Here is a 45,638-nt window from a genome sequence, read left to right as displayed (position 1 = left end):
CACCCTACGAGACTGTGAATCTTTTGTACCGCGTGTCGGGCGAATGTGATTCTCTAGGCAGACTGATCTGCTGGAGAGGATGATGGCTGACGAGGGACTTTTTGGCGAATTGCCGGATCAGTCGGCGCCACGAACCGAAGCGGTGCCGCGGGGTGCACCTCGGCTGCGCGAGCCCGTGCGCAATCAGGTCGAATTGCGGGCGGTCGATATCGACAGCCTGATCGGGCAGGATCATCTGGCCCGGGTGATCTGGGCTTATGTCGAGGGGCTCGACCTGAGCGAGCTGGAAGATCGGGTTAAGGCACGGGAAAACAGGCCGGGCCATCCGGCGCCATCACCCCGGCTGCTGCTGGCGCTTTGGCTGTACGCCACGAGCGATGGCGTTGGCAGCGCGCGGGCGTTGGATCGGCTCTGCGACAGTCACGACGTCTACCGCTGGCTCTGCGGCGGCGTGTCTTTGAACTATCACACACTGTCGGATTTCCGGGTCGGCTGCGCGGACCTGCTGGACCGTTTGCTGGTCGAACATCTGGTGGCTCTGAATGAGGCAGGGCTGATTGATCTGGAGAAGCTGACCCAGGACGGGGTGCGGATACGGGCGAATGCGGGGGCCGGCTCGTTCCGGCGGGAGGCAACGCTCGGCCGGCAGATGGCCCAAGCGAAGGCTGTGGTGGAAGAGCTCAAGCGCGAGGTCGATGCGGATCCGGAAGCCAGCAGCCGGCGTATCAGGGCGGCCAGAGAGCGCGCGGCACGCGAACGCAGTGAGCGGGTGCAGGCTGCGCAGAGGGCTTTGGACGAGATCAAGCGGAAGCGCAAGCAACTCGACGAAAAAGGCGGCAATGGCAAAAAGCCGAAGGAGCCCCGGGCCTCCACCACCGACCCGCAGGCAAGGGTGATGAAGATGGCAGATGCCGGCTTCCGCCCCGCCTACAATGTGCAGGTGGCCAGCGCGGCCGGCGAACTGATCGTGGTCACGGTCGACATCGACAACAACGGATCAGATCGCGGCTTGATGCGGCCGATGCTGGAGCGAACGCGCACTCGGCTGAAGCGCTTGCCGCGTCGCTACCTCGCCGATGGCGGGTTCTGCAGCGGCGAGGACATCGAATGGGCGCACGGTGAAGGCGTCGAGGTCTACTGTCCTCCGCCCAACTCCAGGAGCGGTGTCGATCCCTTTTTACCTCGGAGCAGCGACGGTCCTGGCGTCGCGGCCTGGCGGGCCCGCATGGCCAGCGAAGCCGGCAAGGCACAGTACAAAGCCCGCACGATCTGCGAATGCATCCATGCCCGGTGGCGGAACTGGGACCTCAGGCAATTGACCGTGCGCGGCATCGAGAAGGTCCGTGCCGTCGTGCTCTGGTACGCCCTCACCAACAACATCCTGCAAGGACACCAACTGGCAAAAGCATAGACAGCACAGCCATCCCCCGGCGGTTCGACATCGACGGCCCCCGACATCAGCGCGGGCGCTACCCACTCTTTAATATCGAATGCGGAAATGACTCACAGGCTCTTACGAGAGCTCGCAGTCCGGTACCTTCTGCGCGCCGGTCGAAATGTCGGTCAGCACCCGTTCATAGGGCAGCCCGCTCTCTTCCATCAGCCAGAGCGTCGAGAACGAACGCGAGCGGGGTGACCATAGAGCTTGATCATGGCGAGCTCCCTTTGCGCTCCCAACGATAGTATTTCATCACGAACCCGTTCGACGGTTCGACCTCTTCCTTCTCGAACACAAAGCCTTCGCGCTCATACCAGCGCCAGGCCTTCTCGTTCTCGCGAACGCAGCGCAGGTCAATCTCGTCGGGCATTTGCGTGCGCGTGAAGGCGAGCAGCTTCCGGCCGAGCGATTGACCCTGATAGGCGGGCCCGACGAACAGCATGTCGAGATAGTGCTTTGGCAGATGCAGCGCCAGCATCGCGGCGATGGTGCCCTGATCATCGGCGACGAACAGGCTCCAGCCGTCCTCGATCTCGCGCCGGACGCGGGCGCGCAGGTTCGCCAGCAGGAAATCGCTGGCTTGGGCGAGTCCGGTCGAGACCCAGCTCTCCATCCAGACGCGAGCGATTTCGTCATATTCGTCGACCCGGGCGGGGCGGATGATCAGATCGGGCATGACCAACTCAGGCCTTCTGCCCACGCATGGTCTGCCGCGCGCGCACCTTGCCGGCCGACAGACACACCACCTCGGAAATCTGCAGCAGCTGGCGCGCCAGCGGGCTGGTCTTGCGCCAGACCATGCCGATGGTGCGCGACGGCTCGGGGTCGCGGAAGCGCGACAGCGAGACGGACGCCGATCGCGTCTCCACCGACACCGCCATCTCCGGAATCAAGGTAACGCCGATGCCGGCGCTGACCATCTGCACCAGCGTCGACAGCGAATTCGCATCCAGCATCTCGCGCGGCGGCGCCGACTGCATGTTGCAGAACGACAGCGCCTGGTCGCGGAAACAATGGCCTTCCTCGAGCAGCAGCAGCCGCATCTCGCGCATCATCTCGCGCGACGGCACCGGGGTGCCCGCATCCGTGCCCGGCCGCACCAGCAGGAATTTCTCCTCGAACAGGGCGACCTCGGTGAGCGAGGGCTCGGAGACCGGCAGGGCGACGATCGCGGTGTCGAGCCGCCCTTCGACCAGCTCCTGGATCAGCCGCGGTGTCATCGTCTCGCGCACGCGGATATCGAGCTCCGGATGCATGCGCGTCAGATTCTTGGTGATCTTGGGCAAAAGATAGGGCGCGATCGTCGGGATCATGCCGATGCGCAGGCGCCCGGCAAAACGGTTCTGCGAGGCACGGGCGAAATCGCCGAGCTCATCGACCGAGCGCAGGATGTCGCGGACGCGCTGGGCGAGCTCCTCGCCGAACCGGGTCAGCGCAACCTGGCGCGCGCTGCGCTCCAGCAGCAGCCCGCCGAGCGCCTCCTCCAGCTCCTTGATCTGCATCGACAGGGCCGGCTGCGAGATGGAACAGGCTTCCGCGGCGCGGCCGAAATGACCATGGCGGGCGAGCGCGTCGAAATAGCGCAGCTGGCGCAGCGTCAGATTGATCATCAGAAAAACCTATCGCAGCGATCATTAAAGTCAACTTCCCCTGATCGAAGCCGACGCTTAGAGTGCTTCGACCTGGTCAATGGCGCAGTCGGACGCCACCAGAGGAGGTATTCATGGACGACACTTCGAAGTGCCCGTTTTCGGGCGGCAAACGCGTGCCAGCGAACCGCGACTGGTGGCCCACCAATCTCAGCATTGACATGCTGCACAGGAATTCCAGCCTGTCCGATCCGATGGGCGAGGCGTTCGACTATGCCAAGGAATTCAAGACGCTCGACCTGAATGCGGTCATCAAGGACCTGACCGCCCTGATGACGGATTCGCAGGAATGGTGGCCCGCCGATTTCGGCCACTATGGCGGCCTCATGATCCGCATGGCCTGGCACAGCGCCGGCACCTACCGCATCACCGACGGCCGCGGCGGCGCCGGTGCCGGTCAGCAGCGTTTTGCTCCGCTCAACTCCTGGCCTGACAACGCCAACCTCGACAAGGCGCGCCGGCTGCTCTGGCCGATCAAGCAGAAATACGGTCGCAAGATTTCCTGGGCCGATCTGATGGTGCTCGCCGGCAACGTCGCGCTGGAGTCGATGGGCTTCAAGACGTTCGGCTTCGCCGGTGGTCGCGCCGATGTCTGGGAGCCGGAAGAGCTCTATTGGGGTCCGGAAGGCACCTGGCTGGGCGATGAGCGCTACAGCGGCGAACGCCAGCTCGCCGAGCCGCTCGGCGCGGTGCAGATGGGCCTGATCTACGTCAATCCGGAAGGCCCGAACGGCAAGCCGGATCCGGTCGCCGCGGCCAAGGACATCCGCGAGACCTTCTTCCGCATGGCGATGAACGACGAAGAAACCGTTGCGCTGATCGCCGGCGGCCACACCTTCGGCAAGACCCATGGCGCCGGCGATCCGTCGCTGGTTGGTGCCGAGCCGGAAGCGGGCGCGCTGGAAGATCAGGGCCTTGGCTGGAAGAGCAAGCACGCCACGGGCCTCGCCGGTGATACCATCACCAGCGGCCTCGAAGTGACCTGGACCACGACGCCGACGAAGTGGAGCAACAACTTCTTCGAGAACCTGTTCAAGTACGAATGGGAGCTGACGAAGAGCCCGGGCGGTGCGAACCAGTGGACGGCCAAGGGTGCCGACGCCATCATTCCCGATCCTTTCGACAAGTCGAAGAAGCATCGCCCGACGATGCTGACGACCGATCTCTCGCTGCGCTTCGATCCGGCCTATGAGAAGATCTCGCGTCGCTTCCTGGAAAACCCCGATCAGTTCGCGGACGCGTTTGCCCGCGCCTGGTTCAAGCTGACCCATCGCGACATGGGTCCGATCCAGCGCTATCTCGGCCCGTTGGTGCCGAAGGAGACGCTGATCTGGCAGGATCCGATTCCGGCCGTGAATCACGAGCTGGTCTCTGATCAGGACATCGCCGCGCTGAAGGCCAAGATCCTGGCTTCGGGCCTCTCGGTGTCCGAGCTGGTCTCGACCGCCTGGGCATCGGCCTCGACGTTCCGCGGTTCGGACAAGCGCGGCGGCGCCAACGGTGCGCGCATCCGTCTTGCCCCGCAGAAGGACTGGGAGGTCAACCAGCCGGCCCAGCTCTCCAAGGTGCTCGGCAAGCTCGAAGCGATCCAGAAGGACTTCAACGCGTCCTCAGGCGCCAAGAAGGTCTCGCTCGCCGATCTCATCGTCCTCGGCGGCACCGCCGCGGTCGAGAAGGCGGCGAAGGATGCCGGCGTCGACGTCAAGGTTGGCTTCACGCCGGGTCGCATGGATGCTTCGCAAGAGCAGACCGACGCGGCCTCCTTCGCGCCGCTGGAGCCGCGGGCCGATGGCTTCCGCAACTATGTCGGCAAGAAGCATCAGTTCCTGCGGGAGGAAGAAGCGCTCGTCGATCGCGCGCAGCTTCTCAAGCTCACGGGGCCTGAGCTGACCGTGCTGGTCGGCGGCCTGCGCGTGCTCGGCGCCAACGCGAACGGGTCGAAGCACGGCGTCTTCACCGCCAAGGTGGGCACGCTGTCCAACGACTATTTCGTCAACCTGCTCGACATGAGCACGGCGTGGGCGCCGGTGGCCGACGGCTCCTATGAGGGCCGCGACCGCAAGACCAATGCGGTGAAGTGGACCGGCACGCGCGCCGATTTGATCTTCGGCTCGCACTCGCAGCTCCGCGCCTTCGCCGAAGTCTATGCGACCTCGGATTCGAAGGAGAAGTTCGTGGCCGACTTCGCCAAGGCCTGGACCAAGGTGATGAACCTCGACCGGTTCGACCTCGCGGCGTGAGTACTTCACCTCTCCCCGTTGGGGAGAGGTGAAGAACCAGGCGGATAGATCCGAGCATCAACAAAAAGGGCGGCCTTGCGGCCGCCCTTCGTGTTTCTGACGTGGCTTGAGCGATTACTCGCCGGCTGCTTCGCGCGGAGCCTTCTCGCCCTCGCCGCCCTTGTCCTTGCCTTCGAGGTCTTCGCCGGTGGTCTGGTCGACCACCTTCATCGACAGGCGGGTCTTGCCGCGATCGTCGAAGCCGAGCAGCTTGACCTTGACCTTGTCGCCTTCCTTGACGACGTCGGAGGTCTTCTGCACGCGGTTGGCGGCGAGCTGGCTGATGTGAACGAGGCCGTCCTTCGAACCGAAGAAGTTCACGAAGGCGCCGAACTCCATCACCTTGACGACGGTGCCGTCATAGATCTGGCCGACTTCCGGATCGGACGCGATCGACTTGATCCACTTGATCGCGGCCTTCATCGCCTCGCCGTCGCTGGATGCGACCTTCACGGTGCCGTCGTCCTCGATGTTGACCTTGGCGCCGGTCTTCTCGACGATCTCGCGGATCACCTTGCCGCCGGTGCCGATCACTTCGCGGATCTTGTCGGTGGCGATCTTGAAGGTCTCGATGCGCGGCGCGTATTCGCCGAGTTCGGCGCGGGCGTTGGTGAGCGCCTTCGCCATCTCGCCGAGGATGTGGATACGACCTTCCTTGGCCTGGCCGAGAGCGACCTTCATGATCTCCTCGGTGATGCCCTCGATCTTGATGTCCATCTGGAGCGAGGTGATGCCGGCTTCGGTACCGGCGACCTTGAAGTCCATGTCGCCGAGATGGTCTTCGTCGCCGAGGATGTCGGAGAGAACCGCGAAGCGCTTGTCTTCGAGGATCAGGCCCATCGCGATGCCCGCGGTCGGCCGCTTCAACGGCACGCCGGCGTCCATCAGCGCGAGCGAGGCGCCGCAGACCGAAGCCATCGACGAGGAGCCGTTGGATTCGGTGATCTCCGAGACGACGCGCACGGTGTAGGGGAACTCGTGATGCGGCGGCAGCACCGGGTGGATCGCGCGCCAGGCCAGCTTGCCGTGGCCGATCTCGCGGCGCTTGGTGCCGCCGAGGCGGCCGGTCTCGCCGACCGAGAAGGGCGGGAAGTTGTAGTGCAGCAGGAACGTCTCCTTGTACGTTCCCGACAGTGCGTCGATATACTGCTCGTCCTCGCCGGTGCCGAGCGTGGTCACGACCATCGCCTGGGTCTCGCCGCGGGTGAACAGCGCCGAGCCGTGGGCGCGGGGCAGCACGCCGACTTCGGCGACGATGTTGCGCACGGTCTTGACGTCACGGCCGTCGATGCGCTTGCCGGTGTCGAGGATGTTCCAGCGAACGATCTTCGCCTCGAGTTCCTTGAACACGGCGGCGACGCGCAGCTTGTCGTATTTCGGCTCCTGCCCTTCGGGGAAGTAGTGGGCGATCACCTTCTCCTTGACCTTGCCGACCGCGGCGTAGCGATCCTGCTTGACCGGAATGGCGTAGGCAGCGCGCAGCTCCTGCTCGACGAGGCCGAGCATTTCCTTCTCGAGCGCGGCGTTGTCGATCACGGTGACTTCGCGCGGCTCCTTGGCGGCCTTCTCGGCGAGCTCGATGATCGCGTTGATCACAGGCTGGAAGTGGCGGTGACCGAACATCACGGCGCCGAGCATGATGTCTTCGTTCAGCTCCTTGGCTTCCGATTCCACCATCAGCACGGCATCCGCGGTGCCGGCGACGACCAGGTCGAGCTGGGTGTCGACCATCTCGTCGAGCGTCGGGTTGAGGATGAACTCGTCATTGGCGAAGCCGACGCGGGCGGCGCCGATCGGGCCCTTGAACGGCGCGCCTGACAGCGTCAGCGCGGCCGAGGAGGCCACGAGAGCAACGATGTCAGGATCGTTCTCCATGTCGTGCGACAGCACGGTGGCGATCACCTGGGTCTCGTTGCGCCAGCCGTCGACGAACAGCGGACGGATCGGACGGTCGATCAGGCGGGAGACCAGCGTCTCCTTCTCGGTCGGACGGCCCTCGCGCTTGAAATAGCCGCCGGGAATGCGGCCAGCTGCGTAGGTCTTTTCCTGGTAGTCGACGGTCAGCGGCAGGAAATCGACGCCTTCACGCGGCGCTTTCGCCGCGACGACGGTGGCGAGCACCACGGTCTCGCCATAGGTGGCGATGACGGCGCCGTCGGCCTGGCGTGCGATCTTGCCGGTTTCGAGCTTGAGAGGGCGTCCGCCCCAGTCGATCTCGACTGAATGCTTATTGAACATAGAGGTCTTCTTTCATGGGTTCTCGAAAGAAGGGACGGCTCGAAAAACAAAAACCATGTCAAGATTGCAGGACGCTGATCGGAGCGGGCGATCAGCGTCCTGCGATCCTGCCATGGTTTTTGGATGTCGGATGGCGTCCATCCTTTCGGGTCATACGGGCACCTTGCCCGTTGCGCCCAGCCGCCGGATTGCTGCTGGACTGTCAGTCGGCACGTTCGCGAACACCGAACCTTTGGTCTTCGCTGTTCATGCCCCCGGATGCGAAACATCGCTCACACCGGACTTACGCGTGAGCCTCGATCAAAAACCCTGCAATAAGCGCTTTCGCTCGAAATCACGCGCAAAAACGCGCGCCAGTGGCGCGCGCAAGAACTCTTAGCGACGAATGTTGTGCTTCTCGAGCAGCGCCTTGTACCGCGCCTCGTCCTTCTTCTTCAGATAGTCGAGGAGAGAGCGGCGGGTCGAGACCAGCTTCAAGAGACCACGACGCGAATGGTTGTCCTTCACGTGGGTCTTGAAATGGTTGGTCAGGTTGTTGATGCGTTCCGACAGGATCGCGACCTGAACCTCGGGCGAACCGGTATCACCGGCCTTGGTGGCATTCGTCTTGATGACTTCCGCTTTGCGTTCTGCGGCAATCGACATCGTCAATTTCTCTCGTTGCGACCGGTTGAGGCAGTCAAGCCGGTCAGGTTGAACACACGCTTGGGGATGATTTCGCCATTGCCAACTTCAGCAAGCGCCAAAAGACGGCCTGCCACCGTGACATAGACTGTGCCGCTACTTGTGGGCGCATCCCGTCCGCGCAACAAAACGGCCTGGCCCCGATGGAGCCTTGCCGCATCAGCCCGAGTGACGGCCAGTGCCGGGATGTCGTCCAGCGCGGTCTCAACGGGCATCAGCGCGTCGGCGAGGCTTCCCTCGCCGGACGCGGCTCTATCGCACAAAGCCTCCAGCTGATCCAGCGGAATCATGTCATTTTCGCTGAATGGGCCGACCAGGGTCCGCCGCAGCGCGCAGATATGACCGAAAGTACCGAGAATCCGGCCCATATCGCGGGCGAGTGCCCGGACATAGGTCCCCTTGCCGCACTCGGCCTCGAACACGGCCCGGTCATTATCTGGTTGATCTACAAGGATTAAATGGTGAATCTCGACCGGGCGGGGGGCCAGCTCCACGACCTCGCCGTCGCGGGCGAGGTCATAGGCCCGCTCGCCCTGGACCTTGATCGCGGAATAGCGTGGTGGAACCTGCTCGATGACTCCCGTGAAACGGGGCAGCAGGGCTTCAATCGCCTCCCGGGTCGGGCGGTGGTCAGATGTGGCGGTGACCCGGCCTTCAATATCGTCGGTGTCGCGCTCCTCGCCCCAGCACACGGTGAAGCGGTAGCGCTTGCGGCCATCCATGACGAAGGGAACCGTCTTGGTGGCTTCACCCAGCGCGATCGGCAGTCCGCCGGAGGCGAGCGGATCGAGCGTGCCGGCATGGCCGGCGCGCTTGGCGTTGAACAGGCGCTTGAGCACGGCAACGGCCTGCGTCGAGGTCATGCCGATCGGCTTGTCGAGCACGACCCAGCCGTGCACGTCGCGACGATCGCGGCGCACCTGATTGCCCTTGTGCTTGTTCGCACGCGGATCGTTGTTGACGCGACGCGCCTCCCGATGCGGCTCTCCATTGCCGCCGATATCCGCAAAACTATTTTGCTGCGCCTCGCGCGCATCGACCTCATCGCTGCCGATCGCGCCGTGTGCGGGGTTCATCATCATTGTTCTTCTTCCCGATCCGAATCCGGGTTCTGATCCGGATTCTTGTCCAAGTCCTTCTGCACCGCAGGTGTTCGCAAAAGCTTCTCGATCCGTTCCGCTTCGTCGAATCGTTCGTCGACGCGGAAGCGAATGTCAGGTGCAAATTTCAGGTTAACGCGCCGCGCGACTTCGCCGCGCAGGAATTTCTTGTTGCGATCGAGCGCAGTGATGACGAGCTCGGTGTCGCGGCCACCGAGCGGCATCACGTAGATTGTCGCGAGCTTCAAATCGGGCGACATCCGCACCTCCGGCACGGTGATGATGTGGCCTTCGAGGTCCGCATCATGCACGCTGCCTTGCGCCAGAATATCGGCTATCGCGTGGCGAACCTGCTCCCCGACGCGCAGCTGACGCTGCGAGCCGCCGGGCGCGGAACCCTTCTTCTGATGATGCCGTGGCATGGTCGAAAATCACCTCAACGTGCCCGCGTTTGGGACACGAGCATTGTCATTTGTCCTGTTGAACGAATGGAGCGTGGATGGCCGGAAAAAATCCGGCCATCGCACTCCCGCAATTTCAGCTCAAAAAGATCCGGGCGCTTCGGTAAGATTTGGACTTACAGGGAGCGCTGGATCGTCTCCACGCGATAACACTCGATCACGTCACCGGCACGCATGTCGTGATAGTTCTCGAAGGCCATGCCGCATTCCTGGCCGGCCTGGACTTCCTTCACCTCGTCCTTGAAGCGCTTCAGCGTCGACAGCTTGCCTTCGTGCACGACGACGTTGTCGCGGATCAGGCGCACATTGGCGCCGCGTTCCACGGTGCCGTCGGTGACGCGGCAGCCGGCAACCTTGCCGACCTTGGAGATGTTGAAGATCTCCAGGATCTCGGCATTGCCCAGCATGGTTTCGCGCAAGGTCGGCGCGAGCAGGCCGCTCATCGCCTTCTTCACGTCGTCCACGAGGTCGTAGATGATGTTGTAGTAGCGGATCTCGATGCCGTTGCGCTTGGCGGCGGCAGCGGCTTCCTTGTTCGCACGAACCGAGAAGCCGATGATCGCGGCGTTGAAGCCCTCCGCGAGCGTCACGTCGGATTCCGAGATGCCGCCGACGCCGGCATGGAGGATGCGGGCTGCGACTTCGTCGGTACCCAGCTTCTCCAGCGAGCCGAGGATCGCTTCCAGCGAGCCCTGCACGTCGGCCTTGACGATCAGCGGGAATTCCTTGCGGCCCGCCGTCTTCAACTGCGACATCATCTGCTCGAGCGAGCCGCGCATGCCTGAGATCGAGGCCGCCGCGTTCTCGCGCTTCTGGTGCGCGCGGTAGCTGGTGATCTGGCGGGCGCGGGCTTCGTTCTCGACGACCGCGAGACGGTCGCCGGCTTCCGGCGGACCGTTGAAGCCGAGCACCTCGACCGGCACCGACGGGCCGGCCTCGTCCACGGTCTCGCCCTGATCCGAGATCAGCGCACGGACGCGGCCCATCTCGGCGCCGGCGACGATGATGTCACCGACACGCAGCGTGCCGCGCTGGACCAGCACGGTTGCAACCGGACCACGGCCGCGATCGAGCTTGGCCTCGATCACGGTGCCTTCGGCCGGACGCTCCGAATTGGTCTTCAGGTCGAGGATTTCGGCCTGGAGTGCGATCATCTCGAGCAGCTTGTCGAGATTGGTCTTGTTCTTGGCGGAGACTTCGACGTCGACGACTTCGCCGCCGAAGGATTCCACCTGCACCTCGTGCTGGAGCAGCTCGGTGCGGACGCGCTCGGGCTTGGCATCGGGCTTGTCGATCTTGTTGATGGCAACAATGATCGGCACGCGGGCCGCCTTGGCGTGATTGATGGCTTCGATCGTCTGCGGCATGACGCCGTCATCGGCCGCGACCACCAGCACGACGATGTCGGTAACCTTGGCGCCGCGGGCGCGCATCGCGGTGAACGCGGCGTGGCCGGGCGTGTCGATGAAGGTGATCTTCTTGCCGCTTTCGGGCGACAGCACCTGATAGGCGCCGATATGCTGGGTGATGCCGCCGGCTTCGCCCGACACCACGTTGGCATGGCGGAGCGCGTCGAGCAGCGAGGTCTTGCCGTGGTCGACGTGGCCCATCACGGTCACGACAGGCGAACGCGTCTCGGTATCGGTGGAATCGTCGACCTGGTCGAACAGACCCTCTTCAACGTCCGACGCGGCGACGCGCTTGACGGTGTGGCCGAGCTCTTCGGCGATCAGCTGCGCGGTGTCGGCGTCGATCACGTCGGTGATCTTGTGCATCGCGCCCTGCTTCATCAGCATGCGGATGACGTCGACCGCGCGTTCGGACATGCGGTTGGCGAGTTCCTGGATGGTGATCGCTTCCGGAATCGTCACTTCGCGAATGAGCTTTTCCTTCGGCTCGTTCGAGGCATGGCCCTTCAGGCGCTGGGTGCGGCGGCGGAACGAGGCGATCGAGCGCTCGCGCACGTCGTCCGCGTTGAGAGCGGTCACGACGGTCAGACGGCCGCGCTCCTTCTGCGGGCCGGGCTTGTGCGTGGCCTTCGGGGCCGCGGCAGGACGCGCGGCGCCGCCGGGCCCGCGGCGGATCTGGCGCGGACCATCGTCCTCGTCCGGACCGGCCGCAACCGCGGGCGTGCGACCGACGGGGCCGCCCGGCCGTGACGTGGTGGTTGCCGGGCGAGCGGTGGTCGTCGCTCCCGGACGCGTCGTGGTCGGCGCGGGGCGCGGGGCGGTGGCCGCCGGGGCCGAAGCTGCGGCGGCGGGACGCGCGCCGGCTGCCGGCTGCTCGCCTTCGCCGAAACGCTTCTTGGCTTCGGTCTCGGCCTTGCGCTTGGCTTCGTCCTCGTGACGGTGACGCTCTTCCTCGGCCTTGCGGCGGGATTCGGCGGCTTCGCGCTCGGCGCGTTCGGCGGCCTCGCGGACGGCGCGGCGCTGGGCCTCTTCCTCGGCCTGGCGGCGCTCTTCGATTTCGCGAACCTTGGCGTCAGCGAGCGCGCTGGCGCGAGCGGAACGTTCGTCCTCGGTCAAGGTACGCAGCACGACGCCGGAGCCGGCGTTGCGCGGTGGCACCGGGCGTGACGGGGCGGGCGTGGGCGCAGCCGGCGCCGGCTTTGCGACAACCGTGGGGGCCTGCGGCTCAGGGGTGCCGTCGATGCGGCGCTTGCCGCGCTTTTCGACCACGACCTGCTTGCTGCGGCCATGGCTGAAGCTCTGGCGCACAGTGCCCGTTTCGACGCGCGGCTTGAGCGATAGCGTCTTGCTCGGAACGCTCAGCTTCTTGTCGTCAGGGGTCTTGGTATCAACCATTCAGCAGTCCTAATCCTGATTTATTCAGTGTTGTGCGTTTCCGCACCGTCCAATCGGGTCGTCGTGTCTCTCAGAAATCCTGGCCGGGCTTTTCGGCAGTCTTGTCGGCGTCCGCCATCCGGTATCGGACCAGCATCTGGCTACGTGACAGGAATGACTTGCTCGCCGGGCCCGCGAGCAGGGCAGCATGTATCACATTTGACCGGGTCAGTGCCAAATCCAATTCTACCGATTTCAGGGCGGTGATGACGGGAATCTGCGGCTTGGCACCGCGATTTCCGGCATTTTGCCGTGCCAGCATGTCCAATTTGCGGATTCCGTCCGCAGCCCCGTCGCTGGCGTGGATCAGGACCTCGACCGTGCCTTCCCTGAGGGCGCTCTCGACCTTGCCGAATCCGGTGACGATCTGGCCCGCCTTGGCGGCAATCCCAAGGGCTTCGGTCACGCTCCGGACCAGGAGCGCCTCGATGTCGGCGGGAAGCGTCTGGGGAGTGCGCAGCTCGCGCTTGAAGGCTTTGCTAAATTGGTGACGCCGCGCGGCTTCCGCAACCACCTGGCGCGAGGCGGTCACCCACATGCCGCGTCCAGGCAGCTTGCGCTTGAGATCGGGAACTATATCGCCGGCAGGCGATACGACAAAGCGGATCAGCTCATCGATCGGCCGGACCTCGCGGCTGACCGCGCACATGCGCATGGTCGCGGACCTTTCGGCCCGCGGTCCATGGTCAAGTTCGCTGTCAACGCTGGCAAGCATCCGGGCGACATTCTCCTTTGCCCTTAAGCCGGCTGATCTTCGGCCGCGTCAGCCTCTTCGGCCGGCTTGGCGAGGTCGGCCTCGGTGATCCAGCCAGCCTTGATGCGGGCCTGCATGATCATGGCTTCCGCCTCGTCACGCGAGATGCCGAGGCCGTCGAGCGCGCCGGCGAACTTGGTCTGTTCGCCGCCTTCCTTGCGCTCGGTCCAGCCGACCAGATCGTCGGTGGCGCAGCCGGCGAGGTCCTCGACTGTCTTGATGTCGCTCTCGCCGAACTTCACCAGCATCTTCGAGGTCACGCCGGGCACGTCCTTCACGGCGTCCTCGACGCCGAGCTCCTTGCGCCTGGCCTCGATCTCGGCTTCCTGCTGATCGAGATATTCACGGGCACGGCTCTGCAGCTCCTGCGCGGTTTCCTCGTCGAAGCCCTCGATGCTGGCGAGTTCCTTGAGGTCCACCATCGCGAGTTCCTCGACCGAGGTGAAGCCTTCGGACGCCAGCAGCTGGCCGACCACCTCGTCGACATTGAGCGATTCCATGAAGACGCGGGTGGAGTTCTCGAAGTCGGCCTGGCGGCGCTCCGATTCCTCCTGCTCGGTCAGGATGTCGATGTCCCAGCCGGTGAGCTGCGAGGCGAGGCGCACGTTCTGGCCGCGGCGGCCGATCGCCAGCGAGAGCTGGTTGTTGGTATCGGGCACCACGACCTCGATCCGCTCGCGGTCTTCGTCGATCACGACCTTGGACACTTCGGCCGGCGCCAGCGCGTTGACCACGAAGGTCGCGATGTCGGGTGACCACGGAATGATGTCGATCTTCTCGCCCTGCAATTCGTTCACCACGGCCTGCACGCGCGAGCCGCGCATGCCGACGCAGGCGCCGACGGGATCGACCGAGGAATCGCGGGAAATCACGCCGATTTTCGCGCGCGAGCCCGGATCGCGGGCGACCGCCTTGATCTCGACGATGCCGTCATAGATTTCAGGCACTTCCTGCGCAAACAGCTTCGCCATGAACTGCGGATGGGTGCGGGACAGGAAGATCTGCGGTCCGCGGGTCTCGCGACGGACGTCGAAGATATAGGCGCGGACGCGGTCGCCGTTGCGGAACACTTCGCGCGGCAGCATCTCGTCGCGGCGGATGATGGCTTCACCACGGCCGAGATCGACGATCACGCTGCCATATTCGACGCGCTTGACGACGCCGTTGACGATGTCGCCGATGCGGTCCTTGAATTCCTGATATTGCCGGTCGCGCTCGGCCTCGCGCACCTTCTGCACGATCACCTGCTTGGCCGATTGCGCGGCGATGCGGCCATATTCCAGCGGCGGCAGCGTGTCTGCGATGGTGTCGCCGACCTGGGCGCCCGGATTGGCGCGCTGCGCGTCGATCAGCGAGATCTGGTTGGAATGGTTTTCGACCTTGTCGACCACCAGCATGTGGCGCGACAGCCGCAGCTCGCCCTTCTTCGGGTCGATCTCGGCGTGAACGTCAGTCTCGCTGCCGTAACGGGCGCGCGCTGCCTTGGCGATGGCATCTTCCATCGCCGCGATGACGATGCCGCGATCGATCGATTTCTCGCGGGCGACGGCGTCGGCGATCTGGAGCAATTCAAGTCTGTTGGCGCTGACTGCCATGGCTAGTCTCCTTCGTCAGGCTCGATCTCGCCGCGCCGCGCGCGTTCGGCGGCAAGGCGATGTTTCTTGGTATTGGTCGGTGCCGGCTTCTTTTTCGGCTTGGTGTTCTTGGTGATTTTCGCACTGATCTCGGCGTGCGGTGCCTGCGGCGGCTCCAGACCGAGATCGCGGCGCATCTTGCGTTCCTCGGCCTTGCCGCGGCGCATCGATTCGGCGATCAGCTCATCGGTCAGCACCAGCCGTGCCTCACCGATATCTTCCATGGTCAGCAGCACGTCGGCATCGTCGCCCGCCTTGGCGTCGTCGCGACGCAGGTGCACGCGGTCGCCTTCGACGGCACCGAGAATGCCACGGAACCGCTTGCGGCCCTCATGGGCGACGGCCATCTCGACCTTCACCAGATGGCCGCAATAGCGCTCGAAATCGGAGCGGCGCACCAGCGGCCGATCGATCCCCGGCGAGGAGATCTCCAGCCGATAGGCGCGGTCGATGGGGTCGGCGACATCAAGCACGGGCGACAGCGCCCGCGAAATCGCCTCGCAATCCTCGAGCTGCATCGAACCATCAGGCCGTTCGGCCATGATCTGCACGGTGCAGCCGGCCTCGCCCGAAATACGGATCCGCACCAGGCGGTAGCCCATGCCTTCGAGCACGGGCGCCGCGACCGCAGACACCCGTGCCGCCACGCCCGGCTCGACCACGAGCCTCGGCTCGGCCAGCAACTCGGCATCGGTGGAACCAGTGGTCGGTCCGGTCATATCAGGGGTCAAGGCGCTCGATGGTTAACGCTTGGCTAAGAGGACAAAGCCCGCTTCGGAACTTTCCCGACAGCGTCGGGCCGCAATCTTCTACCGAGCCGCGTTCAGGTAATAAAAAAGAGCGGGTCCTTTCGGGCCCACTCTCACTACGCGGATCGTATGAGAAGATGAATTGGCGCTGATATAACCCTTTCCGCTCCCCCGGACAAGGCCCATCGCAGACGGATGTGGCTTTTTGCGTCCTTGGCCGTCGCCCCTTGGCGCCCCTGGGGAGTACCGACCAGCGCCCCTGGGAGCAACGCTTCTTTCACGAAGGGGGCCTAGATTCCGCAATTGTGGAGCGGCTTGAGCTATGGCGCGCCCACGGCGTGCCAGATTCGAGTTTGCGTTCCATGACCGTTGCCACGTCGCTCATTCCCGGACTGGACGATATCGTCAAACGCGGTGATCCCCGGCGTCGTGGCGAGATCGCGAGCGCTATCTCCGCGCTGTTCTTCCAGGACGCTTCAAATCTCCGTCCCGAGCTGGTCGATCTCTTTGACAATCTCCTGATCGACCTGGTCCCGCATGCCGAGCTTGCCGCGCGGGTCGATCTCGCCGAGCGCTTCTCGCGGCTGGACAATGCGCCGCCTCATCTGGTCGGCCAGCTTGCGCGTGAAAACGAGATCATGGTGGCGGGTCCTGTGCTGCGCCGCTCGCCCGTGCTCGATGAAGCCGCGCTTGTCGAGATCGCCCGGCTGAAAGGCCAGGGCCATCTGCTGGCGATAACGGAGCGGCCGACCTTGTCGACCGAGATCACCGACGTGCTGGTCCAGCGCGGCGATCGCGACGTGGTGCGCCGCGCCGCCGGCAATGCCGGGGCGCATTTCTCGCCGGGCGGCTATTCGGAGCTGATCAAGCGTGCGAGCCAGGACGGCGTGCTGACGCTCAAGATCGGCCTGCGCGAGGATCTTTCGGGCGAGCACCTCAAGGAGCTTCTGGACGGCACGCTCGACGTCATCAGGCGTCGCCTTTCCACGGTGGTCAATCCGACGCGTCAGGTCGAGATCAAGCGCGCGATGGCGGCGATCGAGGAGGCTTCGCTGCCGCCCGGGCCGCGACGTGATTTCTCGGACGCGCAACGCACGGTGCTCGGTCTGCATCGCGGCGGCCATCTCGGCGAGAGCGCGCTGCTCGGCTTCGCCAAGGCGCACAAATACGAGGAATCGGTTGCCACGCTCTCGGCGATGTCAGGCGTCAGGCTGCCGATGCTCGATCGCCTGCTCGGGGGCGACCGCTACGATCCGATTCTGGTCGTCGGCCGTGTGCTGAATTTGGGCTGGCCGACGGTGCGCGCGCTGATCCTGATGTGGTACGGGCCGCATCGCACCCCTGGTGATGCCGATCTCGAGCAGGCGCGCCTGAACTTCGCCCGCCTGATGCCATCGACCGCCGAGCGCGTCGTGAATTTCTGGCGCAACCGGCAGACGATCTAGCTCCACCCTCCGTCATTGCGAGCGAAGCGAAGCAATCCAGAGGTTTCTCCGCAGAGAGATTCTGGATTGCTTCGCTTCGCTCGCAATGACGACTAAGACCGCCTGAACCGCAAATACGCCGCCTTGCGTCCCTCGCGCGCGGCTTTTCGTCCATAGCGCGTCATGGTGTAGCCGGCCCAGGGCTGACGGAAATCATCGGCGCGCTCGGCGAGCCATGTGAAATCCGACGCGCGCGACAGATGCGACAGCGTCCAGGCGCAGTAATCGTCGATGTCGCAGACGAAGCGGAATTCACCGCCCGCCTTCAGCACGCGCGCCATCGCGGCGACGGTCCTGTCCTGCACGAAGCGTCGCTTCCAGTGCCGTCGCTTCGGCCAGGGATCGGGATGGATCAGGTCGATCCGCGACAGCGAGGCATCGGGCAGCCAGGCCAGCAGCTCGGCGGCATCGCCGGCGAACAGGCGGATGTTGCGGATGTTGGCCGCTTCGATCTGCGCGAGGATCTTGGCCATGCCGTTGACGTAAGGCTCGCAGCCGATGAAGCCGGTGGTCGGAAAGTTCAGCGCTTCCGCGGCGAGATGCTCGCCGCCGCCGAAGCCGATCTCGAGCCGCACATCCTCGGCCGCGGGATCGAAGATCTCGTTCGCGTTCGCCGGTCTTTCCGCCGTGATGTCGAGCGACAGATGCGGCAGCAGATGATCGACCAGATCGGCCTGGTGCTGCCTGAGCTTGTGACCCTTGCGCCGTCCGAAGAAGGCGCGCTCGCCGCCGGCGCGATCGGGATCTGACTTGCGTTCGCTCATCGCAGCGTCTGGTACAGGCGATAGAGCAGGCGGGCGCGCGGTTCGAGCGAGGAGATGTAAAGCTGCTCATAATGGGTGTGCGCGCCCTTGCCGTCGACGCCGAGACCGTCGAGCGTGCCGGTGTGAGGCGCGGTGAAATTGCCGTCCGAGCCGCCGCCGGTGTGGGTGTCGACGAGCTCGAAACCAAGTTCGGCGGCCAGCGTCTTGGCGTGCTCATACAGCGAGGCGCCGGCATTGCCCTTCTCGTAAGGCGGACGGTTGAGCTCGCCGGTGACGGTCACGGTCACGCCTGGCGTCTGCGAGGTCAGTCCGAGGATCTTGCCGACGAACTCGTCCGCGTCGTTGGTACCAGGCACGCGCAGATCGACTTCGGCATAGGCTTCTTCCGGCGTGACGTTGGGGCGGGTGCCGCCGCGCACCACGCCGACATTGACGGTGACGCCGCGCGCCAGATCGTTCATCCCTTCCAGCGTCTGGATGACGTTGGCGAGCTCACGCACCGCGCTGCGACCGTCTTCGGGCCGCGAGCCGGCATGCGCGGGCACGCCCTTGATGAACACCTGGAAGCGCCCGACGCCCTTGCGTCCGGTGACGATCTTGCCGCCGTCGCGCGCCGGCTCCGTCACCAGCACGTATTTGGCCTTGCGCCCCTCGTTCTCAATCAGCGCGCGCGAGGTCGGGCTGCCGATCTCCTCGTCGGAGGTGAACAGATGGGTGATGCCGAGCGGTGGACGGGTGGGTGCGGCGCACAGCTCGCGAAAGGCGTGATAGGCGATGTAGGCGCCGCCCTTCATGTCGTAGATGCCGGGACCGAACGCGCTGTCGCCTTCGACCTTGAACGGCAGCCGCGCGATGAAGCCCATGGGATGAACGGTATCGAGATGACTAAGCACCAGGATACCGGGTCGGTCCTGGCCCCAGGTCGAACGCACCGCAAGATGATCGCCGCAGCCATCGACACCGGCGATGCGTTCGAGCGTGACGGGCAGATCGCGATAATGATCGGCAACCATCGAGGTCAGCTTGTTGACCTGCTCGGGCACTTCCGTCGGCGTCTCGATCTCCACCCAGCGGCGGATACCGGCGAGGATAGTTTGGGAATCGAATGAATTGGAGCTCGCCATGGACCTATCTGTGCCTTTGAATCGCATCATTTGAGCGGAGGCAGCGCGAGGCGCGGTCCGCAAATGACGACATAGGCCAGATTTGGCGCAGTCTCAAATCGGAATGAAAAAGCGCCTCAGCGCTTGTCCGGGCCTTCGCGGGCGGCGATCTGCTCGACCAGATCGACGATCGAACGGCGCAGCTTCGAATCGGTGATTCGGGTGAACGCCTTGGTCAAAGCGAGCCCTTCCGATGTCGCGAGGAAGTCCGAGACATAAGAGGGCGATGCGCCTTCGGCGAAGCCGTCGGGGCCGGCGACGCCGCTCGGTCCGCCTTCGAACAGGAACGATACCGGCACCTGCAGAATCTCTGCAATTTGCTGGATGCGGCTCGCGCCGACCCTGTTGGTGCCCTTCTCGTATTTCTGGATCTGCTGGAACGTCAGGCCCAAAGCTTCACCGAGCTTTTCCTGACTCATGCCCAACATGATGCGGCGCATGCGCACGCGACTGCCGACATATTTGTCAACAGGGTTGGGCGCTTTCGACATTTCCTCAGCCCTCCAAACACCACCGTCGGCGCAATGAACGATCGCCTCAGGTGACAGCGACGTCAAAACTTCACTCTGATTGGGGAAACATTGCGGAGAAATTTAGCAATGCACCGCTGTCTTTTGCAGACGGTGCAGAATGGGGAGCCCGTGTGCAGTCTGTCAACCGTGGGACTACGGTTGTCAAAGGATTCCGGCCACCTCGCCGGACATCGCAAGCGCGGTAATCAGGGGCGCCGTTTGGCAACGCGCCACCGCACCGCCAAAATCACAGCCAGTGCGACGAGCATGGCTGCGGGGATGTCACCGACTCTCGCATAGATCGTGGGCGGGATTGCGGTCGGCAGATTTGCGTCCAAAATGCCTTCGATGCCGAGGCCGAGGCTGGCCACCGTCCGTCCCACCGGATCGATCACGGCCGAGATGCCGGTATTGGCCGAGCGGACCAGCGGCAGTCCAAGCTCGATGGCGCGCATCCGCGCCTGCTCCAGATGCTGGTACGGACCGGTCGAAATGCCGAACCAGCCGTCATTGGTGAGGTTCACCATCCAGCCCGGGCGCTCGTCGCGCGTGCGGATCTCGTCGGGGAAGATGGCCTCGTAGCAGATCAGTGGCAATGCGGGCGGTGCGCTCGGCACCGGTAGCATGTGCCGCACCGTACCGGGAATGAAGCCGCCGCGCATGCGCGTCAGTTGCTCGAAGCCGAGCTTCTCCATGATGCCCTGGTACGGAAGATATTCGCCGAACGGCACCAGGTGCAGCTTGTCGTAGACGGCGAGCACGCTGCCGTCGTGGTCGATCACATAGATCGAATTGTAGGCCCGCGTGATCGGCGTGCCCGGTGGCTGATCGGGCGCGCGGACCGAGCCGGTGATCAGCACCGTGCCCTTGGGCAGCAGGGCTGCGATCTCAGCCATCGCGTCGGCTTCGCGGGTCAGGAAGAACGGAAAGGCAGATTCCGGCCAGATCAGGATGGTGGCCGCGCTCACGCCGCTCGATTGCGGTCCGGAGGCGCGGTCCGACAGCGCCAGATATTTCTTCATCACCGCCGCCTTGGCGGAGTAGTTGAATTTCAGGTCCTGCTGCAGGTTCGGCTGCATCAGGCGCAGCTTGGCGCCCGCAACCATCGTGGTCGGATGCAGCGACAGGCGGATCGCGCCGAAAATGCCCATGACGACCAGCAGCGCGAGCGCCGCAGCCGGCACGCGCCATGCCGGATTGCGATCGCGCGTGCGGTCGATCAGCACCGCCGGGCTTGCGAAGATCGCGACCGTGAGGAAGGTCATGCCCCACTGGCCGATCAGCGAGGCCGTCTGTGCCAGCGCCAGCGGCTCCGACAGCGCATAGCCGAACGCGTTCCAGGGAAAACCCGTGAGCGCGTGCCCGCGCAGCCATTCGCCAATGGTGAGGCTGGCGGCGAGCGCGAGAATGCGGGTGGCATCCTTGGTCCAGAGCAGGCGGGCCAGCGCGAAGCCGATCGCCGTGAAGATGGAGAGATAGGCCGGCAATCCCAGCACGGCGAACGGCGTCAGCCAGGCGAACACGTCGGCGTCGACGAAGAAGGCGTAGCCGATCCAGTAGAGGCCAGGGACGAAATAGCCGAGCCCGAACCAATAGCCGGTCAGCGCCGCGGCGGGGACGCCGCCGTAACGTCCGGCACCCGCGCCGTCGATCAGCCAGACCATCACCGGGAAGGTGATGAACAGCACCGGAAAGACGTTGAACGGCGCCAGCGCCAGCACCGAGAACGCGCCGCACGCCATCGCCAGGAACGCGCGCTTCCATCCCCAGGTCAGGATGATGGCAAGCGCAATCTGCCGGAAACGCTGGAACGCGCTCACTGCGGGCCGGTCCCGTCGGCAGGCGGCGGGGTCGGGGTGTCACTGGCCGGCGGCTGGCCGCTGTCGGGTGCGGCCTCGCGGCGGCTTCGCTCGCGCTGGGTGCGCGGTGTGGGGCGTTCTTTCCGGGTCGAGATGCGCAGCCGCTTGACGCGGCGCGGATCGGCATCGAGCACCTCGACCTCGTAATGGCCGGGACCCGAGATCACCTCGCCGCGCACCGGCAGGCGCCCGACGAAGCTGACGAGATAACCGCCCAGCGTCTCGACTTCCTCGCCGGCCTCGCCGGTGACGAAGTCCTCGCCGATGACGGTGCGCACATCCTTCAGGCTGGCGCGGGCGTCGGCGATGAAGGCGTTGTCGGGCAGCCGCACGATCGACGGCGGCTCGTCGCTGTCATGCTCGTCGTCGATCTCGCCGACGATCTGCTCGACAATGTCCTCGAGCGAAACCAGCCCGTCGCTGCCGCCATATTCGTCGACGACGAGCGCCAGGTGAATGCGCGTCGCCTGCATCTGCGCCAAAAGGTCGATCGCGCGCATCGACGGCGGCACGTAGAGCAGCTTGCGGATGATGCGCGCATCCTGCAGCGGCATCGCGAGGTCCACGGCCTTCAGGTCGAGCCCGGCCGGCAGCGGCTTCTTGCGTTTGGTCTTGGTGGCCTCCGAGACGCGCGCCCGCGCGGTCATGAAGGCGAGCAGATCGCGGATGTGGACGATGCCGACGGGATCGTCGAGCGTCTCGTTGTAGACGACGAGGCGCGAATGGCCCGCCCTCTCGAACCGATCCATCAATTCGCCGAGCGGAATGTCGCGCTTCACAGCGATGATGTCGGCACGATGCACCATGACGTCGGCGATGCGGCGCTCGTGCAGGCCGAGGATGTTGCGCAGCATGGTGCGCTCGACCGCGGAGAAGCCGGTGTCATCGGGCGTCGATGCGTCCAGCACCACCTGGAGATCGTCACGCACCGAGCCGGCTTTCCAGCCGAACAGCGTGCGGATGGCCCGCAAAAGCCAGCCCTCCGCGGTCGGGCGCATGACCTCGCCCGGCGTCACGACGGCCGGCAGATTGGCCGTGTTGCGCGGATTGTCGTGAATAGGCTCTGAGTCCGGCATTTCAGTGCGTCCCCGCGCGGTCTGCATAGGGATCGGGGATGCCGAGATGAGCCAGGATCTCGATCTCGAGTGCTTCCATTTCTTCCGCGTCGTCGTCGTTCTCGTGATCGTAGCCGATCAGATGCAGGAAACCATGCACCGCGAGATGACTCAAATGATGGTCGAACGGCTTGTGTTGCTCGTCCGCCTCGCGCCGCATGGTCTCAAAGGCGATCGCGATGTCGCCGAGCATGCGCGGCGCATCGCCCGGCTTCCATTCGCCCTCGGGCTGCAGCGCGGGAAACGACAGCACGTTGGTCGGCTTGTCGATGCCGCGCCAGTTGCCGTTGAGCGTGCGGATGCCGGCATCATCGGTCAGCATCACGGCCACTTCCGCGTCCGCGAGGTCTTCGTCGACGGATTCGGCGGCTGCCGCAACGGCGCGCTGGATCACGGCTTCGGCATCGGGCTCGCTTTGCCAGCAATCGGCGACGACGAGGACCTCGGTGATGGGAAGGTTGGGATGTGACATGGCTTTGTTCGGAACGATAAGGCGTTGTGTCAACGCCCGCCTGATCCCGCTGTTGTCTCGTCAGGATTTGTTGCCGGCGGGCGGCCGCTGCGCCGAGCCTTCATAGGCGGCGACGATTCGTGCCACGAGCTCGTGGCGGATCACGTCCTCGGCCTTGAAATGAACTTGCGCAATGCCTTCGACGCCATCGAGCAGGCGCGTCGCCTCGGCGAGTCCCGAGGTCTGGCCGTTCGGCAGATCGATCTGCGAGGGATCGCCCGTGACGATCATGCGGCTGTTCTCGCCAAGACGCGTGAGGAACATCTTCATCTGCATCGACGTGGTGTTCTGGGCCTCGTCGAGGATGATCGCGGCATTGGTCAGCGTGCGACCGCGCATGAAGGCGAGCGGTGCGATCTCGATCTCGCCGGTCTGCAGCGCGCGCTCGACGATGCGCGCGTCCATCAGGTCGTAGAGGGCGTCGTAGATCGGGCGCAGATACGGATCGACCTTCTCGCGGAGATCGCCGGGCAAAAAGCCGAGCCGCTCGCCGGCTTCCACCGCCGGGCGCGACAGGATGATCTTGTCGACCTCCTTGCGCTCGAACAATTGCGCGGCATGGGCGACCGCGAGCCAGGTCTTGCCGGTGCCGGCGGGGCCGATGCCGAACACGAGTTCATGGCGCTTCAGCGCGCGGATGTAGGAGTCTTGCGCCGCCGTGCGTGCGCGCACCGGGCGCTTGCGCAAATTGATGCTGTCGAAGGTCGACTTCGCCGACTTGGCGTCGAACTCGAACAGCGAGCCTTGCGCGATCACGGCGCGGATTGCGCCTTCGACTTCGCCCTGGTCGACGTCCTGCCCCTTCACCGCGTGGGCATAAAGAGTCTCCAGCACGCGGCGCGCCGCGTCGCAGCCGTCGCGGGTGCCGCTGATGGTGATGTGGTTGCCCTTGGAGTCCACGACGACGCCGAGCCGGCGCTCGATCTGCGCCAGGTTCTGGCCGTAGGGGCCGACCAGCGCGGATGCGGCGCGGTTGTCGTCGAAGTCGATGACGACCTGGGTCTCGGGCGGAACTTGCATGTCGCGGTCAAATTTGCGGCTGGGAGCGATAGCAGGCGAATCCGATGCGCTTTTTGGCAAGGGTTCAGGCTCCAGTGGCGATGGATGATAAAGCGGGCTCGCGCGCATGGCGTGGCGCGGCGAGCTCGCCGAGGAAACTGTAGCGCTCGAGGCTGTCGATCCTGACCGGCAGGATTTTTCCGATGATGTCGGGCGAGGCCATCACATGCGCGGGCTGGAGGAAGGCGGTGCGGCCGACGATCTGGCCGTCCTTGCGCGCCGGGCGTTCGAACAGCACGTCGACCGTTGAGCCAATCGCAGCCTTGTTGAAGGCCGATTGCTGGCTGTCGATCAAGTTCTGGAGCCGCTCCAATCGCTGGTCCATCTCGGCGGGGGACACCGTCTCCTGCATGTCCGCGGCCGGCGTTCCCGGCCGGGCGGAGTATTTGAACGAATACGCCGCAGCGTAGCCGATTTGCGTGACAAGCGCGAGGGTCGCGAGAAAATCTTGCTCAGTCTCGCCGGGAAAGCCGACGATGAAATCTGATGAAAAAGCAATGTCTTGGCGCGCGGTGCGGAAACGATCGACGACGCGCCGATAATCATCGGCGGTATGTTTCCGGTTCATGGCGGCAAGAATCCGGTCCGAGCCCGACTGCACCGGAAGATGCACGAACGGCATCAGGGCGTCGAGATCGCGATGGGCCGCAATCAAACTGTCATCGACGTCGCGGGGGTGGCTGGTCGAATAGCGCAGCCGCGCGATGCCGGGAATCGTCGCCAGATGTTCGAGTAGCCGGCCGAGCCCCCAGGTTTTTCCGTCAGGCCCCTCGCCGTGATAGGCGTTGACATTCTGCCCGATCAGCGTGAGCTCGCGCACGCCATTGTCGGCAAGCCGCTTCACATCGTTGACGATCTTCGCCACCGGGCGCGAGACCTCCGAGCCCCGCGTGTAGGGCACGACGCAGAACGTGCAAAACTTGTCGCAGCCTTCCTGCACCGTGACGAAAGCGGAAATGCCGCGCGCGCGGATCGCATCGGGCTTGGGCTGGGCCAGGAAGCCGAACTTGTCGGCGGCGGGAAACTCGGTCTCGATCGCGCGGCCTTCATGGCCGGCGCGCTTCAGGAGGTCGGGCAGATGATGATAGCTCTGCGGTCCGACCACGACATCGACCACGGGCGCGCGGCGCACAATCTCTTCGCCTTCGGCCTGCGCGACGCAGCCGGCCACCGCGATCTGCATGGCGCGGCCCTCGCGCGCCGCTTCGTCCTTGGCGACGCGCAGGCGGCCGAGCTCGGAATAGACCTTTTCGGAGGCCTTCTCTCTGATATGGCAGGTGTTGAGGATGACGAGGTCGGCGTCCTCGGCGCTCGCGGTCTTCACGAATCCTTCCGGAGCCAGGGTGTCCACCATGCGCTGGGCATCGTAGACGTTCATCTGGCAGCCATATGATTTGATGTGCAGCTTGCGCGGCGGCGTCATGGAACCCGGAGGTGAGGTGGAGGACGGCCCTCAAATATAGGCTGAGGGACCGAAAATCCAGCGAATGAGCCTATTTGGGTCGTCATTCCTGGGGGCGCGCCAGCGCGACCCGGAATCCCGCGCGAAAACCTCTGGATTCCGGGTTCACGCGCGTTGCGCGTGCCCCGGAATGACGGCAATCGGCCGAAATCAGCCCGTCAGGGCGTCCGCGGCGACGCGCCGGATCAGGTCCGGCAATTCATGCATATCGCCGAAGGTCAGGTCGGCGCCGGCCTGGCGCAGGGTCTCGGCATGGCGGTCGTCGCAATGGCTGCCCCCGTAAAAGCCGAACACCTTCATCCCGGCCGCCCGCGCGCCGGCAATGCCAGCCAGGCTGTCCTCGATCACGACGCAGCGCTCGGGCGGCACGCCCATCTGGCTGGCTGCGAACAGGAACAGGTCCGGCGCCGGCTTGCCGTTCGTCACTTGGGAGGACGAGAAGATATTCGGCGCGAGGCGTTCATAGAGCCCCGTGCTTCCGAGGCTCACCTGCATGCGCGGATGCGAGCCGCTCGAGGCCACGCAGACGCGTTGCGTCACGACATCGAGCACGTCGTGGATGCCGCGGATCGCCTCGAGGTCGGCTTCGAACGCGCGGAACAGCTCGTCCTGGAGATCGCCGTGATAGGCCTCGGGCAGCCTGCGGCCGAGCTCGCTTTCGATCTCGAGATTGGCCTGTTTGGTCGAACGGCCGAGGAAACGCTCGGACACCTGTGCCGAGGTGATCGGATAGCCGTGCCGCGTGAGCACATCGGCATGCGCGCGACAGGAAATCAGCTCGCTGTCCACGAGCACGCCGTCGCAATCGAAGATGATGAGGTCGATGGGCACGAGACTCAAGACGTCGGCTTGTCGTCGTCGAGCGGGACGCAATAGAGCTCGAGCCTGTGATCGACCAGCTTGTAGCCGAGCTTGCGGGCGATCTCCGCCTGCAGTTTCTCGATCTCTTCCGAGGTGAACTCGATCACCTTGCCGTCGCGCAGGTTGATGAGGTGGTCGTGATGGCTGTCGCGCATCGTCTCGTAGCGCGCGCGGCCCTCGCGAAAATCGTGGCGTTCGATGATGCCGGCGTCCTCGAACAGCTTGACGGTGCGATAGACGGTCGAGATCGAGATCTTGTCGTCGACGGCGACACAGCGCCGGTACAATTCCTCGACGTCGGGGTGATCGACCGCTTCCGCAAGCACGCGCGCGATCACGCGGCGCTGCTCGGTCATGCGCATGCCGGTGGCGGCACAGCGCGCCTCGATGCCGGTCGCCTTGGATGCCGAAGAAGGTTTAAGTCCGGTCATGGTGTGTCCGCCTGCGGGGGCGCTTTCTGCCATCAATGTTACGACAAGTCACGCCGCATCAGAAGCGCGTTCAATTGTTCCCCGTTCGGCTGCTTATAGTAGCGTTCGCGGCGCCCGACCACCACGAATCCGGCCCTCTCATAGAGGCGTCGTGCGGGCTGGTTGTTCTCCTCGACCTCCAGAAAGATCGTTCGCACGCCGCGTCCCGCAAGGTGACCGAGATGGGTCATCAGCAGCGTGCGGGAGAGGCCGCGGCCGCGGTGGGCCTGGTCGATCGCGACCGAGAGGATTTCGGCTTCGTCCGCGCCGATCCGCGACACCGCAAAGCCGACGATTTTGCGCCCCACGCGCAAGCGGTGCACCAGCGTGTTGCGCTCGCTGAGCATGGCCTCGAATTCGCTCTCGCCCCAGCCATGCGCAAAGGACGCGCCGTGCAATTGCGCCAGCCGTGCCGCGTCGCGCGCTGCTGCCGGCTCGACGGCGGCCGTGCCGCCGCGCCACCAGTCCGAAAACCATCTCATCATGAGCTTGCGGCTGGAGCGAGCGGCGGCAATGCGGCCGGCTTTGCGTCGGGCGCCTTCAGATAAAACGGCCGCGCCGGCGTCGTGTCGGGATTGGCCGCGGCACCGAGCCACGCGACCCAGCCGATGTCGGGTGCGGGCTGCACGTCGACGGACACAGGTTGTGGCGCATCCTTGGGCCAGCGCTCGGCGATGATCTTCGCGGCGTTGCCGACCAGGTGTGGCGCGCCGAATCGCGCCGCTGCGATCGCCTCATCGATGGGGGCGATGCCTGGCTGCACCAGCTGGCTGCCGTCGCCGCCGACGATCTGGAAATAGACGTGGTCATGCCGCGCATCGATCGCCGAGATCACCGGCACCGAACCGCTCCGGCCAATGATGGGGGCCGCATAGGCCGACAAGGTCGTCAGCCCAACCGCCGGTCGCTTGGCTGCAAGCGCAAGACCGCGTGCCGCCGAAATGCCGACGCGCAAGCCGGTGAAGCTGCCGGGACCGACGGTCACAGCGATGCGGTCGAGTGCAGTGAAAGCAAGGTCCGCCGATTGCATGACGCGCGCGATCATCGGCATCAGCGCCTCGGCGTGACCGCGCTTCATCAGCATCTGCTCCTGCGCAAGGAGCTCGCCGGCGTCGGTATCGAGCACTGCGGCCGCGCACGCCTCCAGCGCGGTATCGATGGCAAGGATCAGCATGAAAAAGCGAATGGCTGATGGCGAATAGCGAATGGTCTAGCCGATAAAGGTTCCATTCGCTGCTCACCATTCGCGCACCGGTTACAAGAACCGTCATTCCGGGGCGGTCCGTAGGACCGAACCCGGAATCTCGAGATTCCGGGTCTGGTGCTAACGCACCATCCCGGAATGACGACTTCGTCGTCACATCGGCCGGACTTCAACCACGTCGGGCACGAAATGCTTGAGCAAATTCTGAATGCCGTGCTGCAGCGTCGCGGTCGATGAGGGGCAGCCGGAGCAGGCGCCCTTCATGTTGAGATAGACGATCCCGTCCTTGAAGCCGCGGAAGGTGATGTCGCCGCCGTCATTGGCGACCGCCGGCCGCACCCGCGTCTCGATCAGGTCCTTGATCATGTCGACCGTCTCGGCATCGGATTCGTCGAAGAATTCGTCCTCGTCGTCGAGATCGATATCGCCCTGCGCTTCGCCGCCGGCGAGCAGCGGCGCGCCGGACATGTAGTGCTCCATGATGGCGCCGAGGATCGCGGGCTTGAGCTGCTGCCATTCACCGTCCGCCTTGGTGACGGTGATGAAGTCCGATCCGTAGAACACGCCGGTGACGCCGGGCACGTCGAACAGCTTTTCCGCGAGCGGCGAACGGGTTGCGGCTTCGCGGCTCGAAAATTCCATCGGGCTGCCGTCGGACACGACGCGGCCGGGGATGAACTTCAGCGTGGCGGGATTGGGGGTGGCTTCGGTTTGAATGAACATGGGTTTCTCCAGACGTCGCCGGTTCAAGGCCGGCGCGTGGCCTCTTCCCTAGCAGATGGCGACGGAGAACGCACGATCAAGACCGTTTTGCAGATAAATCAGCAAGTTAGGACCCTATTTGCCGTGCTCGCGCGCTTCTGGTTCAGTCATTCCGGGTTCGCCCTACGGGCGTCCCGGAATGATTGTGACGATAAGCAATCACCGCCGGCGGATGAAGCCGACGATGTCCTTGGAGAGCTTCATGGTCTCCTCGGCGATGGCGCGGGCCCGGTCGGAACCCTCGTTCAGGATGGTGTCGATGTGGCCGGGGTCCGCAACCAGGCGCTTCATCTCGCCGGCGATCGGTGCGAGCTTGCTGACGCACAGCTCGGCCAGCGCGTTCTTGAAGCTGGAGAACTGGCCGCCGCCGAACTCGCGGAGCACGTCGGCCTTGGAGCGGTCGGAGAGGGCGGCGAAAATGCCGACCAGATTGTCGGCCTCGGGGCGCGCTTCCAGGCCTTTCTCTTCGCTCGGCAACGGCTCCGGGTCGGTCTTCGCCTTGCGGATCTTCTGCGCGATGGTGTCGGCGTCGTCGGTCAGGTTGATGCGCGAATTGTCCGACGCATCCGACTTCGACATCTTCTTGGTGCCGTCGCGCAAGCTCATCACGCGCGTCGCCGGCCCCGTGATCAAGGGTTCCGGCAGCGGGAAGAACAGGCCGTCATTCGTGCCTTGCGCGCGGATCGAGTCGCCGAAATCGTTGTTGAACTTCTGCGCGATGTCGCGCGAGAGCTCGAGATGCTGCTTCTGGTCCTCGCCGACGGGTACATGGGTGGCGCGGTAGAGCAGGATGTCGGCGGCCATCAGCACGGGATAGTCGAACAGCCCGACCGAGGCGTTCTCGCGGTCCTTGCCGGCCTTCTCCTTGAACTGGGTCATGCGGCCGAGCCAGCCCATGCGCGCGACACAGTTGAAGATCCAGGCGAGCTCGGCGTGGCCGGAGACCTGGCTCTGGTTGAACACGATGTGCTTGTTCGGATCGATGCCGGCGGCGATGAACGCCGCGGTCACCTCGCGGGTGTTGCGCGCGAGCTCGACCGGTCCGCCCCAGACGTCCAGGCCTTGCGTGATCGCGTGCATGTCGACGACGCAATAGATGCAGTTGTGGGTCTGCTGCATCTTCACGAAGTTGACGATCGCGCCGAGGTAGTTGCCGAGGTGCAGATTGCCCGTCGGCTGGACGCCTGAAAAGACCCGTTCAACGAATGGCATGGTCAGCTTCCCATAGATATTTGGCCGTCGTTTCCAACAGCGAGGCTGCCCCGTCAAGGGCAATTCGCTAAGCGGGCCGCCTCAGTGCGGCAGCCGCCTCGCGCCAGGAGGCCGCGCCGAGGATTTGCAGGAGCAGGCCGTAGACGGCGATCCCGGCCGCGATCTGAAGGCCCAGCACCAGGACGCGAACCAGGCCATGGGCCTCTGATGGCATCAGATCCCTGGTCAGCCAGAGCAGGGCACCCATGGCAGCAGCGGCAAGCACGATCCGCGGCAGCCGCTTGCGGGCGGCGACGTCAAGCGAGAAGCCGAATTCGCTAGTGCCTTTTCGCAGCAAGGAGGCTGCGCTGCTCCAGGCTCCAGCGGCGATACTTGCGGCAATGCCACTTGCGCCGAAGAAATGCCCGAGCAGCACGGCGAGGGCGATCGCGACCACAAGGCCTTTGGCCGTTGCGAGCAGCGGCGTCATCGTGTCGCCGCGGGCAAAAAAGGCCGGCGACAGCGCCTTGATCAGCACATGCGCGGGCAGGCCCAGCGCCAGCCATATCAGCGCATGCGCGGTCGCCGCGCTGTCCTCACTGCCGAAGGCGCCATGTTCGAACAGCAGCCGCACGATCGGCTCCGCCAGCACGGCAAGGCCCAGCGTGGCCGGCAGCGCGAGCCCGCTCGCCAGTTCCAGCGCGCGCGATTCGGCATGCGCCACGGCGTCGCGGTCGCAGCTAGCGACCGCGCGAGTCAATTCCGGCACCAGCACCGTACCCATGGCGACGCCGACAATGCCGAGCGGCAGCTCGATCAGGCGGTTGGCGAAATAGAGCCAGGACACGGCCGATGGGATCGCGGAGGCGATGATCGCGCCCGCCACCATCAGCCATTGCGGACCCGAGCTTGCGATCATGCCGGGAATGGCCTTGGCGAAAAACCCGCGGATCTCCTTGTCGAAGCTTGCGCGCAACGGCGTCGCCAGGCGCGCGCTTCGCTGCGAGCCCAGCATCACCAGTTGCAGCAGGCCGGCAATGCCAACGGTCGCCGCCAGCATCCATGCAGAGCGAGCGGCATCGGCATGCCACAGCAGCAGCGCGGCGATGGCGGCAATCAGCGCGATGTTGAACAGCAGCGGCGAGAACGCCGTGAGCGCAAATCGCCCCTGCGCGTTCAATAGGCCCATCAGCACCGTCACCGGGCCGGCAAAGGCGAGATAAGGCAGCATCAGCCGCGCGTTCTGGACGGCGAGATCGAGCGTGGGGCTGCCGACGAAGCCGGGCGCGATGATCATGATGATCAGCGGCATCAGAAGCGCAATCCCGATCGAGATCACGATCAGGGATGCGCTGACCGTGCCAAGCACGCGCCCCGCGAAGGCGGAGGCGGCGTGTTCGCCATCGCGCTCACGGACGCGCAGCCAGGCCGGGATCAGGGCTGCATTCAGCGCCCCCTCGCTGAGCAGCCGCCGCACCACGTTGACGAGCTGGAAGGCGGCCAGAAACGCATCCGCGACAGTGCCGGTGCCGAGCAGCGCCGCGATCAGGGAATCGCGGGCAAAGCCCAGCAGGCGCGAGGCCAGTGTTCCGGTGGAGACAGTCAGGAAGGAGCGGATCATCGGAGCCGTTATAATACCGTTGCTTGCCCGCGAAGGGCCGGTCGTGATAGGCCGCGAGCCAGATTTCAGCTCGACAGGAAGCGGATTTCCTCGGGGTTCGCAATCCGGCAAACAGGATCAAAGTGAATGGCTGACGTGAAATATGACGTTCTCGGCATCGGCAATGCGCTGTTCGACGTGCTGGTCCGGACCGATGAGGCCTTTTTGGTCAAGCACGGGATGACCAAGGGCAGCATGTCGCTGATCGACGAGGCGCGGGCCGCGGCCATCTACAATGACATGGGGCCGGCGACGGAAGTCTCGGGGGGATCTGCCGCCAACACCATTGTCGGCATTGGCAGCCTGGGCGCGCGCGCTGCTTATGTCGGCAAGGTCAAGGACGACCAGATCGGCAAGCTCTATGTCCACGACATCCGCGCCGCCGGGGTCGCGTTCAATACACCGCCCGCGAAGGACGGTCCCGCCACCGGCTGCTCCTACATCCTGGTGACGGGTGATGGCGAGCGCACCATGAACACCTATCTCGGCGCGGCGCAGGATCTGTCGCCGGCCGATATCGATCCGGCCGAGATCGCCGCTGCCAAGATTGTCTATCTCGAAGGTTATCTCTGGGATCCGCCGGGCGCCAAGGAAGCCTTCCTGAAGGCCTCCAGGATCGCCCACGAGGCCGGCCGCAAGGTGGCGCTGACCCTGTCGGATTCCTTCTGCGTCGGCCGCTACCGCGACGAGTTTCTCGAGTTGATGCGGGGCGGCACCGCCGACATCGTGTTCGCCAACGAGTCGGAGCTGCACTCGCTCTACGAGACCTCCGATTTCGACACCGCGCTCAGGCAGCTGCGCAGCGACGTCAAGCTCGGCGTGGTCACCCGCAGCGAGAAGGGCTGCGTCGTGGTGACGCCGACCGATGCGGTCGCAGCACCAGCCTCGCCGATCACGCAGCTGGTCGACACCACCGGCGCCGGCGATCTGTTCGCGGCGGGCTTCCTCTACGGCCTCTCGCGCGACCTCTCGCACAAGCAATGCGGCGAGCTCGGCGCGCTTGCCGCCGCCGAAGTCATCCAGCACATCGGCGCGCGCCCGCAGGTGTCGCTGAGGGAGCTGGCCCAGCAGCGCGGGCTGACGGTTTAGCGCTCTCTCTCCCCCCGTCATTGCGAGCGAAGCGAAGCAATCCAGAGACTGTCCGCCGCGGCAGAATGGATTGCTTCGCTCCGCTCGCAATGACGATGTTGAGGCAGGTCGTCGCCAACCACTCAGTCGTCATGCCCGGGCTTGTCCCGGGCATCCACGTTCTTCGTGCGACGCGGTGAGGCGTGGATGGCCGGGACAGGCCCGGCCATGACGCGTAGCGTGAGAGCCGCAGTCCCTCACGCCGCCTTTTGCCCGCTGCCCGCGTCGAGCCCGGCATAGACGCCACGCTCGAAGCCCGCGAAGGCCTGCAGGCATTTCGCATCGGCAAATGGCAGCAGCTGCATCAGGATCACGCCGGTGACATCGCGCGCCGGGTCGATCCAGAAATAGGTGTTGGCGAGGCCCGCCCAGGCGAGGCTGCCGGCGCTGCGCCCCTCCGCGGTCCTGGCGGTGTTGATCATGAAGCTGAGGCCCCACTTCTTCACCTGATCCGGATAGAGATCGACGTCGTTGGTGTAAACAGGCGCTGCCGTCGTCATCTTGGTCATGTTGAGATCGCCCATCTGGTTTTGTCCCATCATGGCGACCGTCTCTGGCTTCAGCACCTGGTTGCCGTTGCCGCGGCCCTTGTTCAGAATCATCTGCGTAAATTTGATGTAGTCGCCCGCGGTCGAATAGAGGCCGCCGCCACCCATGTGGAATTCCGGGGTCTGCTCGAGCTCGAACGGCATCGCGGCAAGCGCGCCATCCTCGCCGCGGGCATGCATGCCGACGAGGCGCTTGCGCATGTCGTCGCTGATCTTGAAGCCGGTGTCGCTCATGCCGAGCGGCGCGAACAGATTGTCGTGCAAGTAGGCATCGAGCCGCTTGCCGCTGACGGCTTCCACGGCCTTGCCGACGAAATCGATATTGGTGCCGTATTCCCAGCGCGTGCCGGGGTCGGACACCACAGGCGTCTTCAGTGCCGCGTTCTGGCAGGTGATGATTCCGGGCGTGCCTGTTTTCTCCATGTAGCGCGCGAATTCGCCGTTCCACATGTCGTAGCAGAAGCCCGCCGTGTGGGTCATGAGCTGGCGCAGCGTGATCGCGCTTTTCGCCGGTCGCAGTTTCGGCTCGCCCTTGGCATCAAAGCCGTCCAGCACTTGCGGATTGGCGAGGTCGGGCAGCACCGATCCGATCGGCGCATCGAGCGACAGCTTGCCCTGCTCGACCAGCTGCATCGCGCCCGCTGCTGTCACCGCCTTCGTCATCGAGGCGATCCAGAAGACGCTATCACCAGTCATCGCATCGGGCTTGGACAGGTCGCGCTTGCCGAACGCGCCCTGATACAGAATGTCGCTGCCACTGGCGGCGATCGCAACAACGCCGGGAATCTCCTTGGCATCGCTTGTCTTGCGCAGAATCTCGTCGATCTGGGCTTTGCTTTGCATCAGCGTTTCCTCCGGTTTGATGATTGTTGGAAGTGGTCGGATTGTCCTCCCGCGGGTCGCGTGCGGCAAGCATGGCGATATGCATCCTGCAGTCGCGATGTCGTGATTTGACGCTCTGTGCTCCGCGCGGGAGGACTGATTTGCAACACGTCTTCACAATCTGCGGTGGATGGCCGCAACTGGCCGTGACCTTGGATAGGCCCGGGCATATGTTTTCCGGTGTTTGAAACACCTGAAACATTTTGTGCGTTGCGGCGTTCAGCTCGCGGCCCGATCAGCGGCCGACGTTAAGACTTGAAGCAAATTTGGCGGCCCACCGGCCGCGAGGGGGCATCAGATGATTTCGACCTGGAGCGAATGGAAGCGCTATCCCCGTCCCGGACGGGGCGAAAATCTGGAAGCGCCGATCTCGCCTGGCATTTACGAGGTGCGCATTGCCGGATCAGGCGCGCTCTATTCGTTCGGCGCAGTCGACAATCTGGCCCAGGCATTGGCGCTGCTGCCGGTCGGCTCAAAGTCCTGGTTCGGCCGCCGCGATACCTCCGACGCGCCCGATCTCGAATACCGGACGTGTGCGACCTCCTCGAAGGCCAGCGCCAAGGCCGCGGCCGAACGCATGATCGGCCGCCGCGAGACCTATATGAGCGGCGCAGCCTGATCATCTCAGCAATGGCGGTCCCACACCTCTCCCCGTCCGGGAGAGGTGAAGAGACTGCGCTGTTACGATAACTCCAAGCAGATGTGCGTTGCAGGGCGGTGCATCGCGCGCCGTCTCTCCTTATATTCCGGGCCAATCGATGACCCCAGGAGTAACGCCATGACCCCGACCGCCGCTGCACGCGCCCAGCACGCCACCGCCAACCTGCGTGACCGGTTGAAGGACCCCTCGCTGCTGAAGGAGGCCTGCTACATCGACGGCGCCTGGGTCGGCACGCCGGTGTTCGCCGTGAACAATCCCGCAACCGGGGTCGAAATCGCAAAAGTCCCGCAGCTTGGGGCCGACGACACCACCAAGGCCGTCGAAGCCGCCCAGCGCGCATTTCCGGCCTGGGCCAAGCACACCGCCAAGCAGCGCTCCAACATTTTGCGCAAATGGTTCGAGCTGATCACCGCCAATCGCGAGGATCTCGCGCTGATCCTGACCTCCGAGCAAGGCAAGCCGCTGTCGGAAGCGCTCGGCGAGGTCGATATCGGGGCCGCCTATATCGAGTTCTTCGCGGAGGAAGCCCGCCGCGTCTATGGCGAGACCATCCCGACGCAGCGGCCCGATGCGCGGCTGCTCGCGATCAAGCAGCCGATCGGCGTCTGCGGCGCCATCACGCCGTGGAATTTCCCGAACTCCATGATCACGCGCAAGGTCTCGCCGGCGCTGGCCGCGGGCTGCACCGTGGTGCTGAAGCCCGCCAACGAGACGCCGCTGTCGGCGCTGGCGCTGGCGGTGCTCGCCGAAAAGGCCGGCATTCCCAAGGGCGTGCTCAACATCATCACCGGTGATGCGCCGCCGATCGGCAAGGTGCTGTGCCAGCATCCGGCGGTGCGCTTCGTCGGCTTCACCGGCTCGACCGCGGTCGGCAAGATTCTCTACCAGCAGGCCTCGGTCGGCGTGAAGCGGCTCGGCCTCGAGCTCGGCGGCAATGCGCCATTCGTGGTGTTCGACGATGCCGATATCGACGCGGCGGTCGAAGGTGCGATCGTCTCGAAATACCGCAACATGGGCCAGACCTGTGTCTGCGCCAACCGCCTCTATGCCCAGGACAAGATCTACGACGAGTTCGTCAAGAAGCTGTCGGCGAAGGTCGCGGCGATGAAGATCGGCGACGGCACGGAAAGCGGCGTGACGCAGGGCCCGCTCATCAACATGAAGGCGGTCGACAAGGTCGAGCGGCACATCGCGGACGCCGTCAAGCGCGGCGCCAAGGTGGTGACCGGCGGCAAGCGCAGCGAGCTCGGGCGTTCCTTCTTCGAGCCGACCGTGCTCGCCGACGTGAAGCCGGACTCGCTGGTCTCCCAGGAGGAAACCTTCGGCCCGCTCGCGCCTGTCATCCGCTTCAAGGACGAGGCCGATGTGATCGCGATGTGCAACGCCTCGCCGTTCGGTCTTGCCTCCTATTTCTACTCCCGCGACATCGGCCGCGTCTGGCGCGTTGCCGAGGCGCTGGAGTCGGGCATGGTCGGCGTCAACACCGGCCTGATCACGACAGAGGTCGCGCCGTTCGGCGGCGTCAAGGAAAGCGGCCTCGGCCGCGAAGGCTCGCATCACGGCATGGAAGAATATGTCGAGATCAAATACGTGATGATGGCGGGGGTGTAGCCCCCCGGCTCCTCCACGTCATTGCGAGCCACCGGGTCCGCGCGAAGCGCGGCCCGATGACAGGCTCCGCGAAGCAATCCGGAATCCCTCTGCGGATTCAGTCTGGACTGCTTCGTCGCATCGGCGCAAAAATGCTTCGCAATTTTGTCGCGCGCTCCTCGCAATGACGGAACGAGACGAAATAGCGCGGCCTAAATCTTCAGCTCTTGCCCCGTCACTCGCCGATACGCTTCCAGATATCGCTTGCTGGTTGCATCCACCACGCTCGCGGGCAGTGGCGGCGGCGGGGCGTCGCCGTTCCAGCGGCCGGCGCGGCGCTCGGTGTCGAGATAGTCGCGCAAGGGCTGCTTGTCGAAGCTCGCTTGCGGCTGGCCGGGCTTGTAAGCATCGACCGCCCAGAAGCGCGACGAGTCCGGCGTCATGACTTCGTCGATCAGGATGATGCGGCCGTTCTTGTCGCGGCCGAACTCGAACTTGGTGTCGGCGATGATGATGCCCTGCTCGCGCGCCAGCTCCTCGCCGAGCGTATAGATCGCGCGCGTCATGCTCTCGAGCGTGTAGGCGACCTCGTCGCCGACAACTTCGCGCATCTTGGCGATGGTGATGTTCTCGTCATGGCCGGTCTCGGCCTTGGTCGCCGGACTGAAGATCGCAGGCTCCAGCTTCTCGCTCTCGACGAGGCCGGCCTTGAGCTTCTCCCCTGCCAGCGTGCCGCTCGTCGCATACTCCTTCCAGGCCGAGCCGGAGAGATAGCCGCGGATCACGCATTCGATCGGAAACACGGTGGTGCGGCGGCATAGCATGGCGCGGCCGAGGATCTCGGCGCGATGCGGCTTCAACGCCGGTACGGCTGCGACGATCTCGTCGGCATCGGCGCTGATCATGTGATGCGGCACGATGCCTTCGAGCTTTCTGAACCAGTACGCGCTGATCTGCGTGAGGACCGCGCCTTTCATCGGAATGGTCTCGGCCATCACGACGTCGAAGGCGCTGATGCGGTCGGTGGTCAGCAGCAGCAGGCGGTCGTCATCGACGGCGTAGATATCGCGCACCTTGCCGCGGCCGATCTTGGTCAGGGGCAGGTCGCTGGAGAGCATGGTGGTCATCGGCACAGCCTTCGGAAGGGATATCCGGTCGCGCCCGATGGCGCGCCCGGAAACGGGATTAGCCTATTCCGGCAGTGGAATGAACTCATGTTCCTGCGGAACTGTGGCGAAGCGGCCGGTTTTCCAGTCCTGCTTGGCCTGCTCGATCCGCTCCTTGCTGGAGGAGACGAAATTCCACCAGATGTGGCGCGGGCCTTCCAGTGCATCGCCGCCGAGAAACATCATCCGCGTGGCCTTGAGCGCCTTCACGGTGATGCGGTCGCCGGGGCGGAAGATCAACAGCCGTGGCCCCTCGTAGCGCTCATTGGCGATCTCGACCTCGCCGTCGACGACGTAGATCGCGCGCTCCTCATGATCGGGGTCGAGCGGCACGCTCGCACCCGCCGCGGCCGTGACCTCGGTGTAGAACCAGGGCGAGACCATTTTCACCGGCGAGGTGATGCCGAAGGCGGAGCCTGCGATCACGCGCGCGGTAAAATCGCGCTCGGAGATCATCGGCAGGTCACCCGCCGCATAATGCTGGAACGAAGGATCGATCTCCTCGGAGCCTTCAGGCAGCGCGATCCAGCTTTGCAGGCCAAGCATCTTCTGGCCCGAGGCGCGTTGCGCATCCGGCGTGCGCTCGGAATGGGCGATGCCGCGCCCCGCGGTCATCAGGTTCATCGCACCCGGTGCGATCTCCTGCACGTTGCCTTCGCTGTCGCGATGCATGATGGACCCGTCGAACAAATAGGTGACGGTGGCAAGCCCGATATGCGGATGCGGCCGCACGTCCATGCCCTTGCCGGAGACGAACTGCACCGGGCCGAAATGATCGAAGAAGATGAAGGGCCCGACCATTTGCCGCTTGCCATGCGGCAGCGCCCGCCGCACCTCGAATCCATCGCCGAGATCGCGGGTGCGCGGCACGATGACGAGATCGAGCGCGTCGCATGTTTTGGGATCGCCGAGCACGGGATCGTTATCAGGCATCCAGCTCATGACGGGCTCCTTTTCTTGGCGGCAGGATTGTAGCAGGATTTCACATCGCCGTCGCGACAAAGCCGGAACCAGACGTCACAGATACAATAGCGCCGTACTCCGCTGTCGTGCGCGACGACGATCTGCCGTAGGGTGGGCAAAGGCGCGTCAGCGCCGTGCCCACGTTCCTCCTCTAATCGAGAAGAAGCCGTGGGCACGCTTCCGTCTTCGCTCTTCGAGCTACGCCGGACAAGTCGCTCTGCCCACCCTACGATTTGTAAAACTGGGCGATGACGGTCGACGTGCGGATCGTCCTTGAAAAAAGCGCCGCAACGAACGATGTTCGACCGACCGCAACCGCGATCGATCGCATGATCCGATGACCCTTGCCACCCTCGACCTCGCCTTTCGCGCGGCCAGCGTCGCGCTGCTGCTGATGCTGGCGGCGTCGCTGTTACATGATTATCGCAATGTGCTGGCTGCACGCCTTGGCGCGGCCTTCGTGCTGGGCTCGGTCGCACATGCGGTGAGCTATTCGCTGGATGTCACGTCGCGGGTCCCGCTCTGGCATGCGCCGCTGATCGCAATATCGACCGCCACCATCGTGGTGTTCTGGTTGTTCACGCGCGCCCTGTTCGACGACGAGTTCCGCCTGCGCTGGTGGCATGGTTTGATCTGGGCGGCGGTCGCGGCCTACAGCTTCGCGGGCTGCGTCTGGATTGCACCCGGCGGCCATGTGCGGTTCTCGGTCACGGTGGTCAATCTGATCGTGCTCGGCTTCATCGCGCTTGCGGTCGGGCAGATGATCGCCTCCTGGCCGGCCGACCTGGTCGAGCGCCGCCGCAGCGCTCGCGTCTTCATCGTCTGCGCCATCGCGCTCTATGGCGGGCTGAACGCGGTACTCCAGATCGCCGCTGCCGGCTACCATGTCGGCGCCGTCGCCGAAACCATCAGCGCTGGCGCGCTCACCTTGACCGTCGCGGCGATCGTCTATGCCATGATGCGCGTTGACGGGGCGGATCTGTTTCCGGCCGCCGCGGCGCCCGCAATCCCTGTTGCTTCCAGTCAGCCAGCGGCCGACGCCGCCGATCAAAAGCTTATCGACGCCCTGATGCGGCTGATGGCGGACGAGCGGATCTATCGCCAGGAGAACATCACCATCGGCGTGCTGGCGGGCCGGCTGAAGATTCCCGAATACCGGTTGCGCCGACTGATCAACCAGCGGCTCGGTTATCGCAACTTCAATGTGTTCCTGAACAACCATCGCATCGAGGAGGCCAAGGCCGCGCTGGCCGATCCCACCCAGGTCGAGGTTCCCGTCATCACCATCGCGATGGACGCCGGCTTCCAGTCCCTCGGCCCGTTCAACCGCGCCTTCAAGGCTGTGACCGGCGTGACGCCGACCGAGTACCGCCGTCTCAAGGCCGACGCGGCCTAGATCTCAGACCCTTGAAATCACTTAAGGATTCCAAAATCAATCAGCCCCGATCAGTTTCGACGAGGCCGATTTCCAAATCCGGCGAGCGCCTATCGCCCACCCCGGCTTGCTCTCCTGCAGTCGCCCCCAAGCCGGAGAAAGCCCGTGACCCGTCGCCGCAAGATCATCCTCCTTACCACCACGATCGCCTGTGGCGCCCTCGCGCTCGGCGCGGCGCGGGCCCGCGACGTGCCGAAGGTTGCCACCGGCTTCATCGCCCACACGCTCTGCTCGGACGTTTTCGTCTCCGGCCTCGATCCGCAACGCGACCTCGTCGAGACCACCGACGCGATGCCGGGCGCGGGTCTGCTGACCTGGGCGATGAATTTGCAGATCGATCGTGCGCGCAAGGATGTCACGGTGTCCCTGTTCGGTATCGGCCCCAGCCACGCCGTCTATCGCGAGGGGCTCGGTTGCACGCTGGAGCACGGGCAGGGGATCACCGCTGTCGCATTGCCGTCCGACGACCAGCAGCCCGCGTTGCTGCCCGAGATCGCCGGCCCGGGACTTGTAGTCCCGCAAAGCGAGGGCCTGGCAGCGGCGCTCGGCCGCGCCTTTGCCGAGCCCGCGCAGCCGCCTTATCGCCGCACCCGCGCGATCGTCGTCATGAAGGCCGGCCGCGTCATTGCCGAGCGCTACGCCGACGGGATCGGGCCGCAGACGCAGCTGCTCGGTTTCTCCATGACGAAGTCGGTGACCTCGGCGCTGACGGGCATCCTGGTGCGCCAGGGCAAGCTGAAGCTCGACGGGCCCGCGCCCGTCGCTGCCTGGCAAAATCCTGACGATCCGCGCCATGCCATCACCGTCGATCAATTGCTGCGTCACACCGCCGGCATCGCACTCGGAAGCTCGTTGGAGGCCAAGCTTGGCTCGGTACTCGAACCGGTCAACACGATGAAATATGCCGAGGACGATATGGCTGATTTTGCCGAGCGCGCGCCGCTCGCGGCCGCGCCGGGCACGGCGTGGAATTATCACGACGGCAACTTCCTCATCCTCGCGCAGCTGATCCGCAACGCCGCCGGCGGCAAGCCCACTGACGCGCTCGCCTTGGCGCGCCGCGAATTGTTCGCGCCGCTCGGCATGCACGACGTCACGCTGCAGCTCGACGCTTCAGGCACGATCGAGGGCTCCGGCGAGATGATGGCGTCCGCGCGCGACTGGGCCCGGTTCGGCCAGCTTTATCTCGACGACGGCGTCGTCGGCGGCAAGCGCATCCTGCCGGAGGGCTGGGTGAATTATTCGGTGTCCGCCACGCCGAACGCCTGGGTCGGCATCGGCGCGGGGTTCTGGACCAATCAGGGCAACAGTTTTGGCGCAAGATTTCGCGTCGACCACGGCTGGCCGCGCGACGCCTTCTTCGCCAAGGGCACGATCGGGCAGTACACGATCGTGATCCCCTCGGAGAAGCTCGTGATCGTGCGAATGGGCCGCTCGCCGAACTTTCCGCCGCAAGCCGACGGCGTATTCGATCTCGTCCGCGATGTCGTGGCTGTCACGCGCGAGAATGGGAAGCTGGCGGGCGTGAACTAGGCGGCTATTGCCGTCCCAGTTCCGTCGCTGTCGCGACGCGGTCGAACCGCTCCAGCGTCATGATCGCGTCGGCGAATTTGTCGGCCCGTGCCTTCAGCACGGGCCGTGCCAGCGTCAGAAACTTCTGCTGCATCGCCTGCGCATCAGGGAATGAGTTCGGCTCGCCTGAGGGATCGGCGTAGAGCCGCTCGTGCACGCCGTCTTCAGTGGTGATGCTGACGCGTGCGCCAAAAGGATGGGTGCGACCAACCTCTAACCGGTCGTCCTGCACCACCTCGAACTTGTCGGCGAGCGCGTCGATGGCGGCATCGCCCAGCCTGGCGTAATCGTCCCAGCCGAACGAGCCCTGGTCGAGCGCGAGCGCGCCGGTGAAGAACATCGAGAACTGGCCGCCGACAACAGAGGTCGGATGCCGCTTGGTGGCGGCGTCACCAGTCAGCGTGATGCCGTTGCGATGCAGGCCGATCTGGACGTGCTTGACCTGGTCGGGCGTCAGATTGTGCTCGCGCCGCATCGCGATCAGCGCGTCGATCGCGGCATGGGTGTAGCGGCAGCTCGGATAAGGCTTCACGCCGATCTTCATGGTCTCGTAGGTCTTGCCGAGCCCGGCGACCGCCTTGTCGGGATGCGCGTCGTCGGTGTAGCCGGCGAGCAGGCCGTGCTTGCCTTCGACCGATTCCGTCGCGCCGACGAAATCATTGCGCGCCAAGGTCGCTGCGACCACGCCGTTCATCGCGGCGGCGCCGACCTGGTAGCGCTTGTTCCAGGCGCCATTGACAAGGAATTGCAGCGAGCCCGCAGCCTGGCTGCCGGCGACGCCGAACGCGGCGATGATTTGTTGCTCGGACAGCCCGAACAGTTTCGCCGCCGCAGCTGCCGCGCCGTAGGTGCCCGCCGTCGCGGTCGGGTGGAAGCCGCGCGCATAATGCGAGGTCGGGTCGAGCGCGTTGCCGAGCCGGCAGCACACCTCATAGCCCGCGACGATCGCCGTCAGCACCTCGCGGCCGGAAGCGCCGACCATCTCGCCGACGGCGAAAGCGGCCGGAACCACCGGTGCGCTCGGATGCAGCGAGGAATCCGCATGCGTATCGTCGAAATCGAGGGAATGGCCGAGCGCCCCGTTGAGCAGCGCCGCCACGGCCGGGGTCCAGGTCTTGGAATCGCCGAACACGGTGGCCTCGCCCCTGGCATCGAGCGACAGCGCTTCCAGCGTCTTCAGCAGCGACGGGGTGGATTCGGCCTCGCGCCGCGCCCGGATCGCGCTGCCCAGAAAGTCCAGCGTCAGCACCTTGGCGCGATCCAGCACCTCCGCCGGGATATCGGCGAATTTCAGCCTGGCGACATAGGCAGCGAGCGTTGCGGTTTCGTGGGCCATCGTGTTTCCTCGTTTTGGCCGGCAAGTTAGGCGGGCTGATTGGGCCTTTCAAGCAGCCTTGGGGCTGCGGGCATCAGCTATGCTTTTGGTTGGCGCGAGCGGATGGCGCAGGGGCGTTTGACGATGATGTCAGCAAGACAGCTGTTCGACCGGGTCTGGTCGCGCAGGACGCAATTGGGGCTGGCGGTCCGGGTCACCGTTGCGGCCGCCGGGGCCTATGCGCTCGCCACCGCGCTGCATCTCATGCTGCCGCTCTGGGCCGTGCTGACGTCGATCATCGTGACCCAGATGAGCGTCGGCCGCTCGCTGAAGGCGACGCGCGACTACATGCTCGGCACGATCGGCGGCGCCATCTATGGCGGCGCGATCGCCATCCTGATTCCCTATTCCAGCGAGCTCGGCCTGCTGGGCTTGCTGGTGCTGGCCGTGGCGCCGCTTTCCTTTCTCGCCGCGATCTATCCGAATCTCAGCTCCGCGACGGTGACGGCGGTGATCGTGCTGGTGCTGCCGTCGATGCATCATGCCGATCCCATGGCCTCGGCGATCGACCGCGTCTGCGAGGTTGCGGTCGGGGCGGTGACGGGCCTCCTGGTCTCCTTCCTGGTGCTGCCCTCGCGCGCGGTGCGCCAGATTCGCCCCAGCGCAGCGAAACTGCTCGATCTGATCGCGGAGGCCTTCGGCGAATTGCTCGCGGGCCTGACCCGCGGCCGCGACAATGATGCGCTGCATCGGATCCAGGACGGCATCGGCACCGCCATGGTGGGCATGAACACCATCGGCGCTGAGGCCGAGCGCGAGCGTTCGGCGCGGCTGTCGAGCGGCCCCGATACCGGTCCCCTGCTGCGCACGATCCTGCGGCTGCGCCACGACGTCGTCATGATCGGCCGCGCCACCGTGGTGCCGCTGCCGGCCGAGGTGCAGGTCAGGCTCGCAGGTCCCCTGGCAGAGGTGAGCGCGGCGATCCTGCGCTTCCTCAAATCGGCGGCCGAAGCCCTGCGAGAAGGCAGCGGCGCGCCGCCGATCCATCCCGTGCACGTCGCGCTTCAGCATTATTCCGAGGCGGTGGCGGCCGTGCGCCAGGATGGATTGATCCGCGGCCACACCAGCGACACCGCCGAGCGCTTCTTCGCGCTCGGCTTCTCGCTGGAGCAGATGCACCAGAATCTCTGCGACCTCGACCGCGTCGTCGGCGAATGGTCGGAGGCGGCGGCGGATGGGCCGGTGAAGGTCGCGGAGTGAGCTAGCGACAGCAAAGGAGCAGCGTCATCGCGCGGGCTCCACGATGCTCCCCATCATGCTGCGGGCGACGAGCTTGTGGAACGGCGTGATGAGCGTGAGATAAGTCCGCCCGAGCAAATTGTTGGTTTTCACCAGCGTGGTCACGGTAACGTGGCGAAGCGTCGCTTCGCCGGCGACATCGACCACGATACGGAAATCGAGATGATAGTCGTTGAAGCCGGCGATCAGCCGCTCCGGTGTCTCGCTCACCACGGGAAACAGGCCGATCAGGCCGCCGGGCGCGTAGGCGCCTTCACCCGATTTTTTCAGGCCGAAGGGGGTCACCAGGATGTTGCGCAAGCGCGTCAGCATATCGATCCAGCGCGGCCCGTGCAGCACCATTCTTGTGCAGGCCTCGCGGGCGCTCAATTGCGTCGTGCCGACCTCCGCGCGAAACGCATCGATGAACTGCGCGCCTGCCAGCACCGCGCCGGCATCGACATCGGGGGTGATTTCGCGAACGGATCCTGTCATCCCGCCAGTTTGCGCGTCAGCATCCGGAATCGCAAGACCAGGAGTCCGGCATAAACGAATGATCCGATCGACAGCCCGGTCCAGACCCCGACCGCGCCGAGATCAGCGTGGAAGGCGAGCATCCAGGCGATCGGAAAGCCGACGCACCAATAGCCAATCGCTGCGAACGCCAGCGTCATCCTGGTGTCATTGATGCCGCGCAGGGCGCCGCCCATGATGGTCTGGAGCGCATCGGCGATGAAGAAGGTGGCGCCGACCAGCAGCAGTGTCGCGGTCAGCTCGATCGTCGGCGCGCTGGCCGCGTCGCTGCCGAAGAACAGCCGCCCCAGCTCGTAGCGGCCAAGGATGATGCCGACAGTCAGGGCCGCCACGAACGCAATGCCGAGCACCGCCGCGACGAGCCCCGCGCGCCGAACGCCGGCCGGATCGTCACGGCCAAAGGCGTGGCCGACCCGCACGGTCGCGGCCATGCCGATGCCGAGCGGAACCATGAACAGCACCGCGGTGACCTGCAGCGCGATCTGGTGCGCGGCAAGCGCCGTGGTCGAGATCAGGCCCATCAACAGCGCGGCCGAAGAGAACAGGCCGTATTCCAGCAGCAGCGAGAACGAGATCGGCGCGCCGATCGCGATCAGCTGGCGCGTCAGAGGCCAGTCGATTCGCCAGAGGCGCGTGAGCGGATGATAGTCGGCGAACGGC

At 64.9% G+C, this 45,638-nt stretch carries 40 protein-coding genes and 1 pseudogene; 9 read left to right on the top strand and 32 right to left on the bottom strand.

The genetic code is table 11. The annotated features are described in order from the left end of the window. Positions 1 to 79: 79 nt before the first annotated feature. On the top strand, positions 80 to 1,411 hold the full coding sequence (locus AOQ71_RS13115; RefSeq protein WP_057742559.1) for an IS1182 family transposase: 1,332 nt from the start codon (positions 80 to 82) through the stop codon (positions 1,409 to 1,411). Positions 1,412 to 1,528: 117 nt separating this feature from the next. Here the strand turns inward: AOQ71_RS13115 and AOQ71_RS50555 are convergent. The 3 genes and pseudogenes from AOQ71_RS50555 to AOQ71_RS13105 all read right to left on the bottom strand — a co-directional run. Next, positions 1,529 to 1,681 (bottom strand): annotated as a pseudogene (locus AOQ71_RS50555) (thioredoxin domain-containing protein); the annotation flags it as partial. Next, a complete protein-coding gene (locus AOQ71_RS13110; protein WP_057746983.1) occupies positions 1,650 to 2,114 on the bottom strand; it encodes a GNAT family N-acetyltransferase in 465 nt (154 codons plus the stop codon). The gene AOQ71_RS13110 and the pseudogene AOQ71_RS50555, both read right to left, overlap by 32 nt. Before the next feature lie 7 nt (positions 2,115 to 2,121). Then, entirely contained in the window at positions 2,122 to 3,048 is a 927-nt protein-coding gene (locus AOQ71_RS13105) for a hydrogen peroxide-inducible genes activator (RefSeq protein ID WP_057746977.1), read from the bottom strand. Between the two features lie 113 nt (positions 3,049 to 3,161). Between AOQ71_RS13105 and katG the strand changes: the two genes are divergently transcribed. Further along, positions 3,162 to 5,327 (top strand): catalase/peroxidase HPI, encoded by a 2,166-nt coding sequence (gene katG / locus AOQ71_RS13100; protein WP_057746974.1) that lies wholly within the window; start codon positions 3,162 to 3,164, stop codon positions 5,325 to 5,327. A 114-nt stretch (positions 5,328 to 5,441) separates the two neighbouring features. Here katG and pnp read toward each other — a convergent pair whose 3' ends face one another. The 8 genes from pnp to rimP form a co-directional block, all read right to left on the bottom strand. After that, on the bottom strand, positions 5,442 to 7,604 hold the full coding sequence (gene pnp, locus AOQ71_RS13095) for a polyribonucleotide nucleotidyltransferase (RefSeq protein WP_057746972.1): 2,163 nt from the start codon (positions 7,602 to 7,604) through the stop codon (positions 5,442 to 5,444). Positions 7,605 to 7,979: 375 nt separating this feature from the next. Next, on the bottom strand, positions 7,980 to 8,249 hold the full coding sequence (rpsO, locus tag AOQ71_RS13090) for a 30S ribosomal protein S15 (protein ID WP_008540131.1): 270 nt from the start codon (positions 8,247 to 8,249) through the stop codon (positions 7,980 to 7,982). A 2-nt stretch (positions 8,250 to 8,251) separates the two neighbouring features. Next, positions 8,252 to 9,370: a tRNA pseudouridine(55) synthase TruB gene (gene truB / locus AOQ71_RS13085; protein ID WP_057746970.1), complete on the bottom strand. Its 1,119-nt coding sequence runs from the start codon at positions 9,368 to 9,370 to the stop codon at positions 8,252 to 8,254. Continuing rightward, on the bottom strand, positions 9,367 to 9,810 hold the full coding sequence (rbfA, locus tag AOQ71_RS13080) for a 30S ribosome-binding factor RbfA (protein ID WP_057746969.1): 444 nt from the start codon (positions 9,808 to 9,810) through the stop codon (positions 9,367 to 9,369). Before rbfA ends, truB begins: the two co-directional genes overlap by 4 nt. 155 nt (positions 9,811 to 9,965) lie before the next feature. Next, positions 9,966 to 12,653 carry a translation initiation factor IF-2 gene (gene infB / locus AOQ71_RS13075; protein WP_057746966.1) on the bottom strand — a complete coding sequence of 896 codons (2,688 nt, stop codon included), beginning with the start codon at positions 12,651 to 12,653 and terminating at the stop codon, positions 9,966 to 9,968. 70 nt (positions 12,654 to 12,723) lie between these two features. Next, the gene (locus AOQ71_RS13070) at positions 12,724 to 13,407 is read right to left on the bottom strand and encodes an RNA-binding protein (RefSeq protein WP_057746964.1); all 684 of its coding nucleotides are present in this window, start codon (positions 13,405 to 13,407) and stop codon (positions 12,724 to 12,726) included. A 23-nt stretch (positions 13,408 to 13,430) separates the two neighbouring features. Next, a complete protein-coding gene (gene nusA / locus AOQ71_RS13065; RefSeq protein WP_057746962.1) occupies positions 13,431 to 15,041 on the bottom strand; it encodes a transcription termination factor NusA in 1,611 nt (536 codons plus the stop codon). A 2-nt stretch (positions 15,042 to 15,043) separates the two neighbouring features. Beyond that, on the bottom strand, positions 15,044 to 15,799 hold the full coding sequence (gene rimP / locus AOQ71_RS13060; RefSeq protein ID WP_057746960.1) for a ribosome maturation factor RimP: 756 nt from the start codon (positions 15,797 to 15,799) through the stop codon (positions 15,044 to 15,046). Positions 15,800 to 16,191: 392 nt separating this feature from the next. Between rimP and AOQ71_RS13055 the strand changes: the two genes are divergently transcribed. After that, positions 16,192 to 17,274, top strand: a complete 1,083-nt coding sequence (locus AOQ71_RS13055) for a DUF2336 domain-containing protein (RefSeq protein WP_057746958.1) — start codon at positions 16,192 to 16,194, stop codon at positions 17,272 to 17,274. A 92-nt stretch (positions 17,275 to 17,366) separates the two neighbouring features. On the opposite strand, the gene trmB is transcribed toward AOQ71_RS13055, so the two are convergent. The 15 genes from trmB to murJ all read right to left on the bottom strand — a co-directional run bounded on the left by trmB (position 17,367) and on the right by murJ (position 31,867). After that, positions 17,367 to 18,077, bottom strand: a complete 711-nt coding sequence (gene trmB, locus AOQ71_RS13050; protein ID WP_057746956.1) for a tRNA (guanosine(46)-N7)-methyltransferase TrmB — start codon at positions 18,075 to 18,077, stop codon at positions 17,367 to 17,369. Then, positions 18,074 to 19,231, bottom strand: coding sequence for a M20 family metallopeptidase (locus AOQ71_RS13045; RefSeq protein WP_057746954.1), 1,158 nt, complete (start codon positions 19,229 to 19,231; stop codon positions 18,074 to 18,076). The genes trmB and AOQ71_RS13045 overlap by 4 nt, the downstream gene beginning before the upstream one ends. An 86-nt stretch (positions 19,232 to 19,317) precedes the next feature. Then, on the bottom strand, positions 19,318 to 19,731 hold the full coding sequence (locus AOQ71_RS13040; protein ID WP_057746952.1) for a helix-turn-helix domain-containing protein: 414 nt from the start codon (positions 19,729 to 19,731) through the stop codon (positions 19,318 to 19,320). Positions 19,732 to 19,958: 227 nt separating this feature from the next. Further along, positions 19,959 to 21,572: an apolipoprotein N-acyltransferase gene (gene lnt, locus AOQ71_RS13035; RefSeq protein WP_057746950.1), complete on the bottom strand. Its 1,614-nt coding sequence runs from the start codon at positions 21,570 to 21,572 to the stop codon at positions 19,959 to 19,961. Next, positions 21,569 to 22,687: a hemolysin family protein gene (locus AOQ71_RS13030; protein ID WP_057746948.1), complete on the bottom strand. Its 1,119-nt coding sequence runs from the start codon at positions 22,685 to 22,687 to the stop codon at positions 21,569 to 21,571. The genes lnt and AOQ71_RS13030 overlap by 4 nt, the downstream gene beginning before the upstream one ends. 1 nt (position 22,688) lies before the next feature. After that, positions 22,689 to 23,198 carry an rRNA maturation RNase YbeY gene (ybeY, locus tag AOQ71_RS13025; protein ID WP_057746947.1) on the bottom strand — a complete coding sequence of 170 codons (510 nt, stop codon included), beginning with the start codon at positions 23,196 to 23,198 and terminating at the stop codon, positions 22,689 to 22,691. A gap of 60 nt (positions 23,199 to 23,258) precedes the next feature. Further along, positions 23,259 to 24,257, bottom strand: a complete 999-nt coding sequence (locus AOQ71_RS13020) for a PhoH family protein (protein WP_057746945.1) — start codon at positions 24,255 to 24,257, stop codon at positions 23,259 to 23,261. Positions 24,258 to 24,321: 64 nt separating this feature from the next. Continuing rightward, positions 24,322 to 25,719, bottom strand: coding sequence for a tRNA (N6-isopentenyl adenosine(37)-C2)-methylthiotransferase MiaB (miaB, locus tag AOQ71_RS13015; RefSeq protein ID WP_057746943.1), 1,398 nt, complete (start codon positions 25,717 to 25,719; stop codon positions 24,322 to 24,324). Positions 25,720 to 25,908: 189 nt separating this feature from the next. Further along, the gene (locus AOQ71_RS13010) at positions 25,909 to 26,589 is read right to left on the bottom strand and encodes an HAD family hydrolase (RefSeq protein WP_057746981.1); all 681 of its coding nucleotides are present in this window, start codon (positions 26,587 to 26,589) and stop codon (positions 25,909 to 25,911) included. Positions 26,590 to 26,594: 5 nt separating this feature from the next. Continuing rightward, a complete protein-coding gene (locus AOQ71_RS13005; protein WP_057746941.1) occupies positions 26,595 to 27,050 on the bottom strand; it encodes a Fur family transcriptional regulator in 456 nt (151 codons plus the stop codon). A gap of 38 nt (positions 27,051 to 27,088) precedes the next feature. Beyond that, complete coding sequence (gene rimI, locus AOQ71_RS13000) at positions 27,089 to 27,574, bottom strand: ribosomal protein S18-alanine N-acetyltransferase (protein ID WP_057746939.1); 486 nt, start codon at positions 27,572 to 27,574, stop codon at positions 27,089 to 27,091. Beyond that, positions 27,571 to 28,263 (bottom strand): tRNA (adenosine(37)-N6)-threonylcarbamoyltransferase complex dimerization subunit type 1 TsaB, encoded by a 693-nt coding sequence (gene tsaB / locus AOQ71_RS12995; RefSeq protein WP_057746937.1) that lies wholly within the window; start codon positions 28,261 to 28,263, stop codon positions 27,571 to 27,573. The genes rimI and tsaB overlap by 4 nt, the downstream gene beginning before the upstream one ends. A gap of 183 nt (positions 28,264 to 28,446) precedes the next feature. After that, the gene (locus AOQ71_RS12990; protein ID WP_057746935.1) at positions 28,447 to 29,016 is read right to left on the bottom strand and encodes a NifU family protein; all 570 of its coding nucleotides are present in this window, start codon (positions 29,014 to 29,016) and stop codon (positions 28,447 to 28,449) included. Between the two features lie 198 nt (positions 29,017 to 29,214). Further along, positions 29,215 to 30,267, bottom strand: a complete 1,053-nt coding sequence (trpS, locus tag AOQ71_RS12985) for a tryptophan--tRNA ligase (protein WP_057746933.1) — start codon at positions 30,265 to 30,267, stop codon at positions 29,215 to 29,217. A gap of 67 nt (positions 30,268 to 30,334) precedes the next feature. Next, positions 30,335 to 31,867 (bottom strand): murein biosynthesis integral membrane protein MurJ, encoded by a 1,533-nt coding sequence (gene murJ, locus AOQ71_RS12980; protein ID WP_057746931.1) that lies wholly within the window; start codon positions 31,865 to 31,867, stop codon positions 30,335 to 30,337. A gap of 126 nt (positions 31,868 to 31,993) precedes the next feature. Here murJ and AOQ71_RS12975 point away from each other — a divergent pair, with 126 nt between their 5' ends. Further along, entirely contained in the window at positions 31,994 to 32,995 is a 1,002-nt protein-coding gene (locus tag AOQ71_RS12975) for an adenosine kinase (RefSeq protein ID WP_057746929.1), read from the top strand. A gap of 236 nt (positions 32,996 to 33,231) precedes the next feature. Here AOQ71_RS12975 and AOQ71_RS12970 read toward each other — a convergent pair whose 3' ends face one another. After that, on the bottom strand, positions 33,232 to 34,425 hold the full coding sequence (locus AOQ71_RS12970; RefSeq protein WP_057746927.1) for a serine hydrolase domain-containing protein: 1,194 nt from the start codon (positions 34,423 to 34,425) through the stop codon (positions 33,232 to 33,234). A 337-nt stretch (positions 34,426 to 34,762) separates the two neighbouring features. Between AOQ71_RS12970 and AOQ71_RS12965 the strand changes: the two genes are divergently transcribed. Next, complete coding sequence (locus tag AOQ71_RS12965; protein ID WP_057746926.1) at positions 34,763 to 35,083, top strand: hypothetical protein; 321 nt, start codon at positions 34,763 to 34,765, stop codon at positions 35,081 to 35,083. Between the two features lie 159 nt (positions 35,084 to 35,242). Continuing rightward, on the top strand, positions 35,243 to 36,736 hold the full coding sequence (locus tag AOQ71_RS12960) for an NAD-dependent succinate-semialdehyde dehydrogenase (protein WP_057746924.1): 1,494 nt from the start codon (positions 35,243 to 35,245) through the stop codon (positions 36,734 to 36,736). A 191-nt stretch (positions 36,737 to 36,927) separates the two neighbouring features. On the opposite strand, the gene AOQ71_RS12955 is transcribed toward AOQ71_RS12960, so the two are convergent. Continuing rightward, a complete protein-coding gene (locus tag AOQ71_RS12955) occupies positions 36,928 to 37,842 on the bottom strand; it encodes a phosphoribosylaminoimidazolesuccinocarboxamide synthase (RefSeq protein WP_057746922.1) in 915 nt (304 codons plus the stop codon). A gap of 63 nt (positions 37,843 to 37,905) precedes the next feature. Then, positions 37,906 to 38,823 (bottom strand): pirin family protein, encoded by a 918-nt coding sequence (locus tag AOQ71_RS12950; RefSeq protein WP_057746920.1) that lies wholly within the window; start codon positions 38,821 to 38,823, stop codon positions 37,906 to 37,908. Positions 38,824 to 39,181: 358 nt separating this feature from the next. Between AOQ71_RS12950 and AOQ71_RS12945 the strand changes: the two genes are divergently transcribed. Continuing rightward, positions 39,182 to 40,240, top strand: a complete 1,059-nt coding sequence (locus AOQ71_RS12945; RefSeq protein WP_057746919.1) for an AraC family transcriptional regulator — start codon at positions 39,182 to 39,184, stop codon at positions 40,238 to 40,240. A gap of 144 nt (positions 40,241 to 40,384) precedes the next feature. Beyond that, complete coding sequence (locus AOQ71_RS12940) at positions 40,385 to 41,812, top strand: serine hydrolase domain-containing protein (RefSeq protein ID WP_057746916.1); 1,428 nt, start codon at positions 40,385 to 40,387, stop codon at positions 41,810 to 41,812. Between the two features lie 4 nt (positions 41,813 to 41,816). On the opposite strand, the gene AOQ71_RS12935 is transcribed toward AOQ71_RS12940, so the two are convergent. Continuing rightward, positions 41,817 to 43,187, bottom strand: a complete 1,371-nt coding sequence (locus AOQ71_RS12935) for an MmgE/PrpD family protein (protein ID WP_057746914.1) — start codon at positions 43,185 to 43,187, stop codon at positions 41,817 to 41,819. A 123-nt stretch (positions 43,188 to 43,310) separates the two neighbouring features. On the opposite strand from AOQ71_RS12935, the gene AOQ71_RS12930 reads away from it, so the two are divergent. Then, a complete protein-coding gene (locus AOQ71_RS12930) occupies positions 43,311 to 44,426 on the top strand; it encodes an FUSC family protein (RefSeq protein WP_057746979.1) in 1,116 nt (371 codons plus the stop codon). A gap of 24 nt (positions 44,427 to 44,450) precedes the next feature. On the opposite strand, the gene AOQ71_RS12925 is transcribed toward AOQ71_RS12930, so the two are convergent. Together AOQ71_RS12925 and AOQ71_RS47715 are read right to left on the bottom strand one after the other, a co-directional pair. Beyond that, positions 44,451 to 44,939: a DUF2867 domain-containing protein gene (locus tag AOQ71_RS12925; RefSeq protein ID WP_057746912.1), complete on the bottom strand. Its 489-nt coding sequence runs from the start codon at positions 44,937 to 44,939 to the stop codon at positions 44,451 to 44,453. Then, a partial coding sequence (locus AOQ71_RS47715) for an MATE family efflux transporter (RefSeq protein ID WP_245316865.1) occupies positions 44,936 to 45,638 on the bottom strand: 703 nt, incomplete at its 5' end. The genes AOQ71_RS12925 and AOQ71_RS47715, both read right to left, overlap by 4 nt.

The sequence above is a fragment of the Bradyrhizobium manausense genome (genome assembly GCF_001440035.1).
GTDB lineage: Bacteria > Pseudomonadota > Alphaproteobacteria > Rhizobiales > Xanthobacteraceae > Bradyrhizobium > Bradyrhizobium manausense.
Note: the sequence above shows the minus strand (reverse complement) of the source record. Positions and strands in the feature narration are given on the sequence as shown.

Bases quoted from the DNA above. Each gene is read 5' to 3' on its own strand.
- rimI (WP_057746939.1), bottom strand. From the start codon at position 27,574: ATGATGAGATGGTTTTCGGACTGGTGGCGCGGCGGCACGGCCGCCGTC.
- truB (WP_057746970.1), bottom strand. From the start codon at position 9,370: ATGATGATGAACCCCGCACACGGCGCGATCGGCAGCGATGAGGTCGAT.
- pnp (WP_057746972.1), bottom strand. From the start codon at position 7,604: ATGTTCAATAAGCATTCAGTCGAGATCGACTGGGGCGGACGCCCTCTC.
- nusA (WP_057746962.1), bottom strand. From the start codon at position 15,041: ATGGCAGTCAGCGCCAACAGACTTGAATTGCTCCAGATCGCCGACGCC.
- AOQ71_RS13110 (WP_057746983.1), bottom strand. From the start codon at position 2,114: ATGCCCGATCTGATCATCCGCCCCGCCCGGGTCGACGAATATGACGAA.
- trmB (WP_057746956.1), bottom strand. From the start codon at position 18,077: ATGAGCGAACGCAAGTCAGATCCCGATCGCGCCGGCGGCGAGCGCGCC.
- AOQ71_RS12930 (WP_057746979.1), top strand. From the start codon at position 43,311: ATGATGTCAGCAAGACAGCTGTTCGACCGGGTCTGGTCGCGCAGGACG.
- AOQ71_RS12925 (WP_057746912.1), bottom strand. From the start codon at position 44,939: ATGACAGGATCCGTTCGCGAAATCACCCCCGATGTCGATGCCGGCGCG.
- miaB (WP_057746943.1), bottom strand. From the start codon at position 25,719: ATGACGCCGCCGCGCAAGCTGCACATCAAATCATATGGCTGCCAGATG.
- AOQ71_RS12955 (WP_057746922.1), bottom strand. From the start codon at position 37,842: ATGACCACCATGCTCTCCAGCGACCTGCCCCTGACCAAGATCGGCCGC.
- murJ (WP_057746931.1), bottom strand. From the start codon at position 31,867: ATGATCCGCTCCTTCCTGACTGTCTCCACCGGAACACTGGCCTCGCGC.
- AOQ71_RS12975 (WP_057746929.1), top strand. From the start codon at position 31,994: ATGGCTGACGTGAAATATGACGTTCTCGGCATCGGCAATGCGCTGTTC.
- rimP (WP_057746960.1), bottom strand. From the start codon at position 15,799: ATGACCGGACCGACCACTGGTTCCACCGATGCCGAGTTGCTGGCCGAG.
- AOQ71_RS13045 (WP_057746954.1), bottom strand. From the start codon at position 19,231: ATGATGCGATTCAAAGGCACAGATAGGTCCATGGCGAGCTCCAATTCA.
- tsaB (WP_057746937.1), bottom strand. From the start codon at position 28,263: ATGCTGATCCTTGCCATCGATACCGCGCTGGAGGCGTGCGCGGCCGCA.
- AOQ71_RS13055 (WP_057746958.1), top strand. From the start codon at position 16,192: ATGACCGTTGCCACGTCGCTCATTCCCGGACTGGACGATATCGTCAAA.
- ybeY (WP_057746947.1), bottom strand. From the start codon at position 23,198: ATGTCACATCCCAACCTTCCCATCACCGAGGTCCTCGTCGTCGCCGAT.
- AOQ71_RS13105 (WP_057746977.1), bottom strand. From the start codon at position 3,048: ATGATCAATCTGACGCTGCGCCAGCTGCGCTATTTCGACGCGCTCGCC.
- AOQ71_RS13115 (WP_057742559.1), top strand. From the start codon at position 80: ATGATGGCTGACGAGGGACTTTTTGGCGAATTGCCGGATCAGTCGGCG.
- AOQ71_RS12965 (WP_057746926.1), top strand. From the start codon at position 34,763: ATGATTTCGACCTGGAGCGAATGGAAGCGCTATCCCCGTCCCGGACGG.
- rbfA (WP_057746969.1), bottom strand. From the start codon at position 9,810: ATGCCACGGCATCATCAGAAGAAGGGTTCCGCGCCCGGCGGCTCGCAG.
- rpsO (WP_008540131.1), bottom strand. From the start codon at position 8,249: ATGTCGATTGCCGCAGAACGCAAAGCGGAAGTCATCAAGACGAATGCC.
- AOQ71_RS13040 (WP_057746952.1), bottom strand. From the start codon at position 19,731: ATGTCGAAAGCGCCCAACCCTGTTGACAAATATGTCGGCAGTCGCGTG.
- AOQ71_RS13070 (WP_057746964.1), bottom strand. From the start codon at position 13,407: ATGCTTGCCAGCGTTGACAGCGAACTTGACCATGGACCGCGGGCCGAA.
- AOQ71_RS12970 (WP_057746927.1), bottom strand. From the start codon at position 34,425: ATGCAAAGCAAAGCCCAGATCGACGAGATTCTGCGCAAGACAAGCGAT.
- AOQ71_RS12945 (WP_057746919.1), top strand. From the start codon at position 39,182: ATGACCCTTGCCACCCTCGACCTCGCCTTTCGCGCGGCCAGCGTCGCG.
- AOQ71_RS13020 (WP_057746945.1), bottom strand. From the start codon at position 24,257: ATGCAAGTTCCGCCCGAGACCCAGGTCGTCATCGACTTCGACGACAAC.
- katG (WP_057746974.1), top strand. From the start codon at position 3,162: ATGGACGACACTTCGAAGTGCCCGTTTTCGGGCGGCAAACGCGTGCCA.
- AOQ71_RS12960 (WP_057746924.1), top strand. From the start codon at position 35,243: ATGACCCCGACCGCCGCTGCACGCGCCCAGCACGCCACCGCCAACCTG.
- AOQ71_RS12950 (WP_057746920.1), bottom strand. From the start codon at position 38,823: ATGAGCTGGATGCCTGATAACGATCCCGTGCTCGGCGATCCCAAAACA.
- AOQ71_RS12990 (WP_057746935.1), bottom strand. From the start codon at position 29,016: ATGTTCATTCAAACCGAAGCCACCCCCAATCCCGCCACGCTGAAGTTC.
- infB (WP_057746966.1), bottom strand. From the start codon at position 12,653: ATGGTTGATACCAAGACCCCTGACGACAAGAAGCTGAGCGTTCCGAGC.
- AOQ71_RS12935 (WP_057746914.1), bottom strand. From the start codon at position 43,187: ATGGCCCACGAAACCGCAACGCTCGCTGCCTATGTCGCCAGGCTGAAA.
- AOQ71_RS13030 (WP_057746948.1), bottom strand. From the start codon at position 22,687: ATGCCGGACTCAGAGCCTATTCACGACAATCCGCGCAACACGGCCAAT.
- AOQ71_RS13005 (WP_057746941.1), bottom strand. From the start codon at position 27,050: ATGACCGGACTTAAACCTTCTTCGGCATCCAAGGCGACCGGCATCGAG.
- trpS (WP_057746933.1), bottom strand. From the start codon at position 30,267: ATGCCATTCGTTGAACGGGTCTTTTCAGGCGTCCAGCCGACGGGCAAT.